This is a genomic window from Mesorhizobium sp. M0029 (assembly GCF_040323735.1).
Taxonomy (GTDB): Bacteria; Pseudomonadota; Alphaproteobacteria; order Rhizobiales; family Rhizobiaceae; genus Mesorhizobium.
The window spans coordinates 1-57,671 of record NZ_JAMYVF010000014.1; the positions used below are offsets into that span (position 1 = coordinate 1).

48 protein-coding genes and 1 pseudogene (1 of these 49 running past the window's edge) are annotated in these 57,671 nt (G+C 59.8%); 28 read left to right on the plus strand and 21 right to left on the minus strand.

The features are described 5' to 3' along the window. Positions 1–302: 302 nt before the first annotated feature. The 7 genes from NKJ76_RS21780 to rlxS all read left to right on the plus strand — a co-directional run bounded on the left by NKJ76_RS21780 (position 303) and on the right by rlxS (position 6,320). Positions 303–1,046, plus strand: coding sequence for a hypothetical protein (locus NKJ76_RS21780; RefSeq protein WP_352538338.1), 744 nt, complete (start codon positions 303–305; stop codon positions 1,044–1,046). Positions 1,047–1,156: 110 nt separating this feature from the next. Further along, the gene (locus NKJ76_RS21785; protein ID WP_352538339.1) at positions 1,157–1,810 is read left to right on the plus strand and encodes a hypothetical protein; all 654 of its coding nucleotides are present in this window, start codon (positions 1,157–1,159) and stop codon (positions 1,808–1,810) included. 370 nt (positions 1,811–2,180) lie between these two features. Beyond that, a complete protein-coding gene (locus tag NKJ76_RS21790) occupies positions 2,181–2,504 on the plus strand; it encodes a DUF736 domain-containing protein (RefSeq protein WP_023672372.1) in 324 nt (107 codons plus the stop codon). Positions 2,505–2,674: 170 nt separating this feature from the next. After that, the gene (locus NKJ76_RS21795; protein ID WP_023740428.1) at positions 2,675–2,944 is read left to right on the plus strand and encodes a helix-turn-helix transcriptional regulator; all 270 of its coding nucleotides are present in this window, start codon (positions 2,675–2,677) and stop codon (positions 2,942–2,944) included. Then, positions 2,941–3,489: a signal peptidase I gene (gene lepB / locus NKJ76_RS21800; protein WP_352538340.1), complete on the plus strand. Its 549-nt coding sequence runs from the start codon at positions 2,941–2,943 to the stop codon at positions 3,487–3,489. The genes NKJ76_RS21795 and lepB overlap by 4 nt, the downstream gene beginning before the upstream one ends. 17 nt (positions 3,490–3,506) lie before the next feature. Beyond that, entirely contained in the window at positions 3,507–4,163 is a 657-nt protein-coding gene (locus NKJ76_RS21805; protein ID WP_502882118.1) for a lytic transglycosylase domain-containing protein, read from the plus strand. 186 nt (positions 4,164–4,349) lie between these two features. Then, positions 4,350–6,320, plus strand: a complete 1,971-nt coding sequence (gene rlxS / locus NKJ76_RS21810) for a relaxase/mobilization nuclease RlxS (protein WP_352538341.1) — start codon at positions 4,350–4,352, stop codon at positions 6,318–6,320. Between the two features lie 746 nt (positions 6,321–7,066). Here the strand turns inward: rlxS and NKJ76_RS21815 are convergent. Together NKJ76_RS21815 and NKJ76_RS21820 are read right to left on the minus strand one after the other, a co-directional pair. Next, complete coding sequence (locus NKJ76_RS21815) at positions 7,067–8,713, minus strand: MFS transporter (protein ID WP_023689403.1); 1,647 nt, start codon at positions 8,711–8,713, stop codon at positions 7,067–7,069. A 546-nt stretch (positions 8,714–9,259) separates the two neighbouring features. Further along, positions 9,260–10,405 carry a trans-sulfuration enzyme family protein gene (locus tag NKJ76_RS21820; RefSeq protein ID WP_352538342.1) on the minus strand — a complete coding sequence of 382 codons (1,146 nt, stop codon included), beginning with the start codon at positions 10,403–10,405 and terminating at the stop codon, positions 9,260–9,262. An 89-nt stretch (positions 10,406–10,494) separates the two neighbouring features. On the opposite strand from NKJ76_RS21820, the gene NKJ76_RS21825 reads away from it, so the two are divergent. The 3 genes and pseudogenes from NKJ76_RS21825 to NKJ76_RS21835 form a co-directional block, all read left to right on the plus strand. Beyond that, positions 10,495–11,139, plus strand: coding sequence for a helix-turn-helix domain-containing protein (locus tag NKJ76_RS21825; RefSeq protein WP_023729032.1), 645 nt, complete (start codon positions 10,495–10,497; stop codon positions 11,137–11,139). Positions 11,140–11,187: 48 nt separating this feature from the next. Further along, positions 11,188–11,826, plus strand: a complete 639-nt coding sequence (locus tag NKJ76_RS21830) for an FMN-binding negative transcriptional regulator (RefSeq protein WP_023729033.1) — start codon at positions 11,188–11,190, stop codon at positions 11,824–11,826. A gap of 812 nt (positions 11,827–12,638) precedes the next feature. Beyond that, positions 12,639–13,286, plus strand: a pseudogene (locus NKJ76_RS21835) (transposase); the annotation flags it as partial. A gap of 149 nt (positions 13,287–13,435) precedes the next feature. On the opposite strand, the gene NKJ76_RS21840 reads toward NKJ76_RS21835, so the two are convergent. From NKJ76_RS21840 to NKJ76_RS21850, 3 genes are all read right to left on the minus strand, one after another. Beyond that, entirely contained in the window at positions 13,436–15,499 is a 2,064-nt protein-coding gene (locus tag NKJ76_RS21840; RefSeq protein WP_023689396.1) for a carbamoyltransferase family protein, read from the minus strand. 1,141 nt (positions 15,500–16,640) lie between these two features. After that, on the minus strand, positions 16,641–18,851 hold the full coding sequence (locus NKJ76_RS21845) for a xanthine dehydrogenase family protein molybdopterin-binding subunit (RefSeq protein ID WP_023689395.1): 2,211 nt from the start codon (positions 18,849–18,851) through the stop codon (positions 16,641–16,643). Between the two features lie 3 nt (positions 18,852–18,854). After that, the gene (locus tag NKJ76_RS21850) at positions 18,855–19,313 is read right to left on the minus strand and encodes a (2Fe-2S)-binding protein (protein WP_023689394.1); all 459 of its coding nucleotides are present in this window, start codon (positions 19,311–19,313) and stop codon (positions 18,855–18,857) included. Positions 19,314–20,090: 777 nt separating this feature from the next. Here NKJ76_RS21850 and NKJ76_RS21855 point away from each other — a divergent pair. Continuing rightward, on the plus strand, positions 20,091–20,231 hold the full coding sequence (locus NKJ76_RS21855) for a hypothetical protein (protein WP_023689392.1): 141 nt from the start codon (positions 20,091–20,093) through the stop codon (positions 20,229–20,231). 253 nt (positions 20,232–20,484) lie between these two features. Here the strand turns inward: NKJ76_RS21855 and NKJ76_RS21860 are convergent, their stop codons facing one another. Together NKJ76_RS21860 and NKJ76_RS21865 are read right to left on the minus strand one after the other, a co-directional pair. After that, positions 20,485–21,387, minus strand: coding sequence for a dihydrodipicolinate synthase family protein (locus tag NKJ76_RS21860; RefSeq protein WP_023689391.1), 903 nt, complete (start codon positions 21,385–21,387; stop codon positions 20,485–20,487). 52 nt (positions 21,388–21,439) lie between these two features. Then, positions 21,440–22,672, minus strand: coding sequence for a trans-sulfuration enzyme family protein (locus NKJ76_RS21865; protein ID WP_023689390.1), 1,233 nt, complete (start codon positions 22,670–22,672; stop codon positions 21,440–21,442). Positions 22,673–22,746: 74 nt separating this feature from the next. Here NKJ76_RS21865 and pdxR point away from each other — a divergent pair, with 74 nt between their 5' ends. The 4 genes from pdxR (at position 22,747) to NKJ76_RS21885 (ending at position 28,308) form a co-directional block, all read left to right on the plus strand. Then, positions 22,747–24,252, plus strand: a complete 1,506-nt coding sequence (gene pdxR, locus NKJ76_RS21870; protein ID WP_352538397.1) for a MocR-like pyridoxine biosynthesis transcription factor PdxR — start codon at positions 22,747–22,749, stop codon at positions 24,250–24,252. A gap of 159 nt (positions 24,253–24,411) precedes the next feature. Then, the gene (locus tag NKJ76_RS21875; RefSeq protein WP_023689388.1) at positions 24,412–24,903 is read left to right on the plus strand and encodes an MOSC domain-containing protein; all 492 of its coding nucleotides are present in this window, start codon (positions 24,412–24,414) and stop codon (positions 24,901–24,903) included. A gap of 6 nt (positions 24,904–24,909) precedes the next feature. Continuing rightward, positions 24,910–25,860, plus strand: coding sequence for a PDR/VanB family oxidoreductase (locus tag NKJ76_RS21880; protein ID WP_023689387.1), 951 nt, complete (start codon positions 24,910–24,912; stop codon positions 25,858–25,860). Between the two features lie 51 nt (positions 25,861–25,911). Then, positions 25,912–28,308, plus strand: coding sequence for a transketolase (locus NKJ76_RS21885; protein WP_023689386.1), 2,397 nt, complete (start codon positions 25,912–25,914; stop codon positions 28,306–28,308). A gap of 168 nt (positions 28,309–28,476) precedes the next feature. Here NKJ76_RS21885 and NKJ76_RS21890 read toward each other — a convergent pair whose 3' ends face one another. The 3 genes from NKJ76_RS21890 to gmd all read right to left on the minus strand — a co-directional run bounded on the left by NKJ76_RS21890 (position 28,477) and on the right by gmd (position 32,265). Continuing rightward, positions 28,477–29,898, minus strand: coding sequence for a phosphomannomutase (locus tag NKJ76_RS21890; protein WP_023689385.1), 1,422 nt, complete (start codon positions 29,896–29,898; stop codon positions 28,477–28,479). Between the two features lie 352 nt (positions 29,899–30,250). After that, the gene (gene fcl, locus NKJ76_RS21895; protein WP_023689384.1) at positions 30,251–31,195 is read right to left on the minus strand and encodes a GDP-L-fucose synthase; all 945 of its coding nucleotides are present in this window, start codon (positions 31,193–31,195) and stop codon (positions 30,251–30,253) included. Next, a complete protein-coding gene (gene gmd / locus NKJ76_RS21900) occupies positions 31,195–32,265 on the minus strand; it encodes a GDP-mannose 4,6-dehydratase (RefSeq protein WP_023692482.1) in 1,071 nt (356 codons plus the stop codon). The genes fcl and gmd overlap by 1 nt, the downstream gene beginning before the upstream one ends. A gap of 972 nt (positions 32,266–33,237) precedes the next feature. Between gmd and NKJ76_RS21905 the strand changes: the two genes are divergently transcribed. Both NKJ76_RS21905 and NKJ76_RS21910 read left to right on the plus strand, forming a co-directional pair. Continuing rightward, positions 33,238–34,224: a nodulation protein NodZ gene (locus tag NKJ76_RS21905; protein WP_023711832.1), complete on the plus strand. Its 987-nt coding sequence runs from the start codon at positions 33,238–33,240 to the stop codon at positions 34,222–34,224. 239 nt (positions 34,225–34,463) lie between these two features. After that, positions 34,464–35,879, plus strand: coding sequence for a mannose-1-phosphate guanylyltransferase/mannose-6-phosphate isomerase (locus NKJ76_RS21910; RefSeq protein ID WP_023689381.1), 1,416 nt, complete (start codon positions 34,464–34,466; stop codon positions 35,877–35,879). A gap of 201 nt (positions 35,880–36,080) precedes the next feature. Here the strand turns inward: NKJ76_RS21910 and NKJ76_RS21915 are convergent, their stop codons facing one another. Then, entirely contained in the window at positions 36,081–36,794 is a 714-nt protein-coding gene (locus tag NKJ76_RS21915) for a hypothetical protein (RefSeq protein WP_352538343.1), read from the minus strand. 16 nt (positions 36,795–36,810) lie between these two features. Beyond that, a complete protein-coding gene (locus tag NKJ76_RS21920; RefSeq protein WP_245262711.1) occupies positions 36,811–37,197 on the minus strand; it encodes a ThiF family adenylyltransferase in 387 nt (128 codons plus the stop codon). Here NKJ76_RS21920 and NKJ76_RS21925 point away from each other — a divergent pair. After that, complete coding sequence (locus NKJ76_RS21925) at positions 37,097–37,522, plus strand: hypothetical protein (RefSeq protein WP_023689379.1); 426 nt, start codon at positions 37,097–37,099, stop codon at positions 37,520–37,522. The two genes, NKJ76_RS21920 and NKJ76_RS21925, sit on opposite strands and share 101 nt — an antisense overlap. A gap of 35 nt (positions 37,523–37,557) precedes the next feature. Here NKJ76_RS21925 and NKJ76_RS21930 read toward each other — a convergent pair whose 3' ends face one another. Further along, positions 37,558–37,704: a DUF7673 family protein gene (locus NKJ76_RS21930; RefSeq protein ID WP_023740436.1), complete on the minus strand. Its 147-nt coding sequence runs from the start codon at positions 37,702–37,704 to the stop codon at positions 37,558–37,560. A gap of 516 nt (positions 37,705–38,220) precedes the next feature. Between NKJ76_RS21930 and NKJ76_RS21935 the strand changes: the two genes are divergently transcribed. After that, positions 38,221–38,994, plus strand: coding sequence for a hypothetical protein (locus NKJ76_RS21935; protein WP_352538344.1), 774 nt, complete (start codon positions 38,221–38,223; stop codon positions 38,992–38,994). Between the two features lie 81 nt (positions 38,995–39,075). On the opposite strand, the gene NKJ76_RS21940 is transcribed toward NKJ76_RS21935, so the two are convergent. Genes NKJ76_RS21940 through NKJ76_RS21950 form a run of 3 tightly spaced genes read right to left on the minus strand, consistent with a single transcriptional unit; the run spans position 39,076 to position 41,067 of the window. After that, positions 39,076–39,405, minus strand: a complete 330-nt coding sequence (locus tag NKJ76_RS21940; RefSeq protein ID WP_156933879.1) for a hypothetical protein — start codon at positions 39,403–39,405, stop codon at positions 39,076–39,078. 34 nt (positions 39,406–39,439) lie between these two features. After that, entirely contained in the window at positions 39,440–40,048 is a 609-nt protein-coding gene (locus NKJ76_RS21945; protein ID WP_023689376.1) for a GTP pyrophosphokinase, read from the minus strand. Beyond that, positions 40,045–41,067: a hypothetical protein gene (locus NKJ76_RS21950; RefSeq protein WP_352538345.1), complete on the minus strand. Its 1,023-nt coding sequence runs from the start codon at positions 41,065–41,067 to the stop codon at positions 40,045–40,047. Before NKJ76_RS21950 ends, NKJ76_RS21945 begins: the two co-directional genes overlap by 4 nt. A gap of 439 nt (positions 41,068–41,506) precedes the next feature. Here NKJ76_RS21950 and NKJ76_RS21955 point away from each other — a divergent pair, with 439 nt between their 5' ends. After that, entirely contained in the window at positions 41,507–42,544 is a 1,038-nt protein-coding gene (locus NKJ76_RS21955) for an IS110 family RNA-guided transposase (RefSeq protein WP_023689374.1), read from the plus strand. A 467-nt stretch (positions 42,545–43,011) separates the two neighbouring features. On the opposite strand, the gene NKJ76_RS21960 is transcribed toward NKJ76_RS21955, so the two are convergent. Continuing rightward, positions 43,012–44,106: a glycosyltransferase family 2 protein gene (locus NKJ76_RS21960; RefSeq protein WP_023729041.1), complete on the minus strand. Its 1,095-nt coding sequence runs from the start codon at positions 44,104–44,106 to the stop codon at positions 43,012–43,014. 175 nt (positions 44,107–44,281) lie between these two features. Between NKJ76_RS21960 and NKJ76_RS21965 the strand changes: the two genes are divergently transcribed. Continuing rightward, positions 44,282–44,455, plus strand: a complete 174-nt coding sequence (locus tag NKJ76_RS21965) for a hypothetical protein (protein WP_156933880.1) — start codon at positions 44,282–44,284, stop codon at positions 44,453–44,455. A 179-nt stretch (positions 44,456–44,634) separates the two neighbouring features. On the opposite strand, the gene NKJ76_RS21970 is transcribed toward NKJ76_RS21965, so the two are convergent. The 4 genes from NKJ76_RS21970 to yhhA are packed head-to-tail and all read right to left on the minus strand — an operon-like array spanning position 44,635 to position 48,428. Beyond that, positions 44,635–45,105: a GNAT family N-acetyltransferase gene (locus NKJ76_RS21970; protein WP_084566806.1), complete on the minus strand. Its 471-nt coding sequence runs from the start codon at positions 45,103–45,105 to the stop codon at positions 44,635–44,637. Beyond that, the gene (locus NKJ76_RS21975; RefSeq protein WP_031202937.1) at positions 45,095–46,087 is read right to left on the minus strand and encodes a hypothetical protein; all 993 of its coding nucleotides are present in this window, start codon (positions 46,085–46,087) and stop codon (positions 45,095–45,097) included. The genes NKJ76_RS21970 and NKJ76_RS21975 overlap by 11 nt, the downstream gene beginning before the upstream one ends. A gap of 8 nt (positions 46,088–46,095) precedes the next feature. Then, the gene (gene yhhB, locus NKJ76_RS21980; protein WP_031202935.1) at positions 46,096–48,237 is read right to left on the minus strand and encodes a cyclophane-forming radical SAM/SPASM peptide maturase YhhB; all 2,142 of its coding nucleotides are present in this window, start codon (positions 48,235–48,237) and stop codon (positions 46,096–46,098) included. Beyond that, a complete protein-coding gene (gene yhhA / locus NKJ76_RS21985) occupies positions 48,234–48,428 on the minus strand; it encodes a YhhA family cyclophane-containing RiPP (protein ID WP_352538346.1) in 195 nt (64 codons plus the stop codon). The genes yhhB and yhhA overlap by 4 nt, the downstream gene beginning before the upstream one ends. A gap of 594 nt (positions 48,429–49,022) precedes the next feature. On the opposite strand from yhhA, the gene NKJ76_RS21990 reads away from it, so the two are divergent. The 7 genes from NKJ76_RS21990 to NKJ76_RS22020 all read left to right on the plus strand — a co-directional run. Beyond that, positions 49,023–50,918: an SIR2 family protein gene (locus tag NKJ76_RS21990; protein ID WP_023689368.1), complete on the plus strand. Its 1,896-nt coding sequence runs from the start codon at positions 49,023–49,025 to the stop codon at positions 50,916–50,918. Positions 50,919–51,881: 963 nt separating this feature from the next. Next, positions 51,882–52,535: a hypothetical protein gene (locus tag NKJ76_RS21995; RefSeq protein ID WP_084566807.1), complete on the plus strand. Its 654-nt coding sequence runs from the start codon at positions 51,882–51,884 to the stop codon at positions 52,533–52,535. Between the two features lies 1 nt (position 52,536). After that, on the plus strand, positions 52,537–53,622 hold the full coding sequence (locus tag NKJ76_RS22000) for an ImmA/IrrE family metallo-endopeptidase (RefSeq protein ID WP_352538347.1): 1,086 nt from the start codon (positions 52,537–52,539) through the stop codon (positions 53,620–53,622). A gap of 383 nt (positions 53,623–54,005) precedes the next feature. Beyond that, the gene (locus NKJ76_RS22005; RefSeq protein ID WP_352538348.1) at positions 54,006–56,036 is read left to right on the plus strand and encodes a conjugal transfer protein TraG; all 2,031 of its coding nucleotides are present in this window, start codon (positions 54,006–54,008) and stop codon (positions 56,034–56,036) included. Between the two features lie 120 nt (positions 56,037–56,156). Then, on the plus strand, positions 56,157–56,570 hold the full coding sequence (locus NKJ76_RS22010; protein ID WP_023729044.1) for a hypothetical protein: 414 nt from the start codon (positions 56,157–56,159) through the stop codon (positions 56,568–56,570). Continuing rightward, entirely contained in the window at positions 56,567–57,535 is a 969-nt protein-coding gene (trbB, locus tag NKJ76_RS22015; RefSeq protein ID WP_023689363.1) for a P-type conjugative transfer ATPase TrbB, read from the plus strand. The genes NKJ76_RS22010 and trbB overlap by 4 nt, the downstream gene beginning before the upstream one ends. Before the next feature lie 11 nt (positions 57,536–57,546). Next, positions 57,547–57,671, plus strand: the 5' end (the start) of a protein-coding gene (locus NKJ76_RS22020; RefSeq protein WP_023689362.1) for a TrbC/VirB2 family type IV secretion system protein. 184 nt of this gene lie beyond the right edge of the window; only the first 125 of its 309 coding nucleotides appear in the window; its start codon is at positions 57,547–57,549; the stop codon falls past the right edge of the window.

Sequence of the window (57,671 nt, forward strand, 5' to 3'; positions counted from 1 at the left end):
CCGCCCGCCCCACCCGGCGGAACAGCAGCGCCTATAGGCGCAAAACCCCGCCCGCCGCGGCGGCCTTCGGCCGCCGCGGCGGGGACAACCCGGCAGGCGGTGCTATTTCGCCGCGAAATCGCTTGCCGACGAGCGCGGTGAAGGCGATCCCTTGCCCTGCGCCATCATGGAGGACGGTGACGACGCCGATGCGCTCGAAGCTTCCTGATCGAAAACCTCGCCCGCCTCGATCCTGACGAAGTATGGCAATGGGAGACGTTTCGCGGCTTGTCAGGCAAGGCCGCACCGTTCTCGACATCGCTGTGACCTTCGGCATCACTGATCTCAAGGTCAAACGCATTCTGGCGCTTGGCGACCTCTTGCCCAAAATCCGCGAAGCCTATCGGCGCGAGGAGATCGACACCGAGCCGGTGCGCCATCTCACCATGTCTTCCAAGGCGCAGCAGAAGGACTGGCTGGCACTCTGTGCCGATCCCGATCAATACGCGCCGCGTGGCTATCAATTGAAGCAATGGCTGTTCGGCGGCCAGTCGATTTCCACCAAGGTGGCACTGTTTGCCATCGAGGAGTATCCCGGCCTGATCACCTCGGACCTGTTCGGCGACGACAGCTATTTCGCCGATGCCGACCTGTTCTGGCAAAAGCAGAACGAAGCGATTGCCACCAAACGCGACACCTATCTCAACGAGGGCTGGAGCGAGGTTGTGCGCTGGAACCGGGCCAGTATTTCCACGCATGGACCACGAGAAGACCCCGAAGAAGAAGGGCGGCAAGATCGTCATCACTGTCTCGCATCGCGGCGAGGTCGAGTGTCACGAGGGCTGGCTGTCACGCAAGGAAGCCCGCCGCGCCCGCGAGGGCGGCGAGCAAGAAGAAACAGCCGCCAAGCTGCCGCGCCCCGAAGTCACCGGCCCGATGCACAACTATATCGATCTGCATCGCCATGCCGCCGTGCGCGCAGCCATGCTCGACCATCCCGCCGTGGCGCTGCGCCTCGTGGTGGCGCACGCCATCACCGGTTCGGGCCTGTGGCAGGTGCGGCCTGAGCCGCAGCGCGCAGCCAACGAGACGGTGACTGCCAGCCTTGCCGGCTGCAAGGCTGAAGCCGCATTCGGCAAAAAGCGGCGCGAGGTATTGGCCCTGCTCGGATCACCGGATGAGGATAGCTTGGTCGCCGGCGGCAATGGCGACGCCGTTGCTATCGCCGGCGTGTTCGCGCGCCTCTTGGCGCTCTGCGACGACGATGTCATGCGCGTTCTCACCCTTTGTCGTGGCCGAGACGCTTGCAGCCGGCAGCGCCGTCGTCGAGGCGCTCGGCAACCACCTGAACGTCGACATGGGCATATGGTGGCAACCGGACGATGCCTTCTTCGACCTCTTGCGCGACAAGGAAATCGCCAATTCGATGCTGGCCGACGTCGGCGGCAAGCTGGTCGCGGACGGCAATGTCGCCGAGAAGGTCAAGACGCAAAAGAACATCATCCGCGACTTCCTGGCGGGCGAGAATGGCCGCCCCTGGGTCGAGACCTGGCTGCCGCGCTGGATGAAATTCCCGGCCGAAAGCTACACCAGCCGCAGCGGCTCCGCACCCCGATCAGTGGACACAAGTGCAGCCGCTGTTCGTGCGCGAATAGTCGATCAGGGCCCGAGCGGCGGTTCTCTCGATTACCGCCGCTCAGGTCGCGCGCGCCGCTACGGGCCACGCCGGCTGCCGATTGGGCGTCTTGTCGAGCCAGTGCCGCGCGCGAGAAATTCCGACGCCAGTTCGCCCCATTTCGGCAGCCCCGCACCTCGCCGGGTTGCTTGCTGAGGCGCCAAAGGCCCATGGGGCCAATTGTCCGATCCGGTTGCCGACAGAGCCCGCGCAGCCGGCGCTCTGCATTGCGGCCGGCTTCTTGTGTCACCGATCGCGCCACCTGTCTCCATTGTGTCTCGGGGACCATTCCCTGCGGCTGGCTTGTCGACCTATGGGCGGATCAGGCCCGCCCGAAACCCTCGCCGGCAGCTTTTTTCCCCGCCGCCTGCGGCGGCTTCCTCGCGCCGCTTCGCTTCAAAAAAGCTGCCCGCGCGGGTCCTCCGCTATCGCTGCGGCCGTCCCGGTTCCGGCGGTCCGGACGCGCCCATCACGGTCCGCCATCGCAGGGGAATGGTCCCTTGCGAGCACCAAGAGGAGACTGGAAATGACCGCGATCGGATACGTCACCAAACAGGAAAACGGCGGCTACAAAGGCCAGCTCAAGACGCTCAGCGTCCGCGCCGACATCGATATCGTGCCCAATCAGGCAAAGAGCGCCGACACCCATCCCGACTTCCGGGTGCTGACGCAAGGGGTCGAAGTGGGTGCGGGCTGGATCCGCACCGGCGAGACCTCCGGCAAGGACTATGTGAGCCTGTCGATTGCCGCCCCCGAGTTTGGCCCCCGCAAGCTCTACGCCAATCTCGGCCGCGCCGCCGGCCAGGATGACGACGACACTTACGCCATCATCTGGAACCCGGTCGACTAACCGGCCGATCCGGAAAGCCCCGCGCCGCCACCGGCGCGGGGTCCTCTCTCAGGACCCGTGAGGCCGCCGAAGGGGGCGGCGAAAACTCGCCCCCCACTCTTCGCCCGTCCCCAAAACGATCTCGCTCGCCGATCCTCGCCTCGCTTGCCCGTAACGAACCGAGGATCATCATGGACGACGAAAACGAACGCGCAGCCCGCGCCAAGAAGGGCAGTCCGTTTCTCAACACCGCGCAGGCGGCCTTCTATATCGGGCTGTCCCAGCGCACGCTGGAGAAGATGCGCCTCAAAGGCGGTGGCCCACAATTCCGCAAGCACGGCCGTTATGTCCGCTATCACATCGACGAACTCGACGACTGGTCGAAGGGGCACGCGCCGGAGACCGCGCCCGAGGATGGCGCGCACGAATCCGGCTCGGCCGGTGAGGGAGGCCGCTCATGAGCCGGCGTCCCACCATCCGTCTGATCGGCAGCCATCTGCGGCGCATTCGAGCCCGCAAGACGATCGTCGTTGCCACAATCGGCCTTGGCCTGATCGGCTTCGCCGCCTTCGGCAAACCATCGCCCTGGCTGGTCTGGAACGCCTCGGCGAGTGCGCCGGTCGGCCTCTATCGCGTCGCATCCAGATCGCCCGCTCGTGGTGATCTCGTACTCGTCCGCCCACCAAGACCGGTCGCCGATCTCGCCGCCGAACGCTTCTATCTGCCCAGCAACGTGCCGCTGATCAAGCGCCTTGCGGCGCTGCCCGGCGAGCATGTCTGCACCTTCGGCGACGCCATCATCATCGGCGGCGAGATAGCCGCGCGCCGGCTTGCAACCGACACGCAGCACCGTCCGCTGCCTTGGTGGAATGCATGCCGAAAACTCGCCGCCGACGAGGTTTTCCTGCTCGGCAGCGATAAAGATCGCTCGTTCGACAGCCGCTATTTCGGGCCGGTGCCGACCGAAAACATCATCGGGAGGCTCGTGCCGCTATGGACCGAGTGACCCTCCTTATGCTGAGCATGGCGTGTCTCGCACCATGCTCCTGTTCCGCCGCGACCAACACGAAGCCGGTCGTCATCTCCCATAGTCCGCAGCTTGCAAGATGGCAGCCCTTCGTAGCCGAAGCAAGCCGGCGTTTCAGCATTCCACAAACCTGGATTTATGCCGTCATGGATGCCGAAAGCCGGGGGCAGACGAAGCTCAATGGGCGGCCGGTCACGTCGAGCGCCGGCGCCATTGGCCTCATGCAGGTGATGCCAGGCACCTACGAGGAGTTGCGCGCAGAGCTTGGCCTGGGAGCCGCCCCGCACGACCCTCGCGACAACATTCTGGCAGGCACTGCCTATCTGCGCGCCATGTATGACCGCTTCGGATTTCCAGGCCTGTTTGCAGCCTATAACGCTGGGCCGGAGCGCTACGAACAGCATTTGCAGCGCGGGCGACCGCTGCCTAGCGAGACGGTTTCGTATCTGGAAGAGATCAAGGCGGCGGGCATTTCGGCCGGCGATATGGACGCGCTCACCGGCAAATCCCGTTCCAAAAGCGCGCCGGGAATCCCGTCCGGGCAGTCGCTGTTTTTTCTCCGAAACGGTGTTTCCGTGACCGGCCCGAATGGCCAACTCCTGGTGCCGCTCGGATCGGAGCGAGCAAGATCAGGCCGGCCGGATCGCAGGTGAGGGCAGCGGCTACCGTGGTTCGGGCGGGGGCAGGGAGGCAGGTCCGCGGAAGGCAAGATAAAGGCAGCGCCTCCTGGAGGCGGCGAAGTGTTTGTCTGCACATCGTTTTTCCAGGAGGTTGCCTCCGGGTCCAGGAGGGTCTGGCGGGCAAGCTTCTGATTTTGCTGCTGGTTCATCGGAGGCCGCTTGCAGGATGACGAATTCACGCCGAAGCTCGGCAAAATTGGCTCGCGCGGCTCGAAGGCGGGCAAACGCTACGCTGGCCAGGTGCAGGCCGCGATCAACCGAGCAGGCGGCAGGAGCGGACGCGGCAGCCGCTTCATCGGAAGCCGGGTGGGGCGCGGCGGGGCCGCTGCCGCCGTTCTTAGAGCGCGCGACCGCGACGCGGCGTTTCGGCAGCGGCGCGCAGTCGTCAAGGCACGCATCGTCAAGCTGGCCGGCAAGGGAGCCGACGGGGCTCGTGCGCACCTCCGCTACCTCCAGCGCGACGGCGTCACCCGGGAAGGCGAGCGTGGCGAGCTCTACGCTGCCGACAATGACCGCGCGGACGGCAGGGCCTTTCTCGATCGCGCGAACGGTGACCGTCATCAGTTCCGCTTCATCGTCGCCCCTGAAGACGGTATCGAGTATGATGACCTGAAGCCGCTCACCCGGCGCCTCATGGCGCAAATGGAAGAAGACCTCGGCACCACGCTAGACTGGGTGGCCGTCGACCATTTCAACACCGGCCATCCCCACACCCACATCATCGTGCGCGGCAGGGATGATCACGGCGAAAACCTCGTCATAGCGCGTGACTACATCTCCTCTGGCTTGCGCGAGCGCGCAGCCGAACTGGTTAGCCTCGACCTTGGCCCGCGCACCGACCGCGAGATCGAGCAGCGCTTGCGCCAGGAGATGGATCAGGAACGCTTCACCAGCATCGACCGGCAGCTGATGCGCATGCGCGACGATGAGGGGTGTGTCTCACTGGCCAGCCGACACACCTTTCGCCAGACGCTGCACCAGGGCCGCCTGCGCAAGCTCGAGCGGATGGGCCTCGCCGGGGAGATGCCTGCCGGTCGCTGGCGCCTGGAGGATGAGCTCGAAGCCACGCTACGCCGCATCGGCGCGCGCGGCGATATCGTCAAGACCATCCATCGCGAGCTGACCGGCAAGGGGCTCGTCCGCAGTGCCGCCGACCATCTTATCCACGATCGATCCGACGGGTCGGCTCAAACCGTGGTCGGACGTGTCGTCGGGCGCGGGCTGGCCGACGAAATCACTGACCGCCATTACCTCGTCGTCGACGGCGTGGACGGCAAAAGCCACTATTTTGATATCGGCAAAGGCGAGGCCACCCAACCGACACCAGAGGGCTGCATAGTGCGGGTCAGGCCGAGGGACACCGGGCCAAGAAAAGTCGACCGCACAATTGCCGGCATCGCCACGGTCAACGACGGGCGCTACAGCATCGATATCCATCTCAAGCATGACCCCTCGGCCACCGAACGCTTTGCCGAAACGCACGTGCGGCGACTGGAGGCGATCCGCCGTGCGACCGGTGGCGTCGAGCGCGAGCCGGACGGCACATGGACAGTCGCGCCCGACCATCTCAACCGCGTTGCGGATTACGAGCGTCAGCGAGCGAGGGCCCAGCCTGTTGTCGTCGACAAGCTCTCATCAATGCCGCTGGAGAGCCAAGTAGGCTTCGACGGCGCCACCTGGATCGACCAGGAGCTGGTATCAGCCCACCCTGAGTCCTTGCGCGACTCTGGCTTCGGTCGCGAAGTACGTCAGATCCAGGCCCGCCGACAGCAGTGGCTGATCGCGCAAGGTCTTGCCCATGATGCGCAGGATCGGGTCATCTATCGCGCCAACATGCTTTCAATGCTGCGCCAACGAGAGCTGAACCGTGTTGCCAGTCAGCTCTCGGACGAACTCGGGCTCTCGTATTCTGAAGCGCAGCATGGCAATCGAATAGACGGAACGCTGCGCTGCTGCGTCGAGCTCGCCGGCGGAAAATACGGTGTCATCGAGAAATCGCGCGAGTTCACGCTGGTGCCTTGGCGGCCGGTGCTTGAGCATCAAATCGGCAAGGAGGTGTCTGGCGTGGTGCGCGCCGAGGGGATTTCCTGGATGATCGGACGCCAGAGGAGCGGGCCCGGCGTTTCGTGAACTGGCTATAATTTATTTGTCTGCGTTGAAACACATACTCAGCCCAGACGGAGTTCCTCCGCCTGCTGCTTGCTCGCAGCATTCATTTGGCGGAGAGTCAGTGTTCTGCATTTTGTAGTTCGCTCTGTCAAAAAGCGCTGGGAATATGCACCATGTTCTGCGTTGACACGGAAGGCGCGCCGACAGGTGCTGCGGATCGGCTCCCGATGCGCTGCCAGCTAGAAAGGTGGGCTGACTCGTGACAGCGCAAGGGGCTCTGGCGGCCGCGGTACGGCGACGCGAGTTCTGGCATCGAGGATGAAGCCGCACTTCCCGATCTTATTCTACTCGCAGGACCGGCAGACGCGGCGGTCGCCCGTGCGAGCATGCTGTTGGCCCTGGCGTGAACTGGCAGTCCGTCCCGGGGGACTTTGTAACGGAGAAAACTAGGCGGAAAGAGGCGCGCGGCCGTCTCCCCAGCAACCCGCCTTGCGGATCCTCCTCTGCCCGCTTCACAGACGGGGATACCCTCCGCCCCCTCGCTATTCGTTGCCCGCCGCTATGCAAAGGACAGGCGACCTGAATCCGTGCTCAAGCCGATCTGGCGGCAGAGAGGGGGGTCTCGGGCTGAACATGGGACCCGTGATGGACATAATTGCCACGCGAATCCTCATGTTCGCCTAACCGGCCGGAACGATTTGCAATCCGGGCAGGCAAATTAAGGAGTAGCTCGTTCCGTTTGCAAGCCCAGACAAGTCTTGGTTTTCTCACGGGCGCGATACAAAAGGCACAGGCTGGACTTGGCTGCCGGGGGCGGGGCTTGTCGACCGCTCGATTGAAAGTGAGATGCGAGGCGGAGAATCACCCATGTGCAGAGCGGCAAGGCGCTCGCCTATGTCCCTGTCATTCACCGTTAGTCGATGGTTTAGACGAAGATAGTCCGTCCATGTCGGCGTGCGGAATGTCTCGGTCCAAAGCGTCGACTTCTGAAGGTCTCGCTGGAGGGTCCAGTCCCGCGCACCGGCGCGGCTCTGAACGCGCCGCCTTTCGCGCATGCAGCTCAGAAATTCATCGATACTCTCCTCGAGTATCGAGTACTCCACCTTGATCACGATCGGACCGCTCCTGGGCTTCAAAGGGAGGGCCAGTTCTGGTGGCCTGAAGTCGACGGCCGCTTGATCCGATTCCTCCCATAGCCGCACCGGCAATAGCTTTCCCACAGCCGCGCCCAGCAACAGTGCCGCTGCAGCACCTTCCAAAGCCCACGTCAGCGAATAGTACTGCGCGACAGCACCCCAGATCCAGCTACCCGCTGCCATGCCGCCGTAGGTCAGGGCGTAATAAATGGACAGGGTGCGACCAACGACCCACCTTGGGCTTGCCAACTGCACACACACGTCGGTTCCGGTCCAGGTGACAACCCAGCCAGCGCCACCGATTGCAAGCGCGATCGCCGCCACAGCCACCGACGATGTGAGGGCCATCAAAAGGCAGCACGTTGCGCAAGCAACGGATGCGAGCGTGATCAATCGGTTCTGGGACGTGATGCGTCTCAAGTAGCTGCTGCCAATGCCGGCGATGAAGGCGCCTGTGCCGAAGCCGGCCAATAGCACGCCGTACACAATTGGCCCTCCCGCCAGTTGGTCGCGAACCAGGAGGGGGAGCAAAGCAAGGATCGAGATGCTTGATAGCCCGAACAGGGTTGCACGCACGATCGCCACTCTGATCTCTGAGGATATCGCCGTGAATCGCATGCCATCATGAATGGCCGTAGTCATCCGCTCGCGCGGAAGAGGCGAAGAGCGAACTTGCCACTGTGAGCGCAAAACAGCGCTCAACGGGACCAGGTCACTTAGCGCAGCGAGGGCGAAAGCCGTAAGGGGGCCCAGCAAAGCTAAGATTACACCGCCCAGCGCCGGTCCTATGCTCCGAACCACGTTGTACCCCACCGACATCAGCGTCACTGCAGCGGGTATGTCGCGCTTTTCCAGGATATCGCCGACCGAGGCGTGCCAGGCTGGATCGTTCAAGGCAAAGCCGCATCCGGCCAAGAAACTCAGTCCCAGGATCAGCCATGGACTAGCAAAGCCCAGTCCCACAGAGAGTGCCAGCGCCGTGGATGCCAGTGCGATCAGGCAGTGTCCGGCAAGCATCACGCCACGGCGGCTGAAGCTGTCTGCAATGGCTCCAGCAAGGATCGACAGGAAGAACGCGGGCAGTGTCGATGCAGCCTGTACGAGCGCAACCATCAGATCGGAGGCTGAAATCGTGGCCATGAGCCAGCTTATAGCCACGCTCTGCACCAGCCAGCCAAGGCTGGATATCTGCGTGGCTGTCCAGATAGAACGAAAGACCGGGTTGTGAAGAGGGATCAGTGTGTTTGCCGCAAAGCGCGGAGGATCTTGACGCCGCATCACTTCTCGCCTCCACTGGGTGTCGTTCTTCCGCTCATTTGCTTGCAGCGGTGCGGCTCTGTGCACTGACTGCGTCACAACGAAGTTCCGAGATCGCGCTCGCAACAAGGACAATGTGGCATCCACGGTGCTGATGCGCGTTGAGGTACCAACCTGGCCGTTAGCTGATGGGTCCCGCAGCCCGCTTGGTGCGGTCAGTTCTGCCCTGCGACTCTTGGCTTTGGACGGTGCTAGCGCCCCGATGGCCGGCTTGTCAAACTGCCGTAGTGCCAGCACATCCATCCCATCTGTTGAACGCGATCTCCGACGAGGTCGAGCAGCAGTAGGTCAACGGCAAATCTGGGTATTTCCGCTTCCGGTCGAGCGCGTGGCCATCGTCCAGAAACCCGAAGACGTTCATCACCCATGCGACCACGCGCCCGAGACGATGCGACACGGCGATAGCGGTTCACCAGAGGACGTGCGTTCTACTCAGCAGGAACATTGTTCTGCCGATCGTCGGCTGCGCCAGCCGCCACATAAAGCGGCGCCAGAGTCTTGCACCCGTCATTGGACTCCCGCTTTGCAGGTTTCGCCTAGGGCCTGCATCAGGTCATCGATAATGTCCTGAGGATGTTCAAGCCCTACAGAAATTCGCAGCAATCCACCTGGCGCTTTGGACTTCGCACCTTCAACGGATGCGCGATGCTCAATCAGAGAATGCGTCCCGCCAAGGCTTGTCGCCCGGACAACAACCTTCAGGCGGCCGGCCACGGCCATTGCAGCATCGGCTCCGCCCTCGACGATAAAAGATAGCATCGCTCCGTAATGGCTCATTTGCCGCGTAGCAAGATCGTGTCCCGGATCAGTTTGCAGACCAGGAAAGAGCACTTTTTCGACGCGGGGATGAGACGCCAGGGCCTCGGCCACTTTCTGGGCGCCTTCGCAATGGGCGCGCATGCGGACCGGCAATGTCTGCAGACCCCGCAACGCCAGCCAACAGTCGAAGGGCGCTGCGACGCTGCCCTTGTGTTTCTGGACCATCCGCAATGGGCGACCGAGGGGTGACGCGTTTGGGACAATGACGACACCGGCCATCAAATCCGAGTGGCCGCCAATGTACTTTGTCGCCGAGTGCATCACCGCGTCTGCCCCGATTTCGAGTGGCAGTTGAAGCACTGGGGTGGCCCACGTATTGTCCACCACCGCCAAGGCGTTTGCCTCGTGCGCGATTGCGCAGATGGCCGCAATGTCGACAACGCGGATCATCGGGTTTGACGGCGTCTCGATCCAGACGAGGCCAGTCCGCTTCGATGTCACCGCGGCGCGCAAAGCGTCCAAATCGCGCATGTCGACTGGGGCAAAGTCGAAGCGAGACCCAATGTCGGTCTCTTCGATCAGCGAACGAATGCCGAAATACATGTCATCCGGCAGAACGATCCGACCCGCCGACGGATGGCTCTCGAATACTGCAGCGATTGCGGCCATGCCCGAAGCGAAGGCGATGCCGTCTTCCCCTCCCTCAAGCGTCGCCATGGCCGCCTCGAACGCATTGCGTGTAGGATTTCCATCCCTTGTGTATTCGAAGCCGGACGGAAATGACCCGTTGACACCGCGTTCGAACGTCGTGCTGGTGTGCAGCGGCATGGATACGGCCCCCGTGGACGCGTCGACCCCTCGGCCGCAGTGGATCGCCTTCGTCTCAAAACGCATCGGTCATTTCCTTCCTAACGGGCAGTTGCAATTTCGGCCTGGTCATTATACTGACCACAATAGGTGAGCCGAGGTCCTAAGTCAATATAATGACCGATGTTACGACAGCGATGGGTTCCGAGCAGGTGCTTGGCAAAGCTATAGCGGTTCGAATCCGAGACTTGAGGCGCGACCAAAATCTGACCCTGGATCGACTGGCAAAACTGAGCGGCTTGTCCAAAGGAACCGTCGTCTCGCTGGAGCAAGGCAAGGCGAACCCTAGTATCGGCATACTTTGCCGACTGGCGGCGGCGTTTTCGCTCTCCGTGGCCGATTTGCTGAATGACGAGGCTTCCACAGTTCGCCTTCCTATTGAGCGGACAGAGACAAGGACACTTTGGACAAGCGCCAAGGGAAGCTTTGCACAACTTCATTCATCGACCTCGGGGCGCACGATGTTCGAATTGTGGAGCTGGGTCATTATGCCGGGCGACGTGTTTTCCGCGGACGCTCATAGTCCGGATACGCGCGAGCTGATCTCGGTCAGTCAGGGTGCCCTGAGCGTTGTGGTAGGTGCCCATGTGGTAATATTAAGCGAAGGCGAGAGTGCGCGGCTTGTCACTGATCAACCGCACGCATACGCGGCGGCATCTGATGTGCCCGCCCACTTCACGATGGCGGTGCTTGAGCGTAGTGGACACCGAGATCCGGGGCACTCGTCGACGGCAGCGAAGATTCAGGGGCCCGTTCCGTAAGATTTCGCCGATCACTAACAGCCGCCATTCACGACAGGAGATTTAGCGTTGTACGTTCCGCCACATTTTGCCGTCCCCGATCAGAACGCCCTGTTCGAGCTTATCGAGAGACACCCGCTCGGTATCCTGGTCACCCACAGCAAAGGCATCCTCGACGCGAACCACGTCCCCTTTGAGCTCGACCGCTCGAAGGGAGACAAGGGCGTCCTCAATTGCCATGTTGCCCGCAAGAATCCAGTCTGGGAGGAAGTCGCCAATGGCGATGAGGTTCTCGTAATCTTCCGTGCGGCCGACGCTTACATCTCGCCGAACTGGTATCCAAGCAAGCATGAATTCCACAAGCAGGTGCCGACGTGGAACTATCTCGTCGTCCATGCCCACGGACGCATCACTGTCCGGGATGATGAGCGGTATGTGCGCCGCAACGTGGCGAAGCTCACTCATATGCAAGAAACCTCCCAGCCGGTCCCATGGAAGATGGGCGACGCGCCGAGGGACTTCATCGACACGATGGTCAAGGCAATCGTCGCCCTGGAGATCGAGATCACCGGCCTGGTTGGAAAATCAAAACTCAGCCAGAACAAAGAGGTGCGCGACATTCAGAACCCTGGTGAAATGCTGCGTGCCCAAGGGGCCATTGCGATGGGAGAAGCGATGCTCGCGGCTGCGGCGGCCAAATCCCAATAGCATGGTCTTGTCCCGACAAAGCCGCTGGTGCCGGCCTCCGACGGGTCACCTAGCCCGCCTTGACGCACGGCAATAGCTTTTGACGGCCTGAAGCGACGCTGTGGTCACCGTTGTGATACTTTTCCACGCGCCTGGTCAGGCGGCAGGATTGCTCCGTCGTGGCCGACGGGTTCGTTTCAGTCGCCGGCGCCCCGTTGTATGTCGGCGACCACCCGCTACCGGTCTTGAATGAGGCGCAATCGCACGCATTTCGAAGCCACGTACCTTGGGCGGCAAGCTCGACCATGCACTCGACGCAGCTCCCAAGTGGCGGCGCCGTCAACGATCTCCTTGAACCTGCGGAACTTGCCCGAAAGCACTTCTCTTACGGGAGATGATTGGCTTTGTCGCCGAACCGACTGATGGTGGCGGCGCCGCCGTAGCGATCAGACCCGCCTTGCAGCGCAATGGCTACCCGGGCGCGACCGGGAGATGCGGGCGGGACTGTGGAGCTGCGGAGACGGAGCGGATCGGCATGGAGCCGTGACCGCTTGCGATCTGGCTCTGGAACGAGTTAACGAAGCGCGGACTTCCGATCGTGTCAAGCGCCGCCCTCTCGATGATGCCGGACAAATCGGGCCGCCGCGAGCGGCGGGCCTTGCTCAGATCGGACGGACCGGATGGTTTAAGCAGGTTCGCATCAAGAGCCACGGCACCTGTGTCGTGCGGGTGCTGCTGTCGGCACGCGACCTTCTCGTCAGCCTAGTAGGCAAAATCGAGAACAGATGCCTGGGCTTCCTTCGGCCTTCGGCGTCATATTCGGCAAGAAGATCGATGCCCAGGTGATCCTACACATGCTCAGGATACAGGCGACGCAGGTCTACCATGATCCGCTGCGAGCCGGCATCAACGAAGTGCATGAACTGTCGAAGACACATGAAGCGATCGCCAGGGCCTAGACCGAGATCCAGCACCGCATGCTGACACACTACCAGCCGCTGTATTTTCCCGAGATCGATCGCTTCCGGGGGAACAGCCGCAGCAATCGGTTCTTTGCCTTCCTCCATGCCTTTCCGACCCCAGCAAGCTTCACGGCGCTGACGAAGGAGGAGTTTGTGGCAGCAGCTTGGGATGCCGTCGGCCGCAAGGTCAGCAAGACACAGATTCTGACGATGTTTTCGAGACGGCGCGCCCATCGATCGGATTGCCGCTGCCACTGGATGACTTGATGCGCCTGCCATTCGCATGTTCCAGATGGTCATTGACGAAGCACGCAGCCTGATCCGGCACCGCAATGAGATCGAAGCACAGGCCGACGATCTGCTGCGGCACAGCCAGGATTATCAGCTCCTGCGATCGGACCGATCGAGGCATTGACCGTCGTTGCCGAAGCCGGCGATCTTCGCCGCTTAGGTCATCATCGCCAGTTTCTAAAGTTTTGCGGGCTGGACCTCTCGACACAGAAGTCCGGTGAGGCCAGACCCGCCTTTCCAACCCAGGCACACGACCCATTCAATAGCATTCCTAAGCATACTGACCAGGGCGACCTCGACCCCCCTAATCACAGCGGTGAGCTCGCAGGCGGGGTCGATGAACACTATTGATTGGCCGAGCTTGAGCGGCATCTCTATCACATTGATAGCCTGTTAGGCTGGTCCGGCGTTTTATCGGACCCATGATCCATCCGAGCAGCTTGTGAGGGATGCAGCCGAACCAGGCGCTGCTCCCACAGTCTTCGCAGGTCCTCCAGCAGAGCTTCATGCTTAGCCTTATCCGGCGCAATTATATTGAGGTGATCGCTTAACACGGCTTCGCCCTCAATCCGCATCAGCAGATTAAACAGGTCGTTTGAAATTCGCACACTGTCAATGCTGGAGTGGTTCGGAATAATCTCGCAGACAGTCTCCTGATGATCTCGCGCTGTGTAAGCACGGGTTTGATGGAGGGAGACTGAGGGAGGCAATGAAATCGCAAGCGCAGTCCAATCCTGCAGCGTTGCAGCCCGTTTTTTTACCAGGAAGGGCCCGACCACAAGTCCATCCAGCTCTGTCGTCAAAAATGTGGCAATCGCGTCTGCAACCGTATCCACGATCGGTTCAGCATTGTTGTTAAAGGACGTATTGAGCAGAATTGGAGTGCCTGTCCGCTTCTTGAACGCATTGATGACCTCCCAGTAAGCGGGGTTGGCATCGCGCGATACTGTTTGCAGCCGAGCCGTACCGTCGACGTGCGTAATGGCACCCAACAAGGCGCGCTTTGAGTCACGCACGCGAACGACGAAATTCATGAATGGAAATTCGTGCTTACCGTCCGGGAGGTCGAAAAATTCGCTCGCATCCTCTTCCAGCACAGATGGTGCGAAAGGCCTATAGCCTTCGCGCTTCTTGACCATGGCATTGATCCGGTCCTTGTTTGCAGCGGGCCGAGGGTCGGCAAGAATGCTGCGGTTGCCCAGCGCACGTGGCCCAAACTCCGAACGACCCTGCACCCAGCCGATCACGGCGCCGTTGGTGATCCAGTGGGCTGCACTGCTCGCTACGTCATAAGAGCGTTCAACCTCGAGATGTCCGGACCATGCATTCAGTTCCTGTTCCACGGCGCGGTCGCTCCCGAGATCAGGACCCCAATAGACCTCCTGCAGTCGCTCACGCGGCGCGGGGCGGCCCATCTCGTTAGAGACTATCAGCGCAGCTCCCAATGCGCAGCCAGCGTCGTGAGACGCGGGTTGCACGAAGATGTCTTCGAAAAGCCCTGAATACAGCAGCTTGCCGTTCATCGTGCAGTTGTGGGCTACCCCTCCCGCCAGACACAACCGCTTCATGCCGGTGGCCTCACGGTGGTGCCGGAGAATGTGGAACACGATCCGCTCAAGCGCTTCCTGCAGTGACGCACTCACATCTCGATGCTGCTGGGTGAAAGGCATTCCCTTTCGCCTGATCTCGATGTTGCGGAGCAACGCCGGACCGATGCGGTCGAGGTGAACACGGTAGCCACCGTTGGCGGAGAGCTCGTAGAACTGCTCGAAGAGCTCGCGATAGGGAGCGGGGTCGCCATAGGGCGCGAGTCCCATTACCTTATACTCGTCGAACATGCCGTAGCCGAGACAGCGGATCGTCTCGAGATAAAACAGCCCAAGAGAATTGTCCTCCGGGAAAGCCTCGATTTGCGTAATTTCTGTGCCAGACCCTACCGCCACAAGGCCCGACAGGAAATCACCACAGCCATCAATCGCTAGAATGAGACTTTGTTCGAAGCCCGACATTGCAAAGGCGCTCACGGCGTGCGCCTGATGATGACCTACGAATGAAATACGCGAACTGTCCAACTTAGTGCCGAACTCACGCGCTAACAGGTTCTGCACCAACATTTTAGCATCCAACGGAGTGGAGAGAATGTCCGGTTGGGAAGCGGACATACCTTCAAGCATGGCGTTGGCATAGGGCTCGCTGGCGTAGACCGCGACACGATCAATGTCGCTGAGCTGAACCCCGGCCGTCGAGAGACAGTATTGAATCGAACCACTTGGCAGCTTGTTCGAGTGCTTGATTCGATTGAGGCGTTCCTCTTCTACGGCGGCTATCACCTTTCCGTCTCGGACGAGCACCGCGGCGCCGTCGTGCATAAAGGCGTTCGGACGTTCGAATCGGTTTTCATGGACTTGGTCAAGTCCGCCGCTGATTCCTAGGCACAGCATTTCTTTCTCCAGATAGTAACGGGAAGCCAAATTGGCTTACCTCGACTGTTTCCAACTAAATAGGCCGTGTTGTCGCCTGCAGCTGCGACCGCCCGTCAGGCATCAGCGGCATCGAAGAAAGCCTCATAAACGATCAATGAGATGCTTCGACTGTGACGCCTACAGTGCCATCACGCCGAGAGCTTGGCTGGATCATCCAATCCTGAGCGGCTGCTGACATGTATCCGGCGATGTCGTTTTCATCGGCAGAACCAACTTGCGATGCCGCCTGTTCTTGGGAAGGGCGGCCGTCGACGAATAACAGTACCGCCCCCGTGAACTGGCCCGATTTCATTCTCCGAAGCGACCATGGTCGCACCGCCCGACTTTGTCGGCCAGTTGCAACTCACTTTCTCGGCACGACCTCCACTGCACGTCAGGGCGCATCGAAGATTTTCTCCTTTGGATTATTCCTAAGGCAGCTTTCGTCACGCGATAGAGCAGCGTGTGATTGGTGCGTGAGGCTCTTTTTTGTCCATGCACGATTCCGGAAGAGTGATGAAATCGATTGTTTTGATCAAAGTCATCCACGCTATAAATAACAGCCGCAGCACATGCGTTTTCAAAGCGCTTCAGGCTTCCCGGATGGCTACTCCGATGTGAAGCGCATGGCATTCCAAGCGCTCTGTCAACCAAACGACGAGTATCGGCGTCGACCCTCATTGCCTTCGTCTTCGCGACTCCGTGACAGCGGCTGGCATTGTGTTTGTAGGGCATCGGGCGAAGATCATGTCGATCGGCCATCTCGCCTGCCTATCGGCAAACCCTTGAACAATGATCCACGCACCAGCGCGATTGTGATCACGAGCGCCTCTGAGCTCGGGAGGTTCGGTTTTCTGAGGGTTCCTGGGTCTCCGAAGCGATGGAGGTAGCTAGCCTTCCTGGTGCTATACGGTTGTGCTCTTCAATGGAGTGGACGCATTTGCGTCTCGAAAGCGGTTCTTCAGTGGAACCGGCGCCAAGGCCCGTCTGTGGTCGTTCAGAACACGGGGTGCCGTCTCCAAACCGGCTATTGGAGCGGGCAGCCGCCGGAATTTGACCCATGGAAATGAGCGCCTGTCAGGAGGCGTTCGAAAACGGCGCGATCTTCATCGCGGCTGTTTCATGGTGTCATTCCTGACATGTTCTTTATAATCGGCAGCTTGCGGATAGTCTTGCCCGTCGCCGCCCGTAGCGCGTTGGCGACGGCCGGGCCGATCGGCGGCACACCTGGCTCACCAACTCCCGTGGGCGGCTCCTCGGACGGCACAATGTGCACCTCGACTCGCGGCATCTGCTCGATCCTGAGCGGTGTATAGGTATCGTAGTTCTCTTGGTCTACGACACCGCCCTTCAGGGTCAGCTCCTCCTGGAGGATCGCGCCTAGCCCGAATCCGATACCGCCCTCCATCTGAGCGCGAATCTGGTCAGGATTTATCGCGGTGCCGCAATCTACCGCGCAGACGACGCGGTCGACCTTGAAACCATTTTCATCGTTGAGGGTGATCTCCACCACATCGGCGACATAGGTCGAGAGGCTTTCATGCATGGCCACGCCGCGGAAACGGCCTTCCGGCAGAGGCTTGTCCCAGCCTGCCTTCTCAGCAGCCACTTTAAGCACGGCGGCATGCCGTGGATGGTGACCGAGCATTGACAAGCGGAAGTCGACCGGATCACGGTTCGCAGCGGCGGCGAGCTCATCGATCAGGGTTTCCACCGCGTAAGCGGTGTGGGTGGAGCCTACCGAACGCCACCACAGCACCGGGATGTTCACGTCCGTGGTGGTCAGCTCGACCTTCAGGTTCGGGATCGCATAGGGCAGGTTGGTGGCGCCCTCTACGGAGGTTGGATCGATGCCGTTCTTGATCATCGCCGCAGAGGTCGAACCGCCCAAGACCGATTGGCCCACGATGTGGTCATGGAGAGCGACGACATTGCCTTTCTTGTCGAGCCCCGCCTTGACTGCGTGCACATAGGCCGGCCGGTACCGCCCACCCCGCATGTCATTCTCGCGGGTCCACTGCACCTTCACTGGCTTGCCGCGTCCCAGTGCACGCGCTGTGGAAACAGCTTCGATGATGACATCTGCATCCAAGACCGCGCGGCGGCCGAAACTGCCGCCGGTCTTCATCACGTGCAGCCTCACCTTGTCCGGCGTGGTGCCGCCTACCTGAGCGGCAGCCGCCTGATAAAGGTCGGGCATCTGGTGTCCGCCCCAGACGTCGATGGTGCCGTCTTCGTTGATTCGGGCGGCCGCGTTGAGTGGCTCGATCGAAGCATGAACAAGATAGGGGAATTCGTAGTGCCCCTCGATGATTTTCTCAGCACTGGCGAACGCTGCGGGAGTGTTACCGTCGTCGCGCGCGGTGGCCGCGCCCAGATCGTCTGCTGCCTTGTTGTATTCGGCCATGATCTCGGCCGTGCCGCGCTCTTCGGCCTTCTCCTCGTTCCAGGTCACCTCCACGAGGTCGCGGCCCTTCAGCGCCGTCCAGGTGTCCCTGCCAACCACGGCAATGCCTCGCGGCGTCTGGACGACATCGACAATGCCGTCGAGTGCCTTGGCCTTGGTTGCGTCGAAGCTCTCGATCTCGGCGCCGAACTTCGGCGGATGGATCATAACGGCCGTCTGGAGTCCCTCCATCATGAGGTCGATCGTGTAGGTCTGCGCGCCGTTGGTCTTGCCGGCGGAATCGTAGCGCTTGAGGCTGTCCGATCCGATCTGGGCCCACTTGTCGCGCGGCTTTAGCGGCACGTCGTCGGGAACCGGCATTCCCGCTGCGGCTTCAGCCAGGTCACCGTAGCGCGCCTGCATCCCTGAGGCGTGCGACACGACCCCGGAAGCGACTTTGATCTCGCCGGCTGGCACATCCCACCGCTGCGCCGCGGCCGCCACCAGCAAGGCCCGTGCGGCAGCACCCGCCTTGCGGTAGCGTTCCCACGACGAACTCATCGACGTGGAGCCACCAGTTACCTGTGCGGCCCCGCCCCAGGCGACATTGCCGTAGAGCGCGGTATTGCCATATCCGCCGACCACGTCCACCTGCGCCCAGTCGCCGTCGAGCTCTTCCATAACCAGGGTGGCGATGCCGAAATAGGAGCCTTGTCCCATCTCGAACTGCGAGGAGTAGATGATGATTCGGTTCTCCTTTGTGATCTCGACATAGGTCTGGAAGGGGTTCGCCTGAACCTTTGCAGTAGTCGTTTGTGCGATGTCGGACGCCGCCAGCACTGGCCGGTAGCCCACGGCGAGGCCAGCGGTGGTGACGCCCGCGCCGACGAGGAACCGGCGGCGCGTGGGCCGCACGGAGTTATGCTTCGAGAGAAACTGCGACATGCCTCAAGTCTCCAGCCGGTTGGCGGTCTCGTGGATGGCCGCGCGGATGCGATGATAGGTGGCGCAGCGGCAGAGATTGCCGCTCATCGCCGAATCAATATCATCGTCCGTCGGCTTAGGCGTTTCTGTAAGGAGGGCCACGGCCGACATGATCTGGCCAGACTGGCAATAGCCGCATTGAGGTACGTCGAACTCGGCCCACACGGCCTGGACCGTTTCGCCTATCTTGCCCGACACACCCTCAATGGTGGTGATCGAGGCTCCTTCGATGTCGCCGACTGCGGTCTGGCACGAGCGCGTCGGCATGCCGTTAACGTGAACCGTGCAAGCGCCGCACTGGGCAAGCCCGCAACCGAATTTCGTTCCCGTGAGTCCGATGACGTCACGGACCGCCCAGAGCAGCGGCATCTCTGGATCGACGTCGAGTGTTCGCGCCTCGCCATTGAGGGTAAAAGCGACCATTGCTTGCTCTCCTTGTCCTGAGCTGGCTATCTCGTTGAGCCTCCGCCCGCCTGGCAACCGAGCTCTTGTTGCTGAGGCCTAGCGACCACACCCTAGGAACGCGCAGCTCAAGCAACAAGCCGCTAGGTTGGCGAGTTACGAGATCGTGAAGTGGGTCGTGTCGAAAGGCTGGAGGCAACTGAATGTCATTTTTTGGGCGGACAGGCCGCTTTAGGCTGAGTTACACGAGACTGGACATTCGGGTCGTCGCGAACATCGACCGCTGGTCGGCCGCGTCCGGCAGGGCCCTGATTGGCTACACGAAATGAAATGGGACGACTATCGATGGGGGCCTACCTCGACCCGCAACCTCCACGACTGGACCCTCAGGTTTCCGACTATCGTCCCGGGCGGTGGCCGAGCTCGGCGCCTCGGACGCGATAATAGACGGTGAGGCGTTCGTCGTTGACCAGAAGGCTTGTCGCGCATTCCCAGTCTTCAGCGGGTTCTTGGCCGCGGCGGGAGACGTCAGGACCATGCTTGCCGGCTTCGACCTGCTCAAGATCGACGGCGAGGGTCTTCGCGATCGGCCACTCGTCGATCGGCGCAAAGCGCTAGTTAGACCTGCTGAGACGCCGCCCAAACGGCATCGTTCTGAGCGACGAGATCAGCGGCGGCAGCGACATTCTCGCGCAAGTCTGCCAGTTCGGCCTCGACGGCATCGTCTCCAAGCTGCGTGTCAGTCCATATCGATCCGGCCGGCGCCAAGACTGGGTGAGACAAAATGCGTGCTGAGTGATGAGTTCATCGTCATCGGCTGCGAACCCGGCAACAGTTACGGCGGTCGGGAAGCGTGCTCTGGCGAATGTCGAGGACGGAAATCTGGTGTTCGCCGGCGGCATTGGCACCGGCTTCAATGCGCGCACCGGGCCGGAGTAAAGCGCCGGCTCGATGCCATTCAAATGGACAAACCACCGATTCCTAGTTTGAAGGCGAACGGTGCGGCATGGGCGGAGTGCCCTGCGCAGTCTGTACCTCCGCAGTCGATTGTCGAGTTCGAAGGGGTGTGATTGGCGTCGAGACCGCTCCAGCCATGGCTATCAGCACGCCGAGTGCGTTGTTTTCGATCAATTCTCGAAATGAGCGGGTAAATACATGCACTTCCTTTCACTTGCCGAACGGGGTTTGCTGTTCACCGGCTGGCATCCGATGGCAAACCTTTCAACGCGGCGGCGATCTGGCGCTTCGCTGCTGGGGGCAGAGGCAGGATGGGACGCGGGGGTTCGGCACTGCAAACGTCGAGCAATTCAGCGAGTGCATAGACGACGCGAAGGCTCGAGAACTCCTTGAAGAGGCTCCAGATCGGGACCAGCGCGGCATTGATCCGTCGCGCTTCGGCCGCATCGCCCTGTTGCGCCGCTGTGACGATCGTCATGCAGACCTCGGGCAGGATGCCCGCAAGGACGCTGTACCATGTGTCGGCGCCGGCGATCATGGCCTCGGCGGCGTTCCAGTCGCCGCTGTAGCCAATCGAGAACCCTTCCGGCAGTGTGCGCCTCTGGGCGGTCAGGTGGTTCTTGATCGCATCGCTTTTGTCTGTCGGATTCTTGATGGCGACAATCCCAGCCACCTTTGCCAGGCGGCTGACAAGGGGTGGACTGAAATGGAAATGCGTCGTTCCTGGATTGTCGTAGACGACGATCGGCAGGCCACTTTCGCGCGCCACAGTGGAGAAATGTTCGAACACCTCGTCATCAGTAAGCGGGGTGTAGGAGGCGGCGGCAAGCAAACCCGCAGCTGCTCCAAGGGCCTTGGCGTCTTGCGCGAGCCCCACGGCTTCATCGGTGCGCAGCGCGCCCACACCCACCACGACCGGCATTTGCCCCGCCGTTTGGTCCAAGGTCTCGGAGAGCGCCCGCCGCCGTTGCTCGCGCGACAGATAGATGTATGTGCCGGTGCTGCCGAGAAGACCGATGGAATCGACCTGAGCAATGCCAAGCCGAGCAATCAGCCTGCGCAGGGCAACGCTATCGACGCGGCCGTCACGATTGGTCGGGGTGATGGGGAACGCGGAAAGACCGCTCAGGAATGCCATGGCAAGGCTCCAGATCTTTGTGTGAGCGCAGAGGTGGCCGCACGCCAGGTCATTACAAGACGTCCAAAGCCCGCCGCAGATCGGCGATCAGGTCATCAGCGTCTTCAAGCCCCACCGAGAGACGCATGAGATCCTCGCCGACTCCATCGGCCAAATGGGCATCCTTGCGGATCGGCTGCCGAGCACGGGTGAGGCTTGCTGGATGATAGATGAGGCTGTCGGCATCGCCGAGGCTGACGGCGCGAATGATCAGGTTGAGCCGGTCCATCATCCGGCGCGCTCCTTCGTATCCAGCGTGGAGGCCAAAGGCCAACATGCCCGATCCGTTGGACATCTGTTTTCGCGCCGTCACCTGATCAGGGTGCGAGTCGAGGAACGGATAACTCACAAATGCCACCGCCGGGTGCGCTTCCAGCGCCCGAGCCACCGCAAGGGCCGTGGCGCTGTGCCGTTCCATACGCAGCGTCAGCGTCTTTAGACCGCGCAGGATTAGGAAAGCTGACAGGGGCGAGAGCGCTGCGCCGGTGATGTAGCGCAGGCCCGTTTCATGCAGCGTACGGAGCGTTTGGGCGTCGCCGAGAAGCGCCCCGCCAAGGGCATCGCCATGACCATTGATGTACTTGGTCATCGAATGGAGCACGATGTCCGCCCCGTGCTCAAGCGGTCGCTGGAGCGCGGGCGAGGCGAAGGTGCTGTCCACGGCAACCTTCACACCGCGCGCGTGAGCGCGCTCGGCAATTGCCGCTATGTCGAGGATGCGGCTCAGCGGATTCACCGGCGTCTCGAAGAAAACCAGCCGCGTCCGCTCGGTGATCGCAGCATCGAGATTGTGGGGATTTGACAGATCGACCGCGACGACCTTGATGCCGAAGCGGGGGACCGCCTGTTCGACCATGGCAAGCGTGTTCGCATAAAGCGTCTTGTGGACGATGAGTTCATCGCCCTGGGACAGGAGCGACAGGATCAGAGTGCCGAAGGCCGCCATCCCCGAGGCAACAACCAGCCCCGCCTCGGCTCCTTCCAGATTCGCGAGCCGCTGCTCGAGGATCTCGGTCGTGGGATTGTATTCGCGCGCATAGAGCCGTCCACCAAGGGCGGCGGCGGCATCGTTTGCTGCCACGCTTTCGAACCCATAGGTTGACGTCAGGAACACTGGCGGCTGGACGGCATTGGAAAAGCCGGCCGGATCGTAGCCATGATGGATCGCCCGGGTGGCAAATCCGGGGCTGGTGCGGTTGAGCGACCCCGTGGGAGCATCGGTTTCGGATTGATGGGAGCTGGTCATTCGGCCTCTGCGATCTCTCTTGGGGTTCCGAAAGATTGACGGCAACCTGGCCAATGTGAAATATCCAGTTGGCGATGAAAGAGATGGTCCAGTCTTCAAGTGCCGGGTCTGCAGCGCGCTCGCACGCGATGGGTGCACGCCAGATATACGAAGCCCTTCGCGAGCAAATCCTCGGCGGCGTCTACGAAACCGGCAGTCAGTTGCCATCCTCCCGAGCCCTGGCAAATGACCTCGGCGTTTCGCGAACCACGGTGACGGTCGCCTATGAGCAACTGGCTGCGGAGGGTTTCATCGAAGTCCGTCAAGGCGCACGACCTCGCGTTGCGTCTTCGTTGATGGGCCCTGGGACGGGGCGCACTCACGCGCAACGGGTCGGCCCGATCCACCTGTCCGCATTTGGCGAGCGGCTGCGCGCGACGTCACCCTGGCCAGATTATCTGCCGACTGGGCTGAAGGTCGAGTTCCGCTATGGCGACCTCGCGCCGTCGGATTTCCCTTCATTGGTCTGGAAACGCGCGATGAACGAGGCGATGGGGCAGCGCCCGCTGCGTCTTGCCTATGACGATCCTCGCGGCTCGCGCCGGCTTCGCCAGGCGCTTCAGGGCTATCTCTGGCGCGCCCGGACCCTGAGCTGCGACCTCGACCAGATCATAGTTGTGAACGGTTCGCAGCAGGGCCTTGATCTGTGCGCGCGCCTGCTTCTCGATCCCGCCGACCGTTTCGTCATCGAGGATCCGTGCTACAGGATGGCGCGTCAGGTCTTTGCCAGTACGGGTGCCTCACCCATCCCGGTCATCGTCGACGAAGACGGGATGAGGACCGAGTTGCTGGCGGGGATCGGAGCACGACTGGCGTATGTGACGCCATCGCATCAGTTTCCGCTTGGCGGCGTCATGCCGATCGCGCGCCGCCATCAGCTTCTGAAATGGGCGCGGCACAACAACGCCTATGTGATCGAGGACGACTACGACAGCGAATATCGCTACGACATCAATCCGGTCCCTCCGCTGCACAGTCTCGAGGACCACGGGGCTGTCATCTACCTCGGCACGATCTCCAAAACGCTCTCGCCGATGCTGCGCATCGGCTACCTCGTCCTCCCGCCCGAATTGCAGGAGGTCTTCGCAACCGCCAAACAATTCGCAGACCGGCATTCGCCGGTCGCTGAACAGGAAGCGCTGGCATCGTTGATCGAGAGCGGCGGCTACGAAAGCCATGTGCGCCGTGTGCGCAGGCTGAACGGCGAGCGTCGGGAAACGTTGTTGGGTGCCTTGCAGCACAGCTTCGGGGATCGCATCACTGTCCAGGGAGCAGATGCGGGACTGCACGTCGCGGTTTGGTTCAATGACCTGCCACGATCGCGGGAAACGGCCTTGGTCGAATCCGCCCGCGACGCTGGCCTGGGGCTACACCTGATCTCGCCGCTCTACGAACGGCCATCGGACCAAGGCCGCACCGATCGCGTCGGACTTGTCATGGGCTATGCCGCCTTGAGCATTCGGCAGATCGGGAAGGGCGTTGAGGTCCTGCGAGAGGTTGTCAAGCAGGTGCAAGACGCGATGCCGGCGCGGAACAACTGAGACGGGGCGACGCCGAAAGCTGGCGCTGAAAACGGTCCGAGGGCCCGCCGTATTTCTTTCCAAACAGCCAACTGGACCGGGAAAATGCCATGCAACTGGCGCTGTTGATCAGGCCAGTTTTGCAGCAGGTTTCCACGAGACGAATTTCCGAGAGCGATGATGACCTGGCGAGGAAAGCTGCTTCACGTCCATATCGCGCCTGCCGGCTCCTATGAAATGGAGGAGCTGGCGCAGGCGCAGCTTATTGCCGGCCAAGGCATTGTCGGAGACCGCTACTACCTGGGGACGGGGACCTATTCGGCGCGTCCCGACGTTCGGGAGGTGACATTGATCGAAGCTGAAGTTCTGGACGCCATCGCGAAGGGCGAGCCCAGGATTCCGGGCTTCAAGGCCAAGCTCGGACCCGAAGATCACCGGCGCAATCTGACGACACGAGGCGTTCCGCTTAGCCATCTTGTCGGCAAACGCTTCCGGGTCGGGGAAACGATTCTCAGGGCCGCCCGGATGAATGTGCCGTGCAAGTATATCGAGGAGTTGCTCGGGCTTCCGGGTCTCTACGAGGGGCTTCTGAACCGCTCCGGCCTGAACTGCACAATCGAGGTCGGGGGCGTGATCCGCCCCGGTGATCTGATCTTGCCCATCGACGAGTGAAACGCCATGGCGTCGCCGCGCATCATCATGAAGCTGACCGTGACCGCCGCCCGCAAGGAGCCGGGCGACGTGCTGGTCATCGACCTGAAACACCCACGTAAACCTGTGCTGCCGGCGTTCGAAGCGGGTTCTCACGTCGACGTCCATCTGCCTGAAGGGAAGGTGCGTCAGTATTCACTTTGCGGCGACCCGACCGAGCTTGGCCGCTACACCATCGCGGTGAAGCGCGAGAATGACGGCCGTGGCGGCTCGGCGTGGATCCACGAAACCATTGCCGTCGGCTCCACACTGCCTGTCTCCGCGCCACGCAACCATTTTGCGCTCAAGCCAGGCGAGGGGCCGACTTTGCTGCTGGCAGGGGGAATCGGGATCACCCCGATTCTGGCCATGGCGCGCGCGCTGACCCGGCAGGCCAAGCCCTTCGAGTTGCACTATTTCACCCGCAGCCGGGCGCTCACGCCACTCTTGGCGGCGATCGGGAGCGATCTTCCTGGCGGCAATGTGCGGATCCATTTCGACAACGAGCCTCAGACCCGGCAGAACATCGCCGCGCTGCTGGCGAACCGTTCGGACGACGCGCAGACATACTACTGCGGACCGCCTGGCTTCATGGCGGTTGTGGGGCGCGCGGCTCAACACTGGCCCGAGGGTACTGTTCATTTCGAAACTTTCCAGCCTCCCGAGTTTGATGGCGCGCCACCGGAACCATTCGTCATAGAACTGGCTGAGGGCAGGGTGGTTGAGGTTTCGGCTGAGACCACGGCACTGGCCGCCTTGCGTGCGGCCGGTGTGCCGTTGATGGCCTCGTGTGAGAACGGGGTGTGCGGGACCTGCGAATGCGCAATGCTGGCGGGACAGCCGATCCATCGGGATGCCGTCCTGTCGAAGGAGGCACGCGGCCACCGCTTCATCCCCTGCGTATCGCGCGCGACAGGTGTGTTGAAACTCGATCTTTGACCATTTGGGCGGGGGTCCTGTGAGACCGGCAGCTGATTTGCGGGAAACTGAATGACGAGGAAACTGGAATATCTGCACGAGATCGAGCGCTGCGTCTCCTGGCTCGCAGCCTGGACGATCCACCACGCCAACCACGTCCGCGAGGGCGATGAGATCAAGGTCGGGGGGCATCAGGCCTCGTCCGCGTCGCTGAGTACCATCATGACCGCGCTCTACGGTTCGGTCCTGCGCCCGCAGGATCGGGTGGCGGTCAAACCCCATGCGGCGCCGATCTTCCATGCACTTCAGTATCTGGCGGGCAACCAGACCCACGAAAAGCTCATGAACTTCCGCGGCTACAAGGGCGCGCAGAGCTACCCTTCGCGGACGAAGGATGTCGACGATGTCGACTTCTCGACCGGGTCGGTGGGTCTCGGCGTTGCTCAGACGCTGTTCTCGTCGCTGGTGCAGGACTACGTCTCGGGTCACGGCTGGATGAAGGAGCGTGCCGAGGGCCGAATGGTCAGCCTGATCGGCGACGCCGAGATGGATGAGGGCAACATCTACGAGGCCCTGATCGAAGGCTGGAAGCACGGGCTCAGGAACTGCTGGTGGGTGGTCGACTACAATCGCCAGTCGCTCGACGCCGTGATCCGGGAGGGCCTCTGGCAGCGTTTCGAGCAGATTTTTCGCAACTTCGGCTGGGACGTGATGGTCCTGCGCCACGGGGCTCTGCAAGAGGCTGCCTTTGCCGAGCCGGGGGGCGAGAAGCTGCTCGAGTGGATAGAGCGCTGTCCGAACCAGCTCTATTCGGCGCTGACCTTCCAAGGGGGTGCTGCCTGGCGCAAGCGGCTGCTCGACGAGATCGGAGACCAAGGGCCGGTCACCACTCTGATCGAACGCCGCTCCGACGACGAGTTGCAGGCGTTGATGACGAACCTTGGCGGGCATGACATGCCGAGCCTCCTCGAAGCCTTCGAGGCGGCGTCCAGGCATGACCGTCCCGTCTGCTTCATCTGTTACACCATCAAGGGCTACGGTCTGCCGCTTGCCGGACACAAGGACAACCACGCGGGGCAGATGACGCCCACGCAGATGGAAGACTACCGCCTGCAAATGGGCGTAAAGCGGGGTGAGGAGTGGAACAAATGGGCGGCCGCCACCTTGCCGGAAGCGGAACTTGACGCCTTCTTCGCAAAGGCGCCGTTCTTCAGTGAGGGGCGTAGGAGGCTGTCTGCGCCGTCGGTGCCGGTGCCTGAAACCCTTCCGTCACCGGGGCAGCCCGGCAAGCCGCTCTCGACCCAGATGGGGTTCGGCCAGATCCTGAACGACATCGCACGCGAGCGCAGTCTGCTTGCCGACCGCATTGTCACCACCTCGCCCGATGTGACGGTCTCGACCAATCTCGGTGGCTGGGTCAACCGGCGCGGCCTTTTCGCCCGGGAGACCATGGCGGACACCTTCAAGGCCGAACGCATTCCGTCGACCTTTACCTGGGAATTTGGGCCGAAGGGGCAGCACCTCGAGCTCGGGATCGCCGAGTCGAACCTGATGATCATGCTCGGGGCGCTCGGTCTCTCGCACTCGATCAATGGCGTGCGCCTGCTGCCGATCGGGACAGTCTATGATCCCTTCATCTACCGATCGGCCGACCAGCTAAACTACGCCTGCTATCAGGATGCGCGCTTCATGCTGGTCGCAACGCCCTCGGGCGTGACGCTAGCGCCCGAGGGCGGAGCACACCAGTCGATCGGCACCCCATTGATCGGCATGGCGCAGGATGGGCTTTGCGCCTTCGAACCGGCCTTCGTCGACGAACTGTCCGTGATCATGCGCTTTGCCTTCGATTACATGCAACGTAATGGCGAGGGGGATCCGGATGAGACGACGTGGCTGCGTGATCAGACCGGAGGATCGGTCTATCTTCGCCTGTCAACCCGGCCGCTCGAGCAGCCGCCGCGCGACATGAACCCGGCGCTCGCGCGGGACATCGTCAATGGCGCCTATTGGCTGCGTCCGCCTGGGCCCAACGCGAGTGTCGTCATTGCTTATCAAGGCGTCGTCGCGCCGGAGGCGATTGCCGCGACGGGTCTTCTGGCGGAGGACCGGCGCGATGTCGGGCTGCTCGCGATCACCTCCGCGGACCGGCTTAATGCGGGCTGGCAGGCGGCGGAACGTGCCCGGCAGCGTGGCGCGATTGGCGCCCTGAGTCATATCGAGCGGCTGCTCGCGCCGCTATCGCGTGACTGCGGCATCGTCACCGTGATCGACGGCCACCCGGCGACGCTCGCGTGGCTCGGTGGGGTTAACGGGCATCGCGTGAAGGCGCTCGGGGTCGAGCAGTTCGGCCAGACGGGGACTATTGCGGACCTATACCGTCACCACGGCCTGGACACCAACGCCATCGTACATGCGGCGCAGGCGGTCAGTGCGGGACCGGCTGTTCGCTACCGGAAGGCGCTGCCTTGACCATGAGCGACCGGATGCTCCGTGGCTGGTACGGATCGGCTGTTTCCACGGGCGTTCCGGTTCGCTTCAAAGCGGACAGGGCCGGGACACTGTGGACGTTCTGATCGCGCTTGAGTAGCTTGTGCGACCCCAGGGTCACCTGGGAATACGCAGGGAGGCGGCTTTTATTCAGCCTTGCGTCCAATTACGAATTCGATCCAATCCAGTCCGGAGCAAAAGCTCCGCGTCCTCCCGATTTTCGGCTTCGACGTAGCACCGCATTTCCGGGGCATTTCCGGATGGACGCAAATGCAAGACACGCTTATCCGCGAGAGTGATACGAAGTCCGTCAACATCGCTAACCTTGCTTACCACTCCAATCGACCCGACGAAGGCGGCGATGTTAGTTTCCGCTGAACGAAGGTATGTCATGAGGCGAGTGCTGCTTTCGACGGAAAAATTTTCCAAGCGATCCGCCGCCGCCGCCGGCAATTGAAAGGAACTGCCAATCTCCGACAGTGGCTGCCCACTTGTACTGACAAGGGAAAGTGCCGCCAGGATGGGGAGAAAACTGTCGCGTGTAGGTAGCGCTGGCAGTTTAGTTCCGTTCGGGTCAAAGTCCGTGCCGGTCAACAAACCACCGTTTGCTTCGAAACCAACCACGCGCTCGTGACCCGACGCAACCAAATCGAGCATGGCAGCAATAACAAATGGCGATCCAACCTTGGTACGCACGACTTTAAAAGAACCTGCGGTCTCGATACCAGAGTTTGATGTGACCGGCGTGACGACTGCCTTCGCTTGCAGGAAGTTCGCCGTAATCAGGCCTAACAAATCACCGCGAAGGGGGTCTCCATGGTCGTCAGCTACCAGTGGGCGGTCACCATCGCCATCTGCCGAGACGACCGCATCAAGCCGATGCTCTTTGGCCCAGAGCTTGAACTGTTGAGCAGTCTCGTCAGAGACCGCTTCAGTGTCGACAGGAATGAAAACTTCCGAACGTCCCAGGGTTACGACCGTCGCACAGTGATATGAGAGAATGTCAACCAAGAGATCGCGCGCGACTGTGCTGTGCTGATATACGCCCACCGTTAAGCCCTTTAGAGCATTAATCTCCATAAGCTTTCGATTGCGCGCCATGAACAAGGCCTTGCATTCGGCCTCCCGGTGCTGCCGACGTGCAACAGCACCTTCAAGGACGTATCCGCGCTTCTCCAGCTGCAAGGCGATGCGCGTTATCTCCCGCTCATCATCCTTGTCGATCTCACCGTCGGGTCGATAGAATTTTATTCCATTACGGTCGGCCGGAATGTGCGAGCCTGTGATCATCAAACAACCACTCTTACGCGCTTGAGCATACAGTGCCAGGGCAGGGGTGGGGACTGCGCCGCAATCGACTACGATGAAGCCGAGCGCGGACAGTGCCGCCGCACAGACGGCGGCGATGGCCGGACTCGAGGCGCGAAAGTCGCGCCCTATGAGTATCTCGTCGCCAATTCTGGCCAGGCCGGATTCCAGCAGGAATGTCGCGAATGCCGTTGCATATAGGGCAGAGGCGGCTCCTGCCAATTCTGTCGCCAGGCCCCGTAATCCACTTGTTCCGAATTTCATACCAAATCCGACGTTGCTAACCGGGTTTTGAAGGTAACATGCTCAAACTTTGGCTCGTCCGGAATGCCCATCGACAGATCCCTCGGACGAGAACAAGAAGTACATTCGGTTACCGTAGACGCGTTCGGTTATCGACGGTTACCCTTGTGAGGATTGACGCAGTCGGCGTCGGCGTGGGCAGCGCACCGTGACCTTCACGGCGACGAGGTTGGAGCGGATGGGGTCCGGGTCCGGCGGGGCTCCTCGCGGCTGGCTCACATGAGCGCTATCGCCATCGAGTGATTGTCTCAGTCTACATTAGCTCTGGGTCCCGAAAGCGCGTACAGGCCTGAGACGCAGCAAATCCTCTTATCTACCGCCGTTCGGTGTAGCTCCCGTTTAGAAATGCATGATAGACACTCTCGATGCCTTCCATGAGAGTGATCTTTGCCGCCCATCCCAAAGTGCGCAGCTTGTCGACGCTCATCAGCTTTCGCGGTGTACCGTCAGGTCTAGAGTGATCATGCGCGATCTCCCCAGTAAATCCGACTACACGGCAGATCATTCTAGTCAGCTCTAGGATCGTGATGTCCTGTCCGCAGCCGAGATTGACGTGATCATGGTCAGAGTAGTTCTTCAGAAGGAAGACTAATGCGTCGGCGCAGTCGTCGACGTGCATGAATTCCCGACGTGGTGTGCCCGTGCCCCAGATGGTGATTTGCTTATCACTTATGAGCTTAGCTTCATGCGCTTTCCGGATCAGCGCTGGGATGACGTGGCTTGACTGCAAGTCATAATTGTCGCCTGGCCCGTAGAGATTCGTCGGCATAGCGGAGATGTAGTCGCGGCCGTATTGCTGGCGATAGGCTTGAGCCATTTTGATGCCGGTGATCTTGGCGACGGCGTAGCATTCGTTGGTGCGCTCTAGTGGCCCGGTCAAAAGCGCGCTTTCAGGAATGGGCTGTGGTGCCATCTTCGGATAGATGCAAGACGAGCCGAGGAAGAGGACGCGGTCGACATTGTTTTCGTGGGCTGCCGCGAAGATATTGGCCTCGATCATCAGATTGTCGTAAAGAAAGTCGACCGGATAGGTGGCGTTCGCGAGAATACCACCTACCTTTGCCGCCGCCATAATGATAGCGTCCGGTTTCATCACTGCCACGAAGTTTTCAACCTCGGTCTGTCGCTTGAGGTCTAGCTCTCCCCGAGGGGCGGCCACAACTTTGCAGTCTTCAGACGCGAGTCGGCGTACAACAGCGCTGCCCACCATACCTTTGTGGCCAGCGACCCACACGGTTTTTCCGTTCAGATCATACATTACGCTTCCTTCATGACTACAGATGTCTGCATGACCTTCAGGTCTTCGCGCACCATTTCCGCAGCAAGCTCGCGCACGGATGTCTCATGCACCCAGCCGAGCTTCTCCTTCGCCTTGGTAGCGTCACCCAGGAGAAGATCGACTTCCGTGGGGCGGAAGTAGCGTGGGTCCACTTGGACTAGGCATCTGCCGCTCGCTACATCATAGCCCTTTTCGCCGACACCCTTGCCACGCCATTCGATCTCGACGCCGATATCTTCGAAAGCCCACTCGACGAATTGGCGGACAGGAGTCGTTTTGCCCGTAGCCAGCACGTAATCATCCGGTTGATCCTGCTGTATCATCATCCACATACCTCGCACGTACTCACGCGCATGGCCCCAATCGCGTTGAGCATCGAGATTGCCGAGATAAAGCTTGTCCTGCTTGCCCAGATAGATAGCAGCGGCAGCGCGGCTGATCTTGCGCGTCACAAAAGTTTCGCCACGAAGGGGGCTTTCGTGATTAAAAAGAATGCCGTTGGAAGCGTGCATACCATAGCCCTCGCGATAATTGACGACCATCCAGTAGGCGTAGAGCTTGGCGGCGGCGTAAGGGCTGCGCGGATAAAAGGGCGTCGTTTCGTTCTGCGGTACGGACTGCACGAGGCCGTATAGCTCCGAAGTCGAGGCTTGATAGAAGCGGGTCTTGTCCGTCAGACCGAGGAGGCGAATCGCCTCAAGAAGTCGCAATGTACCGATACCGTCCGCGTTTGCTGTGTATTCAGGTGTTTCGAACGACACCTGCACATGGCTCTGAGCAGCCAAGTTGTAAATTTCGTCTGGCTGAGATTCCTGAACCACGCGGATGAGGTTAGTCGAATCAGTGAGGTCACCGTAATGCAAGATCAGGCGCGGATCGGATTCGTGCGGGTCTTGGTAGAGGTCTTCGATACGACCCGTGTTGAAGGAAGAGGAACGTCGCTTAATCCCATGAACGATGTAGCCTTTTTTGAGAAGAAGACGGGCAAGATAGGCACCATCCTGTCCAGTTATGCCCGTAATAAGAGCAACTTTTCTGCTATCGCCCATTCTATTCCTGCTCTATCTAAAGTTTAAAGTTTCGGCTCCGGCTCGCCACGCCGACACAATGTGCGGCCCGCCCCGTGCCCTATGGAGCACTTCGACAGATGCGGCGCGAAGCTCGTCATTGACAGTCTGCCAGCCGAGCACACCTGCTCTTGCTTGGAGTCACAGCAAAATAGAGTTGCGCCGCTAACTGGGATTCGTACATGCGGTTAGAGTGCCGATCAGCTCACGCCGCGAGCGACTGTACTCCGAGCACCTTGCAGCTGATTTGCTCATCTATCAGCGAGTGAGGACGCCCTTCTTTCTTGCTTCAGCGTCTTCTAATGGGAATTGTTTGGATCAGTGAAATCGATTGTTTGGATAAAGTGCATCCACAGAATGGATGGTCTGACCGAGCAGCCGGGGCGCATCGCCGGCCCGGAGTCGTAGGTCCCGAGCTTCCGTTCGGGGCGAGGACAAAGTTCGTGGCCGCGAGCCCTCACCACAGCATCCGGCACAGGTCGTGCAGAACTTTGGGAGCAGACTGCAGATTCTGTCGATCAGCTGGTTCCAGGCGCGTCGAGCCGTCGACCTCATCTCGCCCGGTACCGGTTGCTGTATGCAGCCTTGCACCTTGGCGTACGGCGTCGACGGAATGATTTGCTTCGGCAGGCAGTGTCGCAGCGTTTCCCGGCTGTTTCGGCTCTATTGGCCGGGCCCGCGTCAGCCGAGCCCTTCATCATGGCATCCAACACATGGATGGCCGGCATCCACTCAATAGATTTTACATATGCCGCGGAAGCCCAGTAGAGAAGGCTGAACCGGAAGCGAGGGCATCGGCTTCAAGCTGTGCGAGCGTCACGGGATTAGTGGGCAGTGCTGAGTGAGCTCTTCTGCCCTATGGCCCGGCCTCTGCCAAGCGCCCGGCGTCAGAGTCTACGTGTCGACTAAGGATACCAAACCGGGCAACCTCCTCTCTGAACGAGATTTCCGAAAATGCATGTTAGTGGATTGGAAAAGCGCCGGTTCGTCGTCTCTCGGAGGCGTACGGGGTTCGGTGATTGTCTGTGGTCATTGGCGGCCGCTTGGCGCTACGCGCAGCGGTCGGGACGAACTCTAGTCATCGACTGGCGGGGGGCCTGCTACCTCGACCAACCCTTCACAAATGCGTTTCCGGTGTTCTTCCAGCCGATCAATGACATCGCTGGCGTGCCGGCTATTTCCGACGACCGGATCAACGACGTTTCCTTCCCTGGTCCATTCTTCCCGGAGTGGTGGAACAGGCCGGCGATCGAGTGCCTTTACCGGCCAGATGAGCAGATTTTCCAAGAGCGCGATGAGTTGGGCGAGCTCTTTCAGGCCGAACACGATGTCGAAGCGAACACAGTAGTGTGTGACGCTTGTCTGATGTGGCGGTGCGATGAGGATGCAGAGCGGCAGGTGTTCCAGAGTGTCCAGCCTCGGCCAGAAATTCAAGCCCGCATAGATGCCATTTATCAGGAATGTTTTGAGGGGCACAGCATCATCGGGATTCATGTTCGGCACGGTAACGGTGAAGACATCATGGAGCATGCGCCCTACTGGGCCGATCCGGAGCTCGCCGTTCGGCAAGTGTGCGCTGCAATTGACAAGGCTAAGGCGTTACCGCACCCCAGGCCTGTGCGGCTGTTCTTATGCACGGACAGCGCGCGGATACTGGATCTTCTGTCGGCCAGGTTTCCCGATCTGCTCACTGTCCCGAAGCACTTCGGATCCAATCAAGGTGGCCCTTTACACACTGCAGCACTCGGGATTGACGGCGGAATTTCCGCCCTCGTTGAGATGTATCTTCTCGGGCGCTGCGATACCGTAATTCGGTTTCCCCCGACGAGCGCCTTTACACGATATGCACGCCTTTTCGCACCACGGGTAATTGAATTCGATCTGAAAGAGCCAAGTCGTTTGACTTTGATAGAAGGCAGCCAAGTCTCTGATCTCAGTTAAGACCCGCCACCTGCGCAATTCGGCAGACGCAACCAACAGGCATAGTTGAATGCGCATTTCTCACCGACGCCAGTGGAGGCGTCGTACATTACCGATACCGTCGTCATCTGACGCCGCCTGCAACGTGCCAGAACTTCGCTGTTACGCGGGGGCCGCAGACAAGCCAGAGCGACGGCGACCGTGACGCTGACGTCGAAAGAACGCGGGCGATCACTCCAGAGACGAAATTGAGGTTGGTTATGAAAGTCATTCCCGTGATCATCAGCGGCGGAGCCGGATCGCGGCTATGGCCCGCCTCAAGGCAATCGCACCCCAAACCTTTCCTCAAAATGGCGGATGGATATTCTCTCATTCAGCACACTGTGCTGCGCGCCGCTTCGATAGAAGGTGTCGTGGAACTCGTCGCTGTGACATCCGGGGACCACCTCTTCCTGACCAAGGACGAATTTGACGAACTGGATTCCGTGGTCCTGCCACGCACCTTTCTGCTCGAGCCCGAAGGCCGGGATACGGCCGCCGCCGTGGCTGCAGCCGCGATCCATGCGAGGGCAACGCAAGGCCCTGACGCGATCCTGTGCGTCTTCCCGGCCGATCACCTGATTGGCAACCTGCCTGCGTTTCTAGACGTCATGGGCCTAGCCATGAAACATGCGAAGCTCGGGCGGATCGCCACATTGGGCATCACCCCAACCAGACCGGACACAGCATTCGGCTACATCGAAGCAGATGGTGAGAACGTCGTCCGTTTCGTCGAAAAACCGGATCTGGAGACAGCCAAAGCCTATGTCGCGTCCGAATGCTTCTTCTGGAACGCCGGCATCTTCTGCTTCAGTGCGCAAACCATGCTCGACGAGATGGTTTTGCATTGTCCCGAGGTGCTCCAGGCCGTCGCCGACAGCTACGAGAACGGCCGCGCCAGTCAATGCCAAGGCTTTGCCAAAATCGAACTCGCGCCTGAGCATTTCGGTTCCGCGCCGCGAATCTCGCTCGACCACGCTATCATGGAGAAGACTAACAGACTTGCCGTGGTTCCCTGCGACATGGATTGGAACGACATCGGATCCTGGAACGCAATGGCCGATTTGATCGCCCCCGACGAAAGCGGGAACAGGATACGCGGCGATGTGCATATGGTCGACACGACCGGCACCTATGTGAGCTCCGACAAGCGCGTCATCGGCACGGTGGGCGTAAGCGATCTGGTGATCGTGGATTCCCCGGACGCTTTGCTTGTCACATCCCGCGACCGCGTTCAGGACGTTAAGAAGCTCTTCGAGGGCCTCAAGGCTTCGGGACATGAAGCTCATCTGGTCCATAGCACGGTACACCGGCCCTGGGGTACCTATACGGTTCTGGAGGAAGGCGAGCGCTTCAAGATCAAACGCATCGAGGTAAAGCCCGGTCGCCAGTTGAGCCTGCAGATGCACTATCATCGTTCGGAGCACTGGGTCGTGGTCAGCGGCTCCGCCAAAATCGTCAATGGCGAGCAGGAGTTGTTCCTGGGGACAAACGAATCTACTTACATCCCCTGCGGCCATAAGCATCGGCTCGAGAACCCAGGCAGAATTGACCTGGTTATCATTGAAGTGCAGAGCGGCGATTATCTCGCCGAGGATGATATCGTTCGCTTCGACGACGAATATGGTCGAACGTAGATAACAGTACAAAAAACGTTAAACGGCGAGCCGTCGCTCAAGGATCTCTGTCGTGGGTTCTGGGCCTGACATTGGCAAGCAGCGGGCCGAGCGTGTCATAGTATCCGCCCCGCACTCTCATCAGGCACTCGATCGTGGTCGAAAACATCGGTGAGCGCTTGACAGCTCGCCGTCCGCGGGAACGAAGACTTCAGATATTTCTTAGGCGGACCCGTTGCTCAGCTGTCCAACGGCACAGCCGTATTTCAGCCTGTAGGCGGCAATGAAATCCTCATCGCTGCAGATGCAGCGGCCGCTGGAATCTTTGGCTTTCGGATCATGGAGGTAAGAACCAAGGGGGCGCAGTAGATTCACGCGAGTGCTGGTCGTCGGACTCATCGGAAAACCCGCACTAGACCAGGTCTGCGGCAAGCATGATCCCGGCAATCGCTGATTGAAAGGCCATCGGAACCACGGTTCGAAGGAGACGACTTCCATCGCTAAGCTGGAACACCAGGCCGCCGCAGATAACCTGCTGATAAAAGGAACGGAGGGGCTGGCCAACAAACGCGGCGAGCGGCTCAAACGGGCCATCGCCGTAGCCACCCGAGCTACGAACTCATTGGGGACTCCGGTATTGGTCTGCAGGAGCGTTTTTACCTCCTCGTGTGCTTCCGGCATTCCGAGTTCCTCCGCGACCAATTGGTGTTCGTCCTTGGATTTCCCGGTCGGCATGTACATGCAGCAAAGGCAAGCCTGGCCGTCATCGAAACCATGCCGCGAGATGCCTAGATCTTGCTCCTGAGTCCAGGCGTTCGCGATCCATCTGGGCAGAGCACCTTGGACAGCTAGACGGTCGGCGGCGGTGTCAAGCGCCACACCCACTCGGTCGAATACCCGGTCGCCCCGGCGCGCAACATATTCTGCCCACTTCATAGGGTGCGCCTCGACCTCAAGGGCGGTGGACCGAAGGGCGTGGGTTGCTAGGGGCCGCCTTAGAGAGGCCGACCTCCGCCTGACCTGCCAACACGTAGCGCTGCAGGTTTGAGAGTTCGATAGCTTCGTGATCAACTACATGCAGGCGCCCGGACAGACCGGATTGCCTCGCCAGCGCCCAGAGCGAGCTATGGCCCATCGCGCCGAGCCCAACGAGGTGCGTTTCACCGAGGTCGACAGGGAAGTCTAAGGGGATGGAATCGCCGGCGTTGCTCTTGTTGTAGGTATATAAACAGAGGTCGATGTTCTCGTCCAGCTCCGCGCCGGTCAGCTGGGAAGCAAAGACGGTTCGAAAGACGTTGGCGGCGGCAAAGCAGCTTGCGGCGCCGGCTCCATACGCCAGGCAATTCGCGGAGGTTGAGAATGGCGCGATCGGCGAAGCTGTCGCCGATCGCGAAATTGAAGCTCAGGATCTGTCGGTCCTCGTCGAGTTCCAGTTGTTGGTAGGTCGCCTCGGCTCGCCCCGCGATCATATAAAAGTCGCTCTGGCGAAATTGCTCGACGGCTTCCGACTCGTTCTGAAGCCATACCACCTCCTGATTGGAAATCGGCGGATAGACGGTCTCCAGAATGGTAAGCTTAGATTTGGTGCTGGTCGCGCTGATAGCCCAGGCCTATTTCCTTTGTGGACGCGCCGCAGAAACGTCCTTGATCGATTGCAGACATAATGTCATCCGCGATGCTTTGACAGGTGCGTGAAATCTTAGTCTGCGAATGCGTACGCATTCCAGCACGCGACGAGGAAATCGGCCACTCGGCGCGCCCGTACGGTGTCACTGTGTGCAATGGCGACAAGGCGTTCCAGCGCCTCAATCACGTTGGTGATACTGACCGTGCCGCCTTCAGTCAATTTGTCCCTCCTGAAAATCCGGCGGGCGCAACGCAAACAAGTCGATCACCACACTCCTCGCGGGTGCGACAGGAGTGGCGCTGGCTGTCTCATGGCAATTCCGAGACACACACGCCCAGCATGGCGCTTGAGGTCGTGGCCGCCTGCGCGCGCGATGGATCGACCATATGTTCCCCACGCAGCCCTGATTGGCATTGGCATGGCGATCGTTCCTCGGAGGCTGCTCGCTGCATCCTCCCAGCATAACGCGCGCAGAAACTCCTCGTGGGTCAAGCTGCTAGGGCAAACTCTCACCGTTGAGAAAGGGGCCGCACGAACGCCGGGAGGTCCTTCGCCCGCCGGATAGAGAATGCCGCCACCCCAATTAAGGATGACGCACGCCTTCGCGCGCTTCCACTTCTCGACGAACTGCGATGCGCCGGCGATAGAAGGTGCCCCGAGCCCGCCACATTTTCGGTGGTCGATGCCACTAGCTTATGAGAACCTATTTTTATCATAAGCTTGTGGGAGCCGCCAATGGGGGTGCTTTTTTCTCGTCGAACCGTCCTTGCGGCGATCGACGTTCTGGAATCGGTTTCGAGCCAGGCCGAAACCAGCGCACTGTTCATCGAATTCGGACCGGACATATATCGGCATCTTCGTAGCGACGGCTTCAGCGTCAAAAAACGCATGAATGACCTCAAGGCGTTTGTGGATGCGAACCCCGAGCAGCCGGTTGACGGTGGTCTGCTGGAAAATGTTTTGGTTGAACTGGCTGTCCAGCACATGCCGTCCGAGGAGCCGGAATACCCTTGGTCTGAGCCTGTCACTCTTCACCCGGTGTATGTGCCGCTCAAGCATGCCTTAGCGCAGGACGACTACGCAGTTGTGGCAGGCAAGCTGTGCCGCACGTTGCCAGAGGATATAGGCATGCCACAGGTTCAGTCCGAGATGACGGTGCTGCTCGACCGACATGGTTTCACTACCGCGCAGGGACATCTAGACCAGGCGCTCGACGCTCACGCGCGAGGCCAATGGGCCAGCGCCAATGGGCAGCTTCGCAATTTTCTCGATTCGGTGCTCGACGGGATGTCGGAGAAGATCGATTCATCTGCAGCGGGACTCGCTAGCGGCCAGCCACGACGGACCAAGCTCGCAGCCGCAGGTTTTCTGAGCATACCGCTTAACGAATGGACAATGACGGCCGAGGGTTCCTCAATGGCCTTTTCAAGCGGCTGGCTCCGGCGGGGTCGCATCCGGGGCTTTCGGAACCCGACGACAGCACATTTCGGCTACACGTCGTGCTCTTGACCGCCGCCCTCCTGCTTCGACGATTTGACGCGTGGGGTAAGCCATGAACCAGCTCGTCGGGTTTTCTGCTCTTCTGCTCCATCAGTTCCCGTGGTCGACGCCGCCGGCGAGCGCGCCCGCTGGCGGTTTCTGTAATTCTTCACCGCGCATATCCGCAATCCGAACACCCGCCGCGCTTACAGCAGGGATGTCGGCCAGTTCCTCGAGTGGTGCCAGGCGCAGGGCGTGCGCGACATTCCTGACGGACCGCAAAGCGCCCAATCTAAGCCGCTCCGGATCGAATCCGCTGATCTCGAAACCTGCCGTAAGTTCATAATTAGCATGGCCGCATATTTTGGCTGCGGCACGTATGTGTTTGAGCAGCTTTTTGCTCGTCGCCTCTCTCGAACTTAGCAACGGGAGAATTTTCACCCCAACGTACTTCCCGCGTGAGTCGCGTGCGCCACTAGCAAGACCGCTTTTTAAATAGGTCGTCAAAAATGCGATCGGCACCCCATGCCTGGGCGGATGTGAAGGCAAGCAAGCGTTCATCCTCAGGGTTAAGCGGTTGCTCTCCTGGCTTATAGCCGAGATCGTGCTCTGCTTCGGACCATGCGTGCTGAAAAAGGGTCTTGATCTGCAACTCAAAGACATCCGGGACGAGTGCCTTGTCCTCAGCAGCGCCATACAGGTCGCTCGGCATTAGGAGGATGTGGTGCCTACCAAAGTATCCAAACTCCCATTGGTGCTGAGGAACGACGTGTTTCGATTCGATTGGTCGAAACTCCCGAAGGATGACCTCTTCGATCACCGGAACGTCGCTCGAATAGAAGGCAACTATCCTCGCGCCGATCTGATCTTGAATCTGGTTGAGCGGATCATCGTATTTCAGCTTATCACCGTCCGCCTTCTCCGCCTTGCTCATGAAGCGATCGATTGACTTTGGACGTGCGGTCACGCGGTCAACGCGAGGGGTGCCCGCAATGATTTCGGTCAGATTGCCGATCAACGCTGTCGCTACCGGTGTCAGCGCTTTGGTGTACCGGTTCGTATAGTCAGTTCGAAGGTCCGTCATTTTGACCTCGCTATCTTCTCGGTCACGACAGAACCTATAGTGGAGTACTTGTATTCTCCGTCAACTTCAGCGTGGACCGGCTCCTTCGTGAAGACCTCATCAAAGTCGGCCGACGGCGCGGTAAGCACCGCTCCGGAGCTCAGCTCCACGGTGCGGTACGGCACCTGCTCAGTGAAGACAGGAGCGTCGAAAACGAAATTCTCAGCCTGGATTGTCGGATCCTTTATCTCGGCGAGGATTGCGTTGCGGGTGGGCTCAGAGAAGTGGAAGTGGTCAAGAAAGCCGTTCACGCTCGTGGTCTGTCCCTGCATACCTGGGCCGAGAGTGACCGCCGACGCGATCTCACTTTTGACGGTTACGTCCTTGGCTTTGCTGACCGCTGCTTTGAGCGCGAGCGCAAGCCGGCGCGTTCCGCGGGTAGGGGTCGTGCGAAGGGCGGAATCGAGGAAATCGTTGATCCAGTATTGAGAGACCTCACGCTCTCGACTCTCGATCTGTTTGTCGATGGCGCGGCCCGTCCAGAAGCCATTGGTCAGCGAAGTATGCTGGTAGACGACCGCTTTGTATGAGTAAGCGTTTCTCATAAAGACGCGCTCAAGAAAGGCGAGTGTCAGGGTTGCCGCTTCTGTCTCCGCCAACACTGCACTGTGAGCTGGGAAGCGCGACACCACGATCTTACGGTTTTGGCCGTCCTGACCCGCTACGAGAAACAGCAGTCCCAGGCCTGACCGTTTGGTGGTGTGCTGCGCCAGCCGCTCGGCCAATAGACGGCCGGTGTCGATCGTCCCGTTGGTGAGGTGATTGATCAGAAGCGCTCGGCATGGGTTCCTCTGGGTGCCGTCTGCTCCCAGGCTGAACGCAATGTCGATTGTATACTCGTTGTCTGAGCGCAGATATACCTCTTCCAACAGGTCGAAGAGCTTACCCTGTAGTGGAACAACAGAGCCATTGATAGCGTCGATCTCGTCGGCACCTTTGCCAGGATAGACAAGGTATGTATAAATGCTTTGAATGGGCACGCTATTCCCCCTGAAGTAAGTGCAGAAAAATCGAAAAATCGCCCCTTCGCTGCGGCTTGCTCCGCCACGTAGAAGCTTCTAGCACGAAATGTATCTCAAGCATTCGCTTGAAGATTGTCAAACGGCAGGCGCTAGAATGCGCTGCCGAAAGGAAACTGACCTCGCCACGATGCGATCTCCGTCAACGGGAATCTCTCATCGGGCCATTCTCAGCCTTCGCTATACGGGACAGAAGGCCGGCTATCGCTGATGAGCGATAACGACATCTGCCGGTTCGCTACCGTCCCAAACGCTGCGGGCGGCAATGCGCCTCAATGTCGGTCGCAGAGTTCAGTTTTGCGGTTGCCCAAAGCAGATGAGGTGGATGGCTCCCGCTCCCGGCATCTGAGTGCCACAGTGGGTTTGCTGTCAGGCAACCCGAGCAAAGGAGCCATCCGCCATGCAGATTACCACCGTGGGCCTCGATCTGGCCAAGCGCATTTTTCAAGTTCACGCCGTCGACGCGTCTGGAGATGTTGTTGTGCGCAAGGCACTGCGCCGATCGCAAGTTCTGCCGTTCTTCGTCAAGCTACCGCGCTGCCTGATCGGGATCGAGGCCTGCGGGACGTCACATCACTGGGCTCGAGAACTGACGGAGCTCGGCCATGAGGTCCGCTTGATGCCGCCGAGCTACGTGAAGCCTTATGTGAAGCGCGGCAAGAATGATGCGGTGGACGCGGAAGCGATCTGCGAAGCGGTGACACGCCCGACCATGCGCTTCGTGGCGATGAAGTCGGCCGAGCAACAGGCGGCCCTGTCGCTTCACCGCACACGCAATCTTCTGGTCAAGCAGCGCACGCAACTCGTGAACATGATCCGCGGCTTGTTGGCTGAGTTCGGCATCGACATTCCCCAAGGTTTGGAGCGGGCGCTCAGGCTGGCGCACCAGATCGCCGCGAAGGAAGCGACGCCGGAAGTGCCGGCAATGGCAACGCAGGTTCTCGGTCTCCTGTGCGGGCAGGTGCTCGACACCCATGTTCGTCTCCAGGCGATCGACCGTTCGATCAGTGCCCTCCAACGAACCGACGACGTCGCACGACGCTTGTCGACGATCCCCGGTATCGGTCCGGTAGGGGCTACAGCGTTGGCGGCCTCGGTTGCCGATCCGGGTCAGTTCCGCTCGGGTCGAGAGTTCGCCGCCTGGCTTGGGCTGACACCTTCGCAAAACTCGAGCGGCGGCAAGGATCGGCTCGGCCGCATCACCAAGATGGGCGACCGGTATCTGAGAAAGCTCCTGGTGGTCGGCGCTACATCGTTGATTCGTCGGGCGAGATACAAACCGGAGACAGCGGATCCGCGCCTCCTCGCGTTGCTCGCCAGGAAGCCAGCGCGCGTGGCAAGCCTAGCCATGGCAAACAAGATGGCCCGCGTGGTGTGGGCGATCATGGCGCGCGGCGAAACCTATCAAGCTCGCCATGCCGCGAGCCTTGCGGCGTAAGGTTCGAAGAGGATGAAATTTTAAGGGCAGAGAACAGTTCGAGCCGATCGATCGGCTCCATGAGGTTGTGAGAGCGACGCGATGTGATGGCGAGACCGGTCAGGCCGGGAACAGGGACAACCCGTCGAATGTCCGAGGCATCATAGCCTGATAAGCAGATTGGGACCCAGTTCGCCGACCCCATCAGGGCCAGCAGTCTCGAATGGCTGCATCAACAGGCCGGACAGAAGACTGCACCCGACCAACGCGCCATAATGTCGAATTACCTCTTGCATCGCGGGAGCCATCCACAGAAGACAATCCCGCGATCGCTGGGGTCGCGGCTGCGCCAGAAGCGAAACACTGGCGAACTATGCACCCGAGCGGCGCCTATTCCCTTCCCAGCGCTTATTGTTTGGCAGGACTGCGGACCGAGCGGATCGGGTGGCTGACGTAGATAGGCGTCATATTCGGAATGCCGACGGCGATTAAGGCAGGGAGTAGTCGCGGGCCTTTTCTATGCAATCGGCGAAGAGCCCTGGTTGGCGTTCAGCCAGGTCGAAATATCCCTCCAGCAGTTGCCCAGGAGTCGTCCTCAGAGACTCGGGCGCAACGGCGACTCTCTCCAGCAGGGGAACGAGGGGCGACCCCGTTAAGGATTTGATTGTTCGGCCATCAAGCGCCAACCGAACATGAGTGGGAACTAAAGCGAACAGGATCAGCGTGTGAACCTGTCGGACAAACACGGCATTGGCGAACGCTTCCAAAGCATCGGACCTGTCGAATTCCCGCAGTGAGTGGTGGTTGGGATGCAAACTGGTCCAACGGTGCCACCAGCGGCTTTCCCGCGGAAATCCTGCAGTGGCGAATGTCCCCAGCGGGTTAGCCTCGGTCTTGCGTCGTGATGGATAGGCCACCGCTTCTGGAGCGCGTGTGCGCCTGGCCCCAACCATTTTCGCGCGAATAAAAAGCCGCGACGTTTCCGCGTGTATCTCGTCGCCTCTAGCATCAAACTCTCGGCGGTGTCCTCCCCATTTCAAATACTCGGACAGGCGATATCCGGCGACTTTGTCGTCGATGATAACTTCGTCGGCTTCAGGCACAAAAATGCACGATACCGCTTCGTCGGCGCATGCGCAGCAAGCGTGATAGCCGGGATATTCTGCAAGAAAACTTTTTGTCGTTCGAGCGATGCCTTCGATCAGATCTTGCGGCGCCGATAGTGCGGAAGCCGTCATAGAGGCGATGAAACCCCCACCATAGATGGTGTCGGCGTCGGCTTGAAGGATCAAGAACTCATTGTTGGGAATACTAAGTTCAGCGGCGAAGGTCTCCGCCATCGACACTCCCAGGTGACGCGGCGGCACGTAGCCGCGCTCGAGCGTCTGCCCCAACAGCACTGTTCCCACATTGGCATTCTTGATGTGATCCATCACATCAAGAGTGCCGTCAGTCGAGCCGTTGTCGACCAGGATCAACACTGTATCGGGAGGAGTGGCACCCCTGCTGAAACCGAGCGAAATGCAGGTCTCAAGAAGCGAGGCCGCTTCATTCAGGCAGGGAACAACGACGGCTGTGTACACGGAAGCCTCGTGAAGAGAGAACGTTGGCCAAGCGCTGTTGGAACCGGTGCGATCGCTTTAGCACCTGCGTTGCCATGTGGAGCGACGCCCGACAATGCGCGGAACAAGGGACATGGCTGATGAGGGCGCGGCCTGCTGTGTAATGTGAGACCGATGTCAACGAGAAATTCCCCACGTGACGCCGCATAGAGATTTGCTCCGACCAATCGTCCAGGTGCATTTCACCGACACGCCGCGCTATGCGGGCACAGCATCGCGGATAGCCAAGCCACTGTCCCAGCCAGACCGTGTGATCACCGACGGTCTGGTCGATGGCGAGAAGCCGCCGAACGAGCACAGAACGTTTTGAGAAGACGACAAAATTATCCCGATCGCGGCAAAAATAGAGCCCTTTGAGCCTCGCCCATCGTCCGATCTCAGCATCGCGGACCTCGCCCTGCACTTCGGTCCGAAACGCGGGTCGCACATTCAGCGTCACTTGGTACAGATCCACCATTGATGACGGCTTTAGCCAGTTTGGTCGCATCATCACGCCGCGCGTCGCCAGACCATAAGAAGCTGCGTCGCCCCCGGTCGCGCGTCTTCTTTGAACCCAGCTTCCTCCGCTGCCCGTCGCGAGGCAAGATTTGACTTGCGCATGTGGGCATAGATCACGTCGTATCGGCTCGCCTCGCATGCCTTGCGGTAAGCAACTCTACCGATCCGCCGACCCTGACTTGGTTTATTGAGATAGATCTGAATAGACGCGTGGCGGCCCACCGGAGGCTCATCGATGACATTGATGAAGACAACGCCTGCCCGTCTGCCATTAGTTTCAATTTTCCAGGCCTCACCGCCGGGCCCGCCGCCACGTTCAGCTGTCCCTTTGGTGGGCGTGAGGACGACAAGATCAGGTTGAACAAACTCGAGGCTCGGTTTTGCCCGCACGGCTTTGGGTTTCGGCGTTGGGTGCTTAGGGCTGCGGCGAGGCGCTGCTGTTGGGGAAGGCTTAGCGCTCATAGATCCGCTCCAACGCCGGCACAATTCGAGCTGTGGCCTCTTGCCAATATTCGGCCGGGAAAAACCCTGGTGAATAGGCGACCACGATATCGACAAGCTGCGAGCCAAGACCGGACCAGTTAAGGGCGGCGGTCATGTCGTCAATCTTTCCCAAGATATGGTCCAAAGCTGGATCGAAGGGCTTCTCACGGCTCTTCCAATCTGTATCCCCGTCATAGCGATTGTTAAAGAAATCCATATCGATATGAAGGACCGTTGGCTGGGCTGGTAGGTCTTCGAGCCAATCATCGATGTCGGGGGTCGAACGATACAGCCCAGGGCCGGTCTGCCTTGAAGTTGGCGTCAAATGTACTGCGGGCCGGAATTGGCTTGGATCCAGCAAATCGTCAGCCTGTCTGGTCAGTCCAATTGCGAAATCTTGGGTCTTGGTGACCTTTGGCGGTTGACACAGCTGGCGTACCTCAGCCTTCGGAAAACCGTGTAGAAAAGGCGTTAGAAAACTACCCATCCCGATGGCTCCGCTTTCTATGGCCGCGCGCACAGACGCGGGATTGCCAAGATCGCAAAACTCCCCGGTGATGGCGTCTTTCCACCTCCCGTTTTCCTCGAATAGGCGAGGACTCGCCAGATCCCGGTGGTCGTCTACGTGTAGGATTAGCACATGCTCGTCTGCACGGACGCCGGCGGCATCCACCCATTCACTCCAGCTTTGAAGGGTCCAGGAATCATATAAAACGCTCAGCACGTGTCGCTTACGGGTGCGGGCCAGGGCCATCGTCGGTAGGGTGACGTTGCCATTCCACCATGCCAACCCCTCTTGCAGCCGTGGATCGACATGCCTTTCGAGACCATCCGGCCAGGATAGGTTCAAATGCCATCCTGCCGCTCCCAGAATGGCATCTGCATCCTTGTCACAGAAATAGTCGCGAAGAACCGCGTGTCGCCTGGACTTGGATGCCGGCAGGCGATCGACCGGGAGCATCAATGTTCTCACGCCGCTTCTAGCACCGACTCCGAGGCTTTCTTGAGGACTTCGGTCAAAGAGCGGCCTGTCTTGGTAAGCGGGCAGCTCAAAAGCGTCGCAAAGGCCTCTGCAAGGTGCTCGTCGGTGTCCCTGATCTGGTTGACCGCGCGATTGTGCAGGCGCGACGGCCCATTGTGCCGCACGAACTGCCAAAATCGGCGCAGTTCCACAAACACAAAGACTGCATGCAGCAGTCCGGAAGGTGGCCGCAAATCTTCCCGCCAGGGAGAAACCACGCGCATGTCGGTCGGTTCGACTGTGGGCGAGATGCGTTCGAGCAGGTATAGCTTCTGGTGGCGATGCTCGTGAATCAAGGAATCGGCCAGATCATAGGGATCAATCAACCGCTCGCCTTGCCATACAGACACATAAAGCGCCCCAGGTACGGTGTTGTCACTGAAAGACACGATCTTCTCAGGGTGGGCCAACGGGTCGCGAACGAATTGCACGGCGCGACAGGCCATGCGTATCTCGTTTGCCAAAGCTGGGCGCCACGTTTCGATAATCCGCAACGCCTCCTCGACGACCGACCGTGCCTGCGTAGCAAAAGCCTCTGATTCGAAATAGATGGCATCGCCGAACGGTTTGCGCAGCCAAAAATCCTCGCTGGCGACGGCCAAGGACGTCATGTCGCCTTCGGACCGGCCTAGCAAGTCGTCAAGGTAAGCCGGGTCGGCCGACAACGGTTGTCCGTCGACCGTATGCACCAGCCGCCCCAAATTCTGCGAGGCAAGCGTCCTTTGCCAGGCAACCGCTCCTGGCTGCTGGCAAAGCTCGGCCATTCGCTCCGGCTCGGTTTCGCCGAGATCGGCGACCTTTTGAAATTCTTCGGCAGGCAAAAAGCTGGCGGCTTCCAGAAACTCACTTCTCAGAGCATTGCGCGCTGCTTCGCACAGGAGTTCCATCTCCGCACCGCCAAGCTCGGCCGCTTCGTAGTGTTCAAACCGGAAGGTGTCCGGTAGCGTCTCGACCGGTCGCGCTCCGCCCTCCAACAGACCTTGGAGTCGCCCCTTGATATGGGCGACAAGTGCGGTCATTTCCCCGCAATAGACGGTTGGGTTGTCGAAGCCGTTCGCGCCGTAGCGGTGAGGTAGCGAGCCGCCACCGCAAATGTCGACGATCGCACATTCTTGACAAGTCACGCTGAGACCCGGCTTGCTGAGCAACTGTCTGTGCACGGCCAAGTGATCGGATGAAGCAATTGATGAAATCTCAGTGTCAGCAACGGTCCCGCCGATTTTCGTCGCACCGTCCTTCGTAACCTTCAACACATCCAGGTCGTGGTAACTGCCATCGGTCTCGATGCCGATGAGGCTTACGTCGCCAAGGCCAAAAGCGTCGGTGGTGGACGGCAGACCCGCGACCGCGTCAAGCAGCGCCTCGAACGTTCGCACGGACAGGTGCGGGTAGCGATCAAGCCAGACATCAAAGGCATGGCAAAGCCAGGCTTCATACAAATCAGGTCGTTCGCTGCGGCCAACCGGCTGACGCAAATGGTGTGCATCCGGCAACAGAAAATCCAGCTTGGGAACCGCATGCGAGGCGAAAAACGCAAGCAGGTCGTCCGCGGGCGTTGTTGGATCAACGACGGCGATGACGCCTGCAAAGATCTTGGGATGGCTTTTGAGACGCACCAGCGCATCTTGGACCCGCTCGAAACTTGAACGGCCCCTCTTTGAATTCCGATGCTTGTCGTTGGCGTATTTCGGCCCATCTAGGCTGAGCGAAATGCTGATATCGGCGGCCTCAAACGCTTCAAGTGCCGCTTCGGTCAATAAGAGGCCGTTTGTCTGCAGCCCGATATCGACCGCAGATGGGGTCGCGGCACGGATCTGGCCCGCGAAGGCTACGATTGTCTCGACGCCGGCTAGCAAAGGCTCGCCGCCGTGGAAGATGACCGTGCAGCGCTTGATCGATTCTTCAGCCAAGTAAGTCGCAAGCCTTTCTACAAAAGCGCTACGATCGCCAGCCGAAAGCAGCTTCGGCATCGAGCGCCAAGACTGATCCGCATGGTGGTATACGTAGCAATAGTCGCAGTCGAGGTTGCAGCGCGAGGCGACCTTAACCAGGAACGAGGTAATCCGGGGTGGCGCCTCGCTAACTGTCATGACCGGCTATGGCGATGATGCATCCTGTCATAGCTTGTGATGACGTCGCTTGGTTCAGCCTGGGACAAGACGCGCCCCTGCAGTCGTTGCAGGGCGGGGTTGGCCAGACGGCCCTTCAAAAGCGCCGTACGTACGTCACGATTCGGCACGGCTGAAGGGGTGGACGCCTGTTGCTGATTTGGATTTGGCATTTGTAGCTCCAGATTTTTGACCACCCGATTATAGCATGCGAAAGCACATACGCTACTAGATTTCAATTTGGCTTCTGGGGCCCATTGGTTCGAATCCGCGAGCCAAGAAATGTATTGAAATCGACCCTCTCAATAAAAAATCCAATAATGTTGGCGATCTAGCGGGGCAGGATGACCGATAGCGTCCTAGGCGAGCGCTTTCGTTGGGATTGTCCTGTAAATTGTGTCAAAAAATCATCGCTAGTTTCTTTTTGGCTATCGACATACATATCCGGCGATAACCTCGTAAAAGATAAACCTTGCTTCACATGCTGCGATCTTAGCTGGTCCGCTTAAGTTTTTTCCAATGCATTAGAGACATCGTCGAAATTTTTTGTACAACTCAAGTGTATTCAATATTGGCGGTCAACCTAGGTGATACCAAGGATGGATTCGGTGTCTGCACCACTCGACGGCCCCGTTCCCGTCAGCGTCAGAGAGCTGAGTATTCAGCTCAAGATCGCAAAATCAGGATGCGAGTGGGGAGACGGACAGCGCTGCACGGGAGCGGTCTTTTTGATAGGCGCCGGATGTTCGCGATCTGCGGGCATACCCATGGCCAGCGAAATAGCGAAGGATCTGACGCGCGAGTTGGCGAAACTTCAGAGTGCGCCTGAAACGGAGACGCTGGACCCGTCACGCGCTCTGATTTGGCTCGATGAGCGAGAATATCTTACGGATATAGCTAGGCTGTTACCCAACTTTGATGTGGGAGACCCCAATTGGGGACGGCTATACGGCTATCTGTTCGAGCAATTTTTTCGATCAGATAACAAACAGCGTGCAATCATCAAGGCAGCGATCGATCGCAGTGATGGCAAGGTGAATTGGGCTCACATTTGCCTTGGTGAGCTGGTGCGTTGCCACTATGCGCACACGGTCCTGACCACCAACTTTGATCAGCTCGTACTCCAGGGTATCATCTTGGCGGGGATGATACCTGTGGTGGCTGATGGTCTGTCGGCACTGAGCCGTGTTGCCTCACTCCCAGACCATCCCCAAGTCGTCCATCTGCACGGATCGATGTATACCTATGAGCTTAGAAATAGCGTGGGGGATACGTTCGCTACTCAAGACGACCTGTCCATGCAGGGAACAATGTTTGGCCTGAAAGACGCTGAGCTATTGGTTGTGGTTGGTTATTCAGGCAGCGAGGAGGGCGGTGTTGTCACCCTCCTCGAACGAGCCTGCGCAGCGATACCCAATCTGATGGTGTTTTGGGTCCTGTTTGAGGATTCAATTGAAGCGTTGAATCCCCGCGTGAGGAAAATGTTGGCAGGCCGAAACAAGTTCGCGATTCTGAATCAGGACGCTGACAAGTTCTTTGCACAGCTGGTCCGAGGTCTTGGATTTGGCGCGCCTGGTTGGATGACCGACCCGCTAGCTGTGCTCGACAGCCGAAAAAAACTTATCGCTGATCCGACAGATCCGGTCATTGCACGTCTCAAACGCGACTTCGGCCTTGGGATCGGGCGTCTGCGTAGCGCGTCAGCTCCAAGCGCTGAGGACATGATCCTCGAACAGGCAACGATTGACAGCCTCGGCGGACGGGATAGCAGCGTTGTACTAGGTGTGACGGAAGCTATGGCATCGAGCGACCCCGATGCTGCCAGATTACGTGCGATCAGTCTTGGCCGCTTAGGCAGCACCGCAAAGGCATCTGACCTGTTGGCAGCGAGTGTGAAGGCTTGGGCGGCATTCTTCGAAGCTGGCGGGGCCGATGACGGCAAGGCACGTACAATCTTGGCACAGACCCTCTTTGATCTTGCAGAAGCTCCTGGGAATCAAAATGGGGTCCAGTCGAAAGAAGCCTTCCGCCGGGCCATGGAAACATTCCGCGCTGCGACAGAGGAGATTAATCCAACACTTTCGCGATCGGACTGGATTGAATCTGCCTTGGGGTTTGCGGAGTCGGTTGCTGAGCAGGGAGACGAAGGTGCAGCGGTTAATGACCTCACCGCCGCTATCGAAATTCTGGACAGAGCGCTCACGGTTTTGACCGGAGGCTCACAATCGCGTCAAAAATTGGCGGCCGAAGAGAGGCTGGGGATCCTGCTGTGCATGCGTGCCCGGCAAAGCAAGTCGGAGGCCGATTATCACAGAGCGATAGATATCCTGGAGGACGTTTCGCAGCGGGCAGTCGCTCCTGAATCCTGGTCCGCGGGTGTCGTGAGGAATCTGGCCGTGGCTTTCCGTGGGTTGGCCGAATTGATCCAACACGACGCGCCGGACGAGGCGAAGGACAGTTACCGTCGTGCCGCAGATCTATATCAGGAATCTGCCAGACTTTATCTCGGTGGCCTTCGGGATATAGATGAAGGCGAGGCACTTCAGGCTGCCATGTGGGCTTACGAAGAGGCGGAGAAACTCTACTTAGTTCTCAAAGACGCCGATGCCGCGGTTCTGATCGAAGGAGAATTGCGTCGCATCCGCGCCGAGCTTGAAAAATAACCGCGTCAGTCAGTTCGCGACGGTGCCCACACCATGGCGAACTGTTCAATCTGGCGCGGAATAGGCTTTAGGGTTGGAAAGAGGCCGCTAGAAACAGTGGGTGGCGGAGGAAGACGCGAATCTAGCGCCTATTGTGAAGCTCGTGCGCGCTTATGATGCCACCGAATGGGAGATTTTCATCTCGGAATGGCAGAAAGGTCTGAGCGGCTATACGTCCGTCAAGCGACTTGGTCGATCGGGTGACCAGGGACGCGATGTCATCGGTTGTGCTCATCCCGCCGGCTGCCAAGGCGTGTGGGACAATTACCAATGCAAAACACTATGAAGTCCCGCTTTCGACGCCCACGGCGTGTGAGGACGCTGGCAAGATCATCTTCCGGCGCATTCACCTCCTCCTCGAAGATGCTCGTTCGTCGCGCCTCGCGGGCCAAGCACAGAGTTGCGTGACCTATTGCTTCGTCCTGGCAAATTCAAGGCTGAGGTCATAGCGACGTGGGACAGGCGCGTTACGAGCGATAGTGCGATCGCAAGCACACCCTTGAAGGATCGCGCATTCAAGGCGTTCTCGGAAATGCTGGCCAACCTTTAGTTGATCACTCTGGAAAATGTCGATGTTCCAGCGCTGTTGGAGGGGCAACCCCATGTAACGCATTTCACCGGCAAGCGGCCGCAGGGCGCGCGGGCCTGTTTCCGAAATAGGAACTCGCTCACACACGTCGAGAAAGGCGAAAGCTTCTACAAGCGTGATCGGATGACGCGCTTCCCATTTCTCCTTCAGTCCTAGGCACCCTGCACTTACGGCAGCCGGCGAGCTCTCATGTTCGAAAGCCGTCGGTCGCTCGCGGAAAGCCCGCGGCGCCGTTTCTCCATCGGCATCGGGACTGCTTTTAAAACACTGCCGCCCCACTGGACTTCATTTTCTTTACCTGCTAGAAGGTGAAAAAAATGAAGTTGGATCGGTCAATGAGCACTGTAGCAAGCGCCTCACTCTACCAGCATCCTTTTGACGCTCGCCGCCGTCTAATGGAACTGGGCATCTCTGTTGAGGCCTTGATCAAGGCTGTACAGGCTGGGCACTTGGCCCGGTTGAATTGCACTGACAATGACCCGCCGTTCATACCCGGTACCGAAGCCTGGAGAATGGTAGTGCGCACTCTGCGAGATGAGTTGGTGCCGCTTGGTTGGCGCAAGGACGATCCGAGCAACTACTCGTTGGTGATCAACGATTCGAGTAAGATCAACATTGTCGTAGCAAGTGCCGACCACCTCACTTGCAGATGGCCTGGCATACCAAGAACAAAGTCACTCAAGGGTCTCTTTACGGAGGCGGCCGTCTTGAAGAACAGTGTGGAGGGCGATCTCTTTCCCGATACAGTGAAAGCTGATCTGCTCCGGGCTGTGACGGTCCTTAACTACAAGACTTATATGCTGCTAATAAACATTGATGATGAACAATGCCGGGCCGAGCTGTCCTTGCCGTCAGACTTCGACGACCAAATGGTGACAGATTGGGCTGAACGCATTTTCATCCCCATACCTGGTGTGGACGGCGGCGTGCCGCAGAAGATAGATAACACGCCCGATATCGACGTGCCGGTGAAGCGCAAGGCCGCATAGAATGTTCAACAAATCGCGGCTGAAAGTAGCTCGTCAGCGCGCCGGGCTGACGATGCGAGAACTTGCGTCCAGAGTTGGTATCGAACCTCGTACTGTGACCGGTTATGAGGCTGGGGAATACCTGCCTAGCGATGACGTAGCTCGGAAATTCGCGCGGGTACTCGGCTTCCCTCTCGAATTCTTCATGGCTGACGACCTGGACATTCCACTGGTGGAAGGTGTGAGCTTTCGCTCTATGAGCAAGATGACGGCTCGGCAGCGAGACGGTGCGATCGCCGCTGGCGCTGTAGCCTTCCTTCTTTCGGACTGGCTGGACGGAGAGTTTGACCTGCCGGACGCTGACCTACCGGACATGCGAGAAGAGTTACCTCAGACTGCGGCAGCCGGGCTGCGAGACTATTGGGGCTTGGGCAACAGACCCATTAAGAACACGGTTCATTTGCTAGAGCTGAAAGGTGTTAGAGTCTTCTCCCTTGGGGAAGATGGCAAAGAGGTCGATGCGTACTCGCTGTGGCGGGGGGCGCGGCCTTATGTGTTTTTAAACACCCAAAAATCGGCAGAACGAAGCCGATTCGACGCGGCGCATGAGCTCGGGCACCTCGTGTTGCACAAGCATGCTTCGCCAAATGGCCTGGAGGCTGAGAAGCAGGCTAATGAGTTTGCCGCAGCCTTCTTGATGCCAGAGGCGCCGCTCCGGGCTGTGGGGCGAGTTTCCGGGCTTCCAAAAGTCGTGCAATTGAAGCAAGAGTGGTCAGTATCGGTTGCTGCTATGGCTTACCGACTGCACGAGATCGGCCTCCTTACCAAATGGAATTACCAGCAGATTTTCGTCGAGATCTCTAGGCGGGGCTGGCGGACTGCAGAGCCTTCGCCAATTCGACGCGAGCAATCCCAGATCTGGCAGAAGGTGCTAAGCGAGGTTCGCCGGGATGAACAGTTGGGATTAGTCGGGTTGTCCCAGCTTCTTTCGTTGCCTGAGGCGGAGCTAGCGAAACTGTTGTTTGGTCTCGTGACCGTTGGTGTGCCGTCGGCCCCGCGGAGAGAACCAATTACGCCTCCTCGTGGCCAGCTAAGGCTGGTGAAGTAATCCAAGGTGGACCACGATTATTTTGGTGCACCATCTACTGTGCGGAACGCAAATCGTACGCGCCCGGCGCGATGGAAGTTAACTTCCAGCCGCAGTTCGAACGGCTTTGAGTATGGCGAAATTTGTCCCCAGACGTTCGACATTGAGGTCGGATGCTGAACGGTAGCTAGTCCCGAATAGACACTTCAAACCTGCCAGTCCGTTTCCGGCCCCATACAAGTCATTCGCTCGTCGCCCTTCGCGATGACACTTCTTGGCGCCCCAGTCTTCCAAGCCTGCAACGTTCACTGCATCGCACGGGCGCGTATATTGGGTATCTTCGATATTCTGAAACGTCACGTTATGCTGCTTCCATCTACGACCAAACAGTGGAGGCTGTGCCCGTGACACCGACGAAGCTCCTTGTCGGCCAGATCGTAGTTGTGTTCGCCATCGTCATCGTTGGCGTATGGGCGGCAACGCAATGGTGCGCCCACATGCTGGAATATCAGCCGCAGCTTGGCGCGCCATGGTTTGCCGCGGCGGCCCGGCCGATCTACAAGCCGTGGAAACTGTTCGAATGGTGGTTTCACTTCGACGCCTATGCGCCTGAGGTCTTCGACAAGGCCGGCATGCTTGCCGGAGCCAGCGGATTCTTGGGGTGTGCGGCCGCAATAGCTGGCTCCCTCTGGCGCGCGCGGCAGAGGGGGTTGGTCACCACCTACGGTTCCTCACGATGGGCCGCGGCTCGGGAAATCGAGAAGGCAGGCCTGTTTGAGCCGGCCGGCGTTTTCCTCGGCAAACTGAAGGATCACTATCTGCGACATGACGGGCCGGAACATGTCATGGCCTTTGCGCCGACACGTTCGGGCAAGGGCGTGGGATTGGTCGTTCCAACGCTTCTTTCCTGGACCGGCTCGGCCGTCATTCACGACATCAAAGGCGAGAACTGGCAGCTGACTTCCGGCTGGCGGTCGAAGTTCTCTTTCTGCCTCCTGTTCAATCCGACCGACTCGAGATCGGCGCGCTATAACCCGCTGCTGGAAGTGCGCAGGGGTTCAGATGAGGTCCGCGACGTTCAGAACATCGCGGACATTCTCGTCGATCCGGAAGGCGCGCTGGAGCGGCGGAATCATTGGGAGAAGACTAGTCATTCACTCTTGGTCGGGGCCATCTTGCACGTGCTCTACGCGGAAGAAGAAAAGACGCTCGCGCGCGTCGCCACTTTCCTGTCGGATCCGCAACGCTCATTTGCCGCGACACTGCTGCGGATGATGACCACCAACCACCTCGGCACGGCGGACACACCTCGGGTCCATCCCGTCGTGGCCTCGGCGGCTCGCGAGGTGCTGAACAAGTCAGAGAACGAGCGTTCTGGCGTTCTCTCGACCGCAATGTCGTTTCTCGGGCTCTATCGTGATCCGACGGTTGCCTCGGCAACATCGGCCTGCGACTGGCGCATTGCCGACCTCATGGATGCGGAACGACCGATGTCGCTCTATCTAGTGGTGCCGCCATCGGATATTTCGCGCACCAAGCCACTGGTGCGACTGGTGCTCAATCAGATCGGCAGGCGACTGACGGAGCGGCTGGAAGGTGACCCGAAGAAAAGCCGCAAGTACCAACTGCTCATGATGCTGGACGAATTTCCGGCTCTTGGTCGCCTCGACTTCTTCGAGACCGCGCTCGCCTTCATGGCGGGTTACGGCATCCGCGCCTATCTGATCGCGCAATCCTTGAACCAGATCTCCAAAGCCTATGGCGAGAACAACGCCATTCTCGACAATTGCCATGTGCGCATTGCCTTTTCCTCCAACGACGAGCGCACGGCCAAACGCATATCGGATGCGCTCGGTACGGCGACGGAACTCAGGTCCATGCGCAACTACGCCGGCCACCGGCTGGCGCCCTGGCTTTCGCACGTCATGGTCAGTCGCCAGGAGACCGCTCGCCCGCTGCTGACGCCTGGCGAAGTGATGCAGTTGCCGCAAGCTGACGAATTAATCCTTGTTTCCGGGTTGCCGCCGATCCGCGCCCAGAAGTTGCGCTATTACCAGGATCCGAATTTCACCGAACGGGTGCTGCCGGCGCCGGTGTTGCGCGACGGTCTGTACGCGGACTGTCCTGCGTCGCGCCCCGACGATTGGAGCGGACAAGTCCGCAGTGTTGACCGCCGTCTCGCTGCCGATGACGAACACGCCGGCGCGGCAATCGAAGAAGGGAGCGGCGTGCAACAGCAGCGTCATCCCGGCCTGCCTGAAGAACACGTCGTCGTCTCTCGGGAGCCTGATCAAGACGACCTCTTCAATCTGGCGGACGATGACGCCGAGGCACTCGCAGACAAGCGCGTCCTGGACCGGGTTTCCACCGCCGCCAGCGCCTACGGCCTCAACGAGGGAAGGGGCGACGACAAGGACATCATCCCCGGCTTCTGAACGCTTTCCGCAACTGAGGCGTATCTCGGCGTAGATAACGCCCATAAGCGATTTTGCGGATTTCGGCGATGTTCGTTCGCACCGCCGGCGCATCAGCGCCGGCCAGTCGGAACGAGACGTATGAAGCCCCATCGCATTCGCCACCAGTTTCTGCTCGAACCCGCGTTAAGCGAGAAGCTGGAAACGCTCAGCCGCAACCCGTCGACCACGAAATCGGCAATCGTCGCGAAAGCGGTCGAGGCCTTCATCGAACGGCGTGGTGAAAACGAGCTCGACCAGCGCTACGGCAAGCGGCTGGACCGTCTTTCCCGCGATCTCGACCATGTCAGGCGCGACGCCGAAATAACTCTGGAGAGCCTGGCGCTCTTAATCCGCTTTTCAATCACGCTTCATGCCCACACGCCAATTCCGGATCGGGCGACACAGGCGATCGCCCAAGAGCGCTTTGACAAATTCGTCGAGCAGGTCGGTCGCCAGATAGCCTCCGGGAAGCGCTCGCTTGGTTACGGCAATGGCAACGGAGGCGAAGGATGAACTCTCATCCCGCAGCGGACCACCGCCGCCGAGCCATGCTGCGCACAGCCATGGGCGCCGCGATCACCGAGGCCCTTTCCGATTCGACCGTTATCGAGGTGATGGTCAATCCCGACGGCACGCTGAGGCTCGACCGGTTGGGAGAAGGCCGGGTCGATACAGGCGTGCATATGCATCCTTCCGAGGCGGAACGCATCATCCGGCTCGTCGCCTCCCATGTACGCGCCGAGGCGCATGCAGATAGTCCGATTGTCAGTGCCGAATTGCCATCAGGCGAGCGCTTCGAGGGTCTGCTACCGCCGGTCGTGCTGGCGCCATGCTTCGCCATCCGCAAACCGGCGGCAAAACTCTACACGCTGGCCAACTACGTCGCCGATCGCGTCATGCTCCCGCTGCAGGCTGATGCCCTGAGGAAGGCAGTGCGCGAGCGGCGCAACATCCTGGTCGCCGGCGGCACATCGTCGGGCAAAACGACACTTACCAATGCTCTACTGGCAGAAGTCGCCGAATGCGATGAGCGGGTGATCCTGATTGAGGACACCCGCGAGCTGCAATGCGCGGCCAAGGACTGCGTTGCCATGAGGACGAGGCGGGGCTCCATCACACTCGCCGATCTCGTACGCTCGACCTTACGGCTGAGGCCCGACCGCATCATCGTCGGCGAAGTCAGAGGCGCGGAAGCGCTCGATATGCTGAAGGCATGGAACACCGGACATCCCGGCGGCATTGCCACGGTTCACGCCAATTCGGCACGCTCCGCACTCTATCGTATTGAGCAGCTCGCCCAGGAAGCCGTTGTCACCGTTCCCCGCCGGCTGATCGCCGATGCCGTCGACTTGGTCATCTTTATCGCCGGAAGAGGACCCGCGCGCCGCGTTGACGCGATCGCCGAGGTCACGGGTCTCGACGGCAGCGGCGATTACGCCGTCACCCCGCTCACACTTCCGCAACTCCAGCAGCTCTGAAAGGTTACCTCATGCGCAAGAAGCTTCGCTTTCTTTCGTTCGCCGCCGTCGCGCTTCTTCTCACGGCCCAGGCCCACGCTGCCGGCTCCGGCATGCCGTGGGAACAGCCGCTGCAGCAGATTCTGGAATCGGTGCA

Coding starts and splice junctions, on each gene's coding strand:
- NKJ76_RS21925 (WP_023689379.1), top strand. CDS start 37,097: ATGTTCTCGTCCAGCTCCGCGCCGGTCAGCTGGGAAGCAAAGACGGTT.
- NKJ76_RS21875 (WP_023689388.1), top strand. CDS start 24,412: ATGACCTGGCGAGGAAAGCTGCTTCACGTCCATATCGCGCCTGCCGGC.
- NKJ76_RS21885 (WP_023689386.1), top strand. CDS start 25,912: ATGACGAGGAAACTGGAATATCTGCACGAGATCGAGCGCTGCGTCTCC.
- NKJ76_RS21795 (WP_023740428.1), top strand. CDS start 2,675: ATGGACGACGAAAACGAACGCGCAGCCCGCGCCAAGAAGGGCAGTCCG.
- NKJ76_RS21815 (WP_023689403.1), bottom strand. CDS start 8,713: ATGCGGCGTCAAGATCCTCCGCGCTTTGCGGCAAACACACTGATCCCT.
- NKJ76_RS21845 (WP_023689395.1), bottom strand. CDS start 18,851: ATGTCGCAGTTTCTCTCGAAGCATAACTCCGTGCGGCCCACGCGCCGC.
- NKJ76_RS21995 (WP_084566807.1), top strand. CDS start 51,882: ATGAGCACTGTAGCAAGCGCCTCACTCTACCAGCATCCTTTTGACGCT.
- NKJ76_RS22000 (WP_352538347.1), top strand. CDS start 52,537: ATGTTCAACAAATCGCGGCTGAAAGTAGCTCGTCAGCGCGCCGGGCTG.
- NKJ76_RS21820 (WP_352538342.1), bottom strand. CDS start 10,405: ATGCGTTTTGAGACGAAGGCGATCCACTGCGGCCGAGGGGTCGACGCG.
- NKJ76_RS21880 (WP_023689387.1), top strand. CDS start 24,910: ATGGCGTCGCCGCGCATCATCATGAAGCTGACCGTGACCGCCGCCCGC.
- pdxR (WP_352538397.1), top strand. CDS start 22,747: ATGAAAGAGATGGTCCAGTCTTCAAGTGCCGGGTCTGCAGCGCGCTCG.
- lepB (WP_352538340.1), top strand. CDS start 2,941: ATGAGCCGGCGTCCCACCATCCGTCTGATCGGCAGCCATCTGCGGCGC.
- trbB (WP_023689363.1), top strand. CDS start 56,567: ATGAACTCTCATCCCGCAGCGGACCACCGCCGCCGAGCCATGCTGCGC.
- NKJ76_RS21790 (WP_023672372.1), top strand. CDS start 2,181: ATGACCGCGATCGGATACGTCACCAAACAGGAAAACGGCGGCTACAAA.
- NKJ76_RS21945 (WP_023689376.1), bottom strand. CDS start 40,048: ATGACGGACCTTCGAACTGACTATACGAACCGGTACACCAAAGCGCTG.
- fcl (WP_023689384.1), bottom strand. CDS start 31,195: ATGTATGATCTGAACGGAAAAACCGTGTGGGTCGCTGGCCACAAAGGT.
- NKJ76_RS22010 (WP_023729044.1), top strand. CDS start 56,157: ATGAAGCCCCATCGCATTCGCCACCAGTTTCTGCTCGAACCCGCGTTA.
- NKJ76_RS21975 (WP_031202937.1), bottom strand. CDS start 46,087: ATGCTCCCGGTCGATCGCCTGCCGGCATCCAAGTCCAGGCGACACGCG.
- NKJ76_RS21915 (WP_352538343.1), bottom strand. CDS start 36,794: ATGAAGTGGGCAGAATATGTTGCGCGCCGGGGCGACCGGGTATTCGAC.
- NKJ76_RS21890 (WP_023689385.1), bottom strand. CDS start 29,898: ATGAAATTCGGAACAAGTGGATTACGGGGCCTGGCGACAGAATTGGCA.
- NKJ76_RS21785 (WP_352538339.1), top strand. CDS start 1,157: ATGAGGATAGCTTGGTCGCCGGCGGCAATGGCGACGCCGTTGCTATCG.
- NKJ76_RS21805 (WP_502882118.1), top strand. CDS start 3,507: ATGGCGTGTCTCGCACCATGCTCCTGTTCCGCCGCGACCAACACGAAG.
- NKJ76_RS21905 (WP_023711832.1), top strand. CDS start 33,238: ATGCATGTTAGTGGATTGGAAAAGCGCCGGTTCGTCGTCTCTCGGAGG.
- gmd (WP_023692482.1), bottom strand. CDS start 32,265: ATGGGCGATAGCAGAAAAGTTGCTCTTATTACGGGCATAACTGGACAG.
- NKJ76_RS21825 (WP_023729032.1), top strand. CDS start 10,495: ATGACCGATGTTACGACAGCGATGGGTTCCGAGCAGGTGCTTGGCAAA.
- NKJ76_RS21855 (WP_023689392.1), top strand. CDS start 20,091: ATGAGTTCATCGTCATCGGCTGCGAACCCGGCAACAGTTACGGCGGTC.
- yhhB (WP_031202935.1), bottom strand. CDS start 48,237: ATGACAGTTAGCGAGGCGCCACCCCGGATTACCTCGTTCCTGGTTAAG.
- NKJ76_RS21840 (WP_023689396.1), bottom strand. CDS start 15,499: ATGCTGTGCCTAGGAATCAGCGGCGGACTTGACCAAGTCCATGAAAAC.
- NKJ76_RS21865 (WP_023689390.1), bottom strand. CDS start 22,672: ATGACCAGCTCCCATCAATCCGAAACCGATGCTCCCACGGGGTCGCTC.
- yhhA (WP_352538346.1), bottom strand. CDS start 48,428: ATGCCAAATCCAAATCAGCAACAGGCGTCCACCCCTTCAGCCGTGCCG.
- NKJ76_RS21970 (WP_084566806.1), bottom strand. CDS start 45,105: ATGAGCGCTAAGCCTTCCCCAACAGCAGCGCCTCGCCGCAGCCCTAAG.
- NKJ76_RS21990 (WP_023689368.1), top strand. CDS start 49,023: ATGGCCAGCGAAATAGCGAAGGATCTGACGCGCGAGTTGGCGAAACTT.
- NKJ76_RS21955 (WP_023689374.1), top strand. CDS start 41,507: ATGCAGATTACCACCGTGGGCCTCGATCTGGCCAAGCGCATTTTTCAA.
- NKJ76_RS21935 (WP_352538344.1), top strand. CDS start 38,221: ATGGGGGTGCTTTTTTCTCGTCGAACCGTCCTTGCGGCGATCGACGTT.
- NKJ76_RS21910 (WP_023689381.1), top strand. CDS start 34,464: ATGAAAGTCATTCCCGTGATCATCAGCGGCGGAGCCGGATCGCGGCTA.
- NKJ76_RS21850 (WP_023689394.1), bottom strand. CDS start 19,313: ATGGTCGCTTTTACCCTCAATGGCGAGGCGCGAACACTCGACGTCGAT.
- NKJ76_RS21860 (WP_023689391.1), bottom strand. CDS start 21,387: ATGGCATTCCTGAGCGGTCTTTCCGCGTTCCCCATCACCCCGACCAAT.